At 51.8% G+C, this 49171-nt stretch carries 40 protein-coding genes; 8 read left to right on the plus strand and 32 right to left on the minus strand.

The genetic code is table 11. The features are described 5' to 3' along the window. Window positions 1-82 precede the first annotated feature (82 nt). The 12 genes from RUMCAL_RS04170 to RUMCAL_RS15350 form a co-directional block, all read right to left on the minus strand. On the minus strand, window positions 83-2692 hold the full coding sequence (locus RUMCAL_RS04170; RefSeq protein ID WP_040646930.1) for a cation-translocating P-type ATPase: 2610 nt from the start codon (window positions 2690-2692) through the stop codon (window positions 83-85). Window positions 2693-3023: 331 nt separating this feature from the next. Then, window positions 3024-4625 (minus strand): FAD-dependent oxidoreductase, encoded by a 1602-nt coding sequence (locus tag RUMCAL_RS04175; protein ID WP_021681307.1) that lies wholly within the window; start codon window positions 4623-4625, stop codon window positions 3024-3026. A 14-nt stretch (window positions 4626-4639) separates the two neighbouring features. Continuing rightward, window positions 4640-5314: a 4Fe-4S dicluster domain-containing protein gene (locus RUMCAL_RS04180; RefSeq protein WP_021681308.1), complete on the minus strand. Its 675-nt coding sequence runs from the start codon at window positions 5312-5314 to the stop codon at window positions 4640-4642. 18 nt (window positions 5315-5332) lie between these two features. Beyond that, on the minus strand, window positions 5333-6193 hold the full coding sequence (locus RUMCAL_RS04185; RefSeq protein ID WP_021681309.1) for an FAD/NAD(P)-binding protein: 861 nt from the start codon (window positions 6191-6193) through the stop codon (window positions 5333-5335). After that, complete coding sequence (locus RUMCAL_RS04190; RefSeq protein WP_021681310.1) at window positions 6190-7224, minus strand: 4Fe-4S dicluster domain-containing protein; 1035 nt, start codon at window positions 7222-7224, stop codon at window positions 6190-6192. Before RUMCAL_RS04190 ends, RUMCAL_RS04185 begins: the two co-directional genes overlap by 4 nt. Beyond that, window positions 7224-8198, minus strand: a complete 975-nt coding sequence (locus tag RUMCAL_RS04195; RefSeq protein WP_021681311.1) for a 4Fe-4S dicluster domain-containing protein — start codon at window positions 8196-8198, stop codon at window positions 7224-7226. Before RUMCAL_RS04195 ends, RUMCAL_RS04190 begins: the two co-directional genes overlap by 1 nt. Further along, window positions 8183-8623 carry a hydrogenase iron-sulfur subunit gene (locus RUMCAL_RS04200; protein WP_021681312.1) on the minus strand — a complete coding sequence of 147 codons (441 nt, stop codon included), beginning with the start codon at window positions 8621-8623 and terminating at the stop codon, window positions 8183-8185. Before RUMCAL_RS04200 ends, RUMCAL_RS04195 begins: the two co-directional genes overlap by 16 nt. Next, window positions 8614-10614: a CoB--CoM heterodisulfide reductase iron-sulfur subunit A family protein gene (locus RUMCAL_RS04205; RefSeq protein ID WP_021681313.1), complete on the minus strand. Its 2001-nt coding sequence runs from the start codon at window positions 10612-10614 to the stop codon at window positions 8614-8616. Before RUMCAL_RS04205 ends, RUMCAL_RS04200 begins: the two co-directional genes overlap by 10 nt. A 12-nt stretch (window positions 10615-10626) precedes the next feature. After that, window positions 10627-11007 carry a 4Fe-4S dicluster domain-containing protein gene (locus RUMCAL_RS04210; protein ID WP_021681314.1) on the minus strand — a complete coding sequence of 127 codons (381 nt, stop codon included), beginning with the start codon at window positions 11005-11007 and terminating at the stop codon, window positions 10627-10629. A 12-nt stretch (window positions 11008-11019) separates the two neighbouring features. Then, window positions 11020-11802: a CoB--CoM heterodisulfide reductase iron-sulfur subunit B family protein gene (locus RUMCAL_RS04215; protein ID WP_021681315.1), complete on the minus strand. Its 783-nt coding sequence runs from the start codon at window positions 11800-11802 to the stop codon at window positions 11020-11022. A 49-nt stretch (window positions 11803-11851) separates the two neighbouring features. Continuing rightward, on the minus strand, window positions 11852-13228 hold the full coding sequence (gene fumC / locus RUMCAL_RS04220) for a class II fumarate hydratase (protein ID WP_040646939.1): 1377 nt from the start codon (window positions 13226-13228) through the stop codon (window positions 11852-11854). Then, on the minus strand, window positions 13212-13898 hold the full coding sequence (locus RUMCAL_RS15350; RefSeq protein WP_156902408.1) for a hypothetical protein: 687 nt from the start codon (window positions 13896-13898) through the stop codon (window positions 13212-13214). The genes fumC and RUMCAL_RS15350 overlap by 17 nt, the downstream gene beginning before the upstream one ends. Before the next feature lie 216 nt (window positions 13899-14114). Here RUMCAL_RS15350 and RUMCAL_RS04225 point away from each other — a divergent pair, with 216 nt between their 5' ends. Then, complete coding sequence (locus tag RUMCAL_RS04225) at window positions 14115-14753, plus strand: LexA family protein (protein WP_040646940.1); 639 nt, start codon at window positions 14115-14117, stop codon at window positions 14751-14753. A gap of 63 nt (window positions 14754-14816) precedes the next feature. On the opposite strand, the gene cls is transcribed toward RUMCAL_RS04225, so the two are convergent. The 7 genes from cls to RUMCAL_RS04260 all read right to left on the minus strand — a co-directional run bounded on the left by cls (window position 14817) and on the right by RUMCAL_RS04260 (window position 24396). Further along, a complete protein-coding gene (gene cls, locus RUMCAL_RS04230; RefSeq protein ID WP_051343653.1) occupies window positions 14817-16346 on the minus strand; it encodes a cardiolipin synthase in 1530 nt (509 codons plus the stop codon). 378 nt (window positions 16347-16724) lie between these two features. Further along, window positions 16725-17714: a UDP-glucose 4-epimerase GalE gene (galE, locus tag RUMCAL_RS04235; protein WP_021681324.1), complete on the minus strand. Its 990-nt coding sequence runs from the start codon at window positions 17712-17714 to the stop codon at window positions 16725-16727. Between the two features lie 23 nt (window positions 17715-17737). Next, on the minus strand, window positions 17738-19021 hold the full coding sequence (locus RUMCAL_RS04240) for a galactokinase (protein ID WP_021681325.1): 1284 nt from the start codon (window positions 19019-19021) through the stop codon (window positions 17738-17740). A 49-nt stretch (window positions 19022-19070) separates the two neighbouring features. Further along, the gene (locus RUMCAL_RS04245; protein ID WP_040646942.1) at window positions 19071-21257 is read right to left on the minus strand and encodes an alpha-galactosidase; all 2187 of its coding nucleotides are present in this window, start codon (window positions 21255-21257) and stop codon (window positions 19071-19073) included. Window positions 21258-21377: 120 nt separating this feature from the next. Beyond that, the gene (locus RUMCAL_RS04250; RefSeq protein WP_021681327.1) at window positions 21378-22226 is read right to left on the minus strand and encodes a carbohydrate ABC transporter permease; all 849 of its coding nucleotides are present in this window, start codon (window positions 22224-22226) and stop codon (window positions 21378-21380) included. Beyond that, window positions 22223-23104 (minus strand): carbohydrate ABC transporter permease, encoded by an 882-nt coding sequence (locus RUMCAL_RS04255; protein ID WP_021681328.1) that lies wholly within the window; start codon window positions 23102-23104, stop codon window positions 22223-22225. Before RUMCAL_RS04255 ends, RUMCAL_RS04250 begins: the two co-directional genes overlap by 4 nt. Beyond that, the gene (locus RUMCAL_RS04260; protein ID WP_021681329.1) at window positions 23101-24396 is read right to left on the minus strand and encodes an ABC transporter substrate-binding protein; all 1296 of its coding nucleotides are present in this window, start codon (window positions 24394-24396) and stop codon (window positions 23101-23103) included. The genes RUMCAL_RS04255 and RUMCAL_RS04260 overlap by 4 nt, the downstream gene beginning before the upstream one ends. Window positions 24397-24636: 240 nt before the next feature. Between RUMCAL_RS04260 and RUMCAL_RS04265 the strand changes: the two genes are divergently transcribed. Beyond that, on the plus strand, window positions 24637-25518 hold the full coding sequence (locus tag RUMCAL_RS04265; protein WP_040646944.1) for an AraC family transcriptional regulator: 882 nt from the start codon (window positions 24637-24639) through the stop codon (window positions 25516-25518). A 44-nt stretch (window positions 25519-25562) separates the two neighbouring features. On the opposite strand, the gene RUMCAL_RS04270 is transcribed toward RUMCAL_RS04265, so the two are convergent. The 3 genes from RUMCAL_RS04270 to RUMCAL_RS04280 all read right to left on the minus strand — a co-directional run bounded on the left by RUMCAL_RS04270 (window position 25563) and on the right by RUMCAL_RS04280 (window position 28903). Next, window positions 25563-26954, minus strand: coding sequence for an MATE family efflux transporter (locus RUMCAL_RS04270; RefSeq protein WP_021681332.1), 1392 nt, complete (start codon window positions 26952-26954; stop codon window positions 25563-25565). A gap of 224 nt (window positions 26955-27178) precedes the next feature. Beyond that, window positions 27179-28414: a homoserine dehydrogenase gene (locus RUMCAL_RS04275; protein ID WP_021681333.1), complete on the minus strand. Its 1236-nt coding sequence runs from the start codon at window positions 28412-28414 to the stop codon at window positions 27179-27181. Window positions 28415-28459: 45 nt separating this feature from the next. Then, window positions 28460-28903 carry an ACT domain-containing protein gene (locus tag RUMCAL_RS04280; protein ID WP_021681334.1) on the minus strand — a complete coding sequence of 148 codons (444 nt, stop codon included), beginning with the start codon at window positions 28901-28903 and terminating at the stop codon, window positions 28460-28462. A 478-nt stretch (window positions 28904-29381) separates the two neighbouring features. On the opposite strand from RUMCAL_RS04280, the gene RUMCAL_RS16650 reads away from it, so the two are divergent. The 4 genes from RUMCAL_RS16650 (at window position 29382) to RUMCAL_RS04295 (ending at window position 35234) form a co-directional block, all read left to right on the plus strand. After that, window positions 29382-29510: a hypothetical protein gene (locus tag RUMCAL_RS16650; protein ID WP_278245029.1), complete on the plus strand. Its 129-nt coding sequence runs from the start codon at window positions 29382-29384 to the stop codon at window positions 29508-29510. Between the two features lie 82 nt (window positions 29511-29592). Beyond that, on the plus strand, window positions 29593-31686 hold the full coding sequence (locus RUMCAL_RS04285; RefSeq protein ID WP_021681337.1) for a glutamine synthetase III family protein: 2094 nt from the start codon (window positions 29593-29595) through the stop codon (window positions 31684-31686). Window positions 31687-31891: 205 nt separating this feature from the next. Further along, on the plus strand, window positions 31892-32647 hold the full coding sequence (locus RUMCAL_RS04290; RefSeq protein ID WP_021681339.1) for a PIG-L family deacetylase: 756 nt from the start codon (window positions 31892-31894) through the stop codon (window positions 32645-32647). After that, entirely contained in the window at window positions 32631-35234 is a 2604-nt protein-coding gene (locus RUMCAL_RS04295; protein ID WP_021681340.1) for a YfhO family protein, read from the plus strand. The genes RUMCAL_RS04290 and RUMCAL_RS04295 overlap by 17 nt, the downstream gene beginning before the upstream one ends. Before the next feature lie 60 nt (window positions 35235-35294). Here the strand turns inward: RUMCAL_RS04295 and RUMCAL_RS04300 are convergent, their stop codons facing one another. Beyond that, window positions 35295-35510, minus strand: coding sequence for a helix-turn-helix domain-containing protein (locus RUMCAL_RS04300; protein ID WP_021681341.1), 216 nt, complete (start codon window positions 35508-35510; stop codon window positions 35295-35297). A 143-nt stretch (window positions 35511-35653) separates the two neighbouring features. On the opposite strand from RUMCAL_RS04300, the gene RUMCAL_RS04305 reads away from it, so the two are divergent. Further along, window positions 35654-36547 (plus strand): hypothetical protein, encoded by an 894-nt coding sequence (locus tag RUMCAL_RS04305; RefSeq protein ID WP_040646946.1) that lies wholly within the window; start codon window positions 35654-35656, stop codon window positions 36545-36547. Between the two features lie 23 nt (window positions 36548-36570). Next, window positions 36571-36981 carry a hypothetical protein gene (locus RUMCAL_RS04310; RefSeq protein ID WP_021681343.1) on the plus strand — a complete coding sequence of 137 codons (411 nt, stop codon included), beginning with the start codon at window positions 36571-36573 and terminating at the stop codon, window positions 36979-36981. A gap of 117 nt (window positions 36982-37098) precedes the next feature. Here the strand turns inward: RUMCAL_RS04310 and RUMCAL_RS04315 are convergent, their stop codons facing one another. From RUMCAL_RS04315 to rapZ, 9 genes are all read right to left on the minus strand, one after another. Beyond that, a complete protein-coding gene (locus RUMCAL_RS04315; protein ID WP_040646948.1) occupies window positions 37099-39222 on the minus strand; it encodes a polyribonucleotide nucleotidyltransferase in 2124 nt (707 codons plus the stop codon). 182 nt (window positions 39223-39404) lie between these two features. After that, window positions 39405-39671: a 30S ribosomal protein S15 gene (rpsO, locus tag RUMCAL_RS04320; protein WP_021681345.1), complete on the minus strand. Its 267-nt coding sequence runs from the start codon at window positions 39669-39671 to the stop codon at window positions 39405-39407. Between the two features lie 165 nt (window positions 39672-39836). Further along, entirely contained in the window at window positions 39837-40802 is a 966-nt protein-coding gene (locus RUMCAL_RS04325; protein ID WP_051343655.1) for a YesL family protein, read from the minus strand. Between the two features lie 88 nt (window positions 40803-40890). Beyond that, window positions 40891-41478 (minus strand): hypothetical protein, encoded by a 588-nt coding sequence (locus RUMCAL_RS04330; RefSeq protein WP_021681347.1) that lies wholly within the window; start codon window positions 41476-41478, stop codon window positions 40891-40893. 134 nt (window positions 41479-41612) lie between these two features. Then, the gene (proC, locus tag RUMCAL_RS04335) at window positions 41613-42413 is read right to left on the minus strand and encodes a pyrroline-5-carboxylate reductase (protein WP_021681348.1); all 801 of its coding nucleotides are present in this window, start codon (window positions 42411-42413) and stop codon (window positions 41613-41615) included. 245 nt (window positions 42414-42658) lie between these two features. Beyond that, window positions 42659-43621 carry a 6-phosphofructokinase gene (gene pfkA / locus RUMCAL_RS04340; protein WP_040646950.1) on the minus strand — a complete coding sequence of 321 codons (963 nt, stop codon included), beginning with the start codon at window positions 43619-43621 and terminating at the stop codon, window positions 42659-42661. 216 nt (window positions 43622-43837) lie between these two features. After that, entirely contained in the window at window positions 43838-47284 is a 3447-nt protein-coding gene (locus RUMCAL_RS04345) for a DNA polymerase III subunit alpha (RefSeq protein ID WP_021681351.1), read from the minus strand. Then, window positions 47277-48194, minus strand: a complete 918-nt coding sequence (gene whiA / locus RUMCAL_RS04350; protein ID WP_040646952.1) for a DNA-binding protein WhiA — start codon at window positions 48192-48194, stop codon at window positions 47277-47279. Before whiA ends, RUMCAL_RS04345 begins: the two co-directional genes overlap by 8 nt. Window positions 48195-48209: 15 nt before the next feature. Beyond that, window positions 48210-49103: an RNase adapter RapZ gene (gene rapZ / locus RUMCAL_RS04355; RefSeq protein ID WP_021681354.1), complete on the minus strand. Its 894-nt coding sequence runs from the start codon at window positions 49101-49103 to the stop codon at window positions 48210-48212. Window positions 49104-49171: the final 68 nt, after the last annotated feature.

Genomic DNA, 49171 nt, shown 5'->3' on the forward strand with positions numbered 1-49171 from the left:
GGGCAATACCGCACAAAGATTGTGCGGTATTGCCACAGGATTTTTTAGGGAAACACTGAATAAAGCTTGTGCAATGCTGTCTTTACTTGGATTTCTTTACAGCTGCAACAATCGCCTTTACGATCTGTACCAGAATCATAGAGCCAAAGCTGAAACCATAAATTGCACCGATCAGTACACCGGACATGCCGTTTTCGATCTGGAACAATCCATGCAGTGCCGGAATCCACAGCACAGCGTTAATGAGTACCATGCCTGCTGCAAACGCCAGAATCGCAAACGGATTATTCCACAGACGCTTGGAAAAGATCACCGGCTTCTCTGCTTTGCAGCTGAAACCGTGGAACAGACGTGCCATGCACAGTGTGGCAAATGCCATGGTCATAGCTGCACCGGCATTGTGTGCTCCCTGATAGAAATAGCCCAGCAGGAACGCACCAATGGTGGCGATACTGATAATCACGCCGGAATAGCCCACCTTTGCCAGAAAGCCCTTGGTGAGGATCGACTCATTCGCCGGACGAGGCTTTCTCTTCATCACGTCATCGGAATGGGGTTCCAGTCCCAGTGCAATTGCCGGCAGAGAGTCTGTCAGCAGATTGATAAACAGCAGGTGGATCGGAGCAAAAGGCACCGGCAGCCCTGCCAGCGAACAGAACAGCACTGTAATGATACCCGCCAGATTGCCGGACAGCAGGAACAGAATTGCCTTCTTGATGTTCTCGTAGATATTTCTGCCATTCTTCACTGCCTTGACAATGGTGGCGAAATTGTCGTCCGTCAGAATCATTGCCGCAGCGTCCTTGGAAACCTCTGTACCGGTGATGCCCATTGCCACGCCTACATCAGCCTGTTTCAGTGCCGGTGCATCGTTGACACCGTCACCGGTCATGGCAACGATATTGCCACGCTTCTGCCATGCACGGACAATGCGAATCTTATGCTCCGGTGTCACACGGGCATAAACCGATTTGTCTGCCACAAAGTCCACCAGCTGCTCGTCGGTGTAAGCGTCCAGTGCCGCACCCTCTACAGCTTCTTCCGGCTTTTCCAGAATGCCGATCTCCTTGGCGATCGCCGAGGCGGTGACAATGTGGTCACCGGTGATCATTACCGGCTTGATTCCAGCAGATCTGCACTCTGCAACTGCCTGTTTGGATTCCTCACGGGGCGGGTCCATTTCGGCAATCAGTCCCAGATAGGTCAGGTCGTTTTCGTCCTCAACGCTCAGCGTATCACCGGAAAACGGCTTTGCCGCAAAACAGAGTACACGCAGACCTTGTTTCGACAATTCTTCCACCTGTTCCACAATTTCCTGCTTCTCTGCATCAGAACATGTCATGCGGTTCAGCAGCACGTCTGTTGCACCCTTGGTGTACATTTTCCGCACATCACCGTGCTGGTTCAAAGTAGACATCAGCTTGCGGTCGGAGTCAAAGGGAATCTCGCTGATGCGGGCATGTTCCCCACGCATTTTCTCATCGGACAGCCCGCAGTTCTGGGCAAACCGCACCAGAGCCGTTTCCGTCGGGTCACCGATCTCAGTACCGTCCTGACATGTGGCATCACTGCACAGCACGGAAGCCAGAATCAGCTCCTGTTCCTCTGGATTTTCCGGACTGACATCTTCGGCGGCAATGATATGATCCTGCACCACGATTTTCCGGACGGTCATCTTGTTCTGTGTCAGGGTACCGGTTTTATCCGAACAAATGACGGAAACAGAACCCAGTCCCTCGACTGCCTGTAGCTTTCGCATAATGGCGTGTTCCTGCGACATCTTCTGAGTACCAAACGACAGCACGATTGTGACAATGGAACTCAACGCCTCCGGAATCGCTGCAACTGCCAGAGCAATGGCAAACATCAGGGAATCCATAACTGCACTGAAATTGATTACATCAACGCGAATCATGCTCAGCACGAACACCAGTGCACAGACGATCATGATACCGATAGAAAGCCGCTTTCCGAACTGGTCCAGTGTGATTTGCAGCGGGGTTTTCCGAGCCTCTGCGTTCTGGATCAGGGAAGCGATCTTTCCCACTTCGGTCTGCATGCCCACTTCTGTAACCACGTACACACCGCGTCCGTAGGTGACAAATCCACCGGAATACACCATATTCTTCCGGTCTGCCAGCGGCACTTCATCTGTAATGGTGTCCAGAGATTTTTCCACATTGGTGCTTTCGCCGGTGAGGGCACTTTCGTTTGTCTGAAGTGATGCACAGTCGATCAGTCTGCCGTCCGCGGGGATCTGGTCGCCGGCTTCCAGCAGAACTACGTCACCAACAGTGATCTCCTCTGCCGGCAGGATTGCTGTCTGTCCGTCACGGAGCACCTTTGCCGTAGGCGACGACAGCTTTTTCAGATTGGAGAGCGACTTTTCCGCCTTGACAGTCTGCACCGTTCCCAGAATCGCATTCATGGTGATTACGGCGATAATGACAATGAAGCTTTCCAGATCGCCGGTAAATGCAGAGATCAGGGCGGCGATGATCAGAATAATGACCAGAAAATCCTTGAACTGTTCCAGAAAAATCAGCCACGTCGGCTTTTTTTTCGCCTCTGCAATGGCATTTTTCCCATACTGTTCCAGATGTTTCGCCGCAGTTTCCGACGATAGTCCCTCTGGACATGTGCCTAACTCCTGACAGAGTTCTTCGGGTTTCTGCCGATAATGTTCGTTCATGTACAACATTCCTTTCCTTTGTAGCATACGGGTCGGACAGGCACGGACAGAAAAAAACGGCAAGACCATACGGAACCGACAACTCTCCTGTCAAACGTGCTCCGTAAAAGTCTTGCCGTTTAGATATGAAGCGGGTCATTTTCTCAAACGACCGTACTGACGCCGCATAAACAGGAGAATCTCCTGCCAGCTACTCTCTTTTACTCTTAATATTATACCCAACTTCATGAATCTTGTCAAGTAAAAAGAAAAAAGTTCACAAAAGAGCCGATGACACGCTTCCGCATCATCGGCTCTTTCTATATGATATTGCTGTCTGTGACAGACGTTTTTAGTCGTTTACCTTGCGGGTATAATCCGGCAGCAGCTTCGGAGAAACTTCGTCCGGCTGGATACCAGCGTCAGCCAGTTCCTTTTCGAACTTTGCAACGTGATCCAGAGTCAGCTTGCCGACTTCAACAGTCTTTGCCTTTGCAGCAGCGTACTTACCAGCGTTACGGCCGAATACGATAACGTCCAGCAGGGAGTTACCCATCAGTCTGTTTTCACCGTGTACACCACCAGCAGCTTCGCCGGCAACGAACAGGTTTTCTACGCAGGTCTGGCTGTCTGTGCCAACCTTGACACCACCGTTCTGGTAGTGCAGAGTCGGATAGATCAGCATCGGCTGCTTCCGAATGTCGATGCCATATTTCAGGAACATTCTCAGCATTGCCGGAATCCGCTTTTCGATCGTGCCTTCGCCGTGAATAATGTCGATCATCGGAGCGTCCAGCCATACACCCTGACCACCGGTCGGAGTGTCTACCTGCTTGCCACGGCGGCATTCACGAATAACGGTAGATGCGGTAACGTCACGAGTTTCCAGCGGGTTCATGAAGACTTCGCCGTCTACGTTTACCAGCTTTGCACCCAGAGAACGAACCTTTTCGGTAACCAGTGCACCGAAGATCTGTTCCGGGAATGCAGCACCGGTCGGGTGATACTGCAGGGTGTACTGCTCACGCAGCGGAGCACCCACACGATAAGCCAGCACCAGACCGTCTGCGGTTGCACCGTAGTGGTTGGAAGTCGGGAATCCCTGATAGTGCATTCTGCCTGCACCGCCGGTAGCAATGATAACAACCTTTGCCTTGGCGATCAGGATCTCGCCGGTTTCCATGTTCATCAGAACGGCACCGGCACAGTGACCCTTGTCGTCCATGATCAGTTCGATTGCAGAAGTGAAATCCACTACCGGAATCTTACGGTTCAGCACTTCGTCACGCAGGGTACGCATGATCTCTGCACCGGAGTAGTCCTTCGCAGCGTGCATTCTCTTACGAGAAGTACCGCCGCCGTGGGTGGTGATCATGTTGCCTTCTGCGTCCTTATCGAACTCAACGCCCAGATCCTGCAGCCATTCAATGCCCTCCGGAGCCTCGGTAACCAGCTTATAAACCAGTTCCTTGTCCGCAGCAAAGTGACCACCGCCGTAGCAGTCGAGGAAGTGCTGTGCCGGAGAATCGTTCGGCTTATCCGCAGCCTGAATGCCGCCTTCTGCCATCATGGTGTTTGCATCACCGATACGCAGCTTGGTTACGATCATAACCTTTTCGCCGGCATTGTCTGCTTCGATCGCAGCAGATGCACCAGCACCGCCGCCGCCGATGATGAGCACGTCGGTTTCATAATCCGGACAGGAAAGATCCGGCAGGTTGTCCTTCAGGCGGCTGTCAGACTGGAGCATTTTTACCAGTTCCTTCGGAGCCTTTTCGCCCTTGTTCGGACCAACAGTCAGCACGTCGAACTGATCTTCGCGATAGTCCGGGTGGTTTTCTTTCAGAACCTGATCCTTTTCCTCTGCGGTCATTCTTCTCGGTTCCATTGCAGCATTTTCTGCACGCTTTGCTTCTACCTTCTTAATGGATTCCAGCATTTCTTCCGTATACATGATACCGCACCTCCTTACTTTTCAATCTCACGATTGTTGTACTTTTCACGAATCTCCGCATCGCTCAGTGCCATATTTGCACGGATTGCTTCTTCGCACTTGCCTTCTTCGATTTCCTTGACACGATCTGCCAGATGCTGACATTTCGGTTCAATGTACTTACCGTTCAGGCGGCGAGCCAGCATTGCAACCTGCGGGTGCGAGATACCAGCCGGACAGCGGGAAGAACATACGCCGCACATAACGCAGTCGAAAGATTCTTCTGCACACTTTGCATATTCCGCACGCTGTGCATATGCGATATACTGCATAACGTTCAGACCCTGTGTACAAGCATTGGTACAAGCGTTACAGCCGATGCAGGAATAGATTTCCGGATAGTTCTTCATCATTACGGTTTCGTCCGGACGAACCTCGTTGATGTCATAGATCTCCTTGATCAGCGGGAAGAACGGCAGCTGTGTGATGTACATGCCTTCTACCACCTGTGTGGAGCATGCCAGACAGGTGTGCAGTTCTCTGTCACCCTTGATCCGGTAAATTGTTGCACAGGCACCGCAGAAACCATTTCGGCAGCCGCAGCCGCGAACCAGTTTATAGCCAGCGTATTCCAAAGCCTTCATGATGGTCAGACTGGCAGGAACCTCATACTTCTTGCCCATCACGAACACATTAACCATCTGTTCCATGTGAATTCTCCTTTACCATTAATATTCGTTCGGCAGTTCGGACAGCTCATCAAAGCGGAATACCGGACCGTCCTTGCAGACGTACTTGTCACCGATATTGCAGCGTCCGCACTTGCCGATACCGCATTTCATACGCAGTTCCATTGTGGTATAGACCTGTTCTTCTTGGAAGCCCAGTTCTTTCAGACCGTCCAGTGTGAACTTGATCATGATCGGAGGTCCGCAGATCAGAACAGTACGGTTCAGGTCCGGCTTCAGTTCCTTGACATAGTTCGGAATAAAGCCAACGTGACCGTCCCAGCCCTCCTGTTCACGGTCGATGGTCAGATCCACCTTGCAGTCCTGACTCCATTCGTCCAGAATTTCCTGATAGTCTACCAGATCGTCCTTGGAACGGGAGCCGTAAATGATATGCAGAGAACCATAAGCGCCAGGATTCTCACGCTTTTTGTCACGGCAATAGTTGATGACGGAACGCAGCGGAGCCAGACCGATACCGCCGGCGATAAACAGCAGATCCTTTCCCTTCAGACCATAGTTGCCGTTTTCCGGTGTCGGAACGGTTTCCACCGGAAAGTTCTTTCCCAGCGGACCTCTGACGGTGACTTCCTGTCCAACGTCCATCATGTGCAGCCAGCTTGTCAGACAGCCGCACTTCTTGATCGAAAATTCCATGAATTCCTTGTTTGTCGGAGAAGATGTAATGGAGAACATACCTTCGCCAATGCCCGGAATGGAAACCATCGCACACTGACCGGGCATATGCTCGAACAGTTTGTTTCCGTCCAGACCGACCACGCGGAATGTCTTGACATCGGGAGTATCCTGACGAATGTCAGTTACCACGCCGACCTTCGGAATCAATGCTTCTTGTTTCATGCGTTACCCTCCCCTAAAGTCTTCATGACCTTTACAATGTTCATGGAAATCGGGCAGCTCTTCATGCAGCGACCGCAGCCAACGCAGCCAAATACGCCGTCGTTGTTTGCCGGATAGTAAACCAGCTTATGCATGAACCGCTGACGGAAACGCTCCAGCTGTGTGGGACGCGGCTGACCGCCGGCTGTCTTGGTAAAGTCAGCGTACATACAGCTGTCCCAGCAGCGGAACCGCTGTACGCCGTGACCGGTGTCATAGTCGCGAATGTCATAGCACTGACAGGTCGGGCACACGAAAGTACAGGTGCCGCAGCCCAGACATGCTTCTGACAGGCTTGCCCACTTATCGGAACTGAACAGTTCCATCAGCTTATCTCCGCCAAAGGAGTCGGTAGAGAGGTTCTTCAGCGGCAGCTTTTCCAGAATTGCCTTGGTCTTTGCCTTGGATTCTTCCGCAGCATCGTCTGCGGCATCTTCCAGCATCGGCAAAGAAGCCAGCAGAGCCTCACCCTTTTCGGTGTTTGCCTGCATCAGCACTGCATCATCTGTCAGCCAGCAGCTGACATCGCCAGCCGGTTCTGCGGCATCGATACCGAATACCGAGCAGAAGCAGGTTTCACTGGGCTTGCTGCAGGACATGGTCATTACCACGCCGTGTTCCCGACGGTTCTGATAGTAGGTATCTACCGGTTCCGACAGATACACGCTGTCCAGGATCTTGAAGCTTGCCGCATCACAGGCACGCACGCCGAAGATCACAAAGTCCTCGCACTCAGTACGAATATCATCGACTTCGATCTTCTTGCCGTTGACCTTGAAGTTGACCATGTTTTCTACCTGCGGGAAGAAAAAGTCCTTGGCACTGCGGACAGTGTTGACTGCCTCTGCAGCATACTTTGCTTCCGGTGTCCAGACGCTGTACTTTACACCGCGTTTTTCATCGGTGCCGTCAGCAACCGGCAGATAGAGTTTCTTTGCTTCTGCGATGGCAGCGAACAAAGCGTCCAGATTTTCTCGAGATACTTTTTTCATCACTTGCTGCCTCCTTTATAAACCACATTCGGCTCGCAGTCTTCCTTGGTGAAGTTCACCAGCGGTGCACGGCTGCCTTCCTCTGCACCAGCCTGATATTCACCATAATAAGTGTTAATATCCTTGATGAACTTCCGGTTCAGCAGGTGCAGCGGAATGTGCTGCGGACATACTCTGGAGCACTCACCGCAGTCGGTACAGCGACCTGCTACGTGGAATGCACGAATAATGTGGAACATATTTTCTTCGAAGGAGTCTGCTGCTGCCTTCTGGGAAACACCAGATGCCGGATTGTCAAAGACGCACTGTTCGCAGCTGCATGCCGGACAGATGTTGCGGCAGGCGTTGCAGCGAATGCAGCGGGACAGTTCCCCACGCCAGAATGCGAATCTTTCTTCCGGTGTCATAGCCTCCAGCTTTGCGACCATATCGAAACGACCGGACTCCGGATTTTCCTCACCGTTTTCGCCCAGCATCTCATCGTAGACAACAACCTTGTGGCTCTTGCAGACTTCGCAGCGTTCCAGCAGGCAGTCCTTCTTGCTGACAGAAACTTCACCGTACATGGTTTCCGCCTTTACGGTGTCACCGTCAGTGGTGATGCCCAGAATGCCCTCGGCACCGGCTTCACGTACCTTATCCGGATCCAGCTTGCCGTCACAGGGAACGCCGATGATGTAAACGTTTTCCCGCTTGATGCGGTGTTCTGTCAGCAGCTGGTTGAAGCTATAGGAATCACACGGCTTCAGGAAAACCAGTGTCTTGCCCTCCAGCTTAGACAGTTTGATCAGATACTTCGACAGATTGCTGCCGCAGAAATCGTGATATACAAAATCCTTTTCCAAAGCTTCTGCAGAATCGAACACAGCCGGTGTGGGATCATAGACAAACTCACCGTTTTTCCAGCCCAGCACACGAACAACTGTACCGTCTGCCAACAGCTCGGAGGCTCTTTTCATCATTTCGCTTTGCATCTCAGATCCTCCAGTCTTTTGTTCTCGCCCAGTGCAGTGACAGTTTCTACAAACTCATTCATGGTTGCAGCGAACTTTGCACCTTCTGCGGCGGATACCCATTCTACACGGGTACGCTCTTTCTCGATACCCAGATAATCCAGCATCGAGAACAGCAGTGTCATTCTGCGGCGGGCATAGTAGTTACCAGTGGTATAGTGGCAGTCACCCGGGTGACAGCCGCAGAGGATCACGCCGTCTGCACCACGCTGGAATGCACGCAGAATAAAGAGTGGATTGACACGGCAGGAGCAAGGTACACGAATGATCTTGACATCTGCCGGATAGTTTGAACGGTTTGTACCCGCAAGGTCCGCACCTGCATAAGAACACCAGTTACAGCAGAATGCGACGATTTTCGGTTTAAATTCCTGATTTACTTGCATATTGCATCTACCTCCGCCATAATCTGACCGGTTGCGAAGCCCTTCAGATCCATTGCACCGGACGGGCATGCAACGGTACAAGCACCGCAGCCCTGACATACTGCCTCATTGACAACTGCTACGCGGCGAATCATCGAGCCGTCCTGACGGCGGCTGAAGTCCTTCTCCTCATAAGTAATTGCACCGTACGGGCAGACATTTGCACAAGACGAGCAACCATTGCACTTCATGGGATCCGAATGGGATACGCACGGGTTGCAGGACAGCTTGTCCTTTGCCAGCAGACCGATAACCTTAGAAGCAGCGGCACCAGCCTGTGCAACGGTTTCCGGAATATCCTTCGGTCCCTGACAAACACCGGAAAGGAATACACCGGCTGTCGGGGATTCTACCGGACGCAGCTTTGCGTGAGCTTCTGTGAAGAAGTCGTTGGTATCCATGCTTGCAGTCAGCATGGTTGCCAGCGGACGGGCACTCTTGTCTGCTTCGATCGCAGCAGCCAGAACGACCATATCTGCCTTGATGTGCAGCTGTTCGTTGGAGATCAGATCAGAAGCCTGAACATCCAGTGTGCCGTCAGACTGCGGAGCAACCTTGCCGACCATACCCTTAATATAATGTACGCCATACTGTTCTACGGCACGGCGATAGAACTCATCATAGTTCTTGCCCGGTGTACGAACGTCGATGTAGAATACATAGACATCGGTATCCGGATATTTTTCGCGGCACAGCATTGCGTGCTTTGCGGTATACATACAGCAGATCTTGGAGCAGTATTCCTTACCGCAGCCATGCTGAGAACCGGATTCACGGCTGCCGACGCACTGTACGAATACCAGTGTCTTCGGCTGCTTGCCGTCGGACAGACGCTGCAAATGACCTTCTGTCGGACCGTCTGCCTTCAGGATCCGCTCGAATTCCAGAGAAGTGACAACGTCCTTGCTCTGGGAATATGCGAATTCGTCATAGCCGTCAATGTTGATCGGATTGTAACCGGTAGCGGCAACGATTGCACCGTACTTTTCTTCTACGAAAGTTTCCTTCTGCTCGTAGTCGATCGCACCGGCAGAGCAAACTGTCGAACACAGACCGCACTTGCCCTTGGTGAGCTTGATGCAGCGTGTGGAGTCCAGAACAGCAACGTTCGGGATTGCCTGTGCAAACGGGATATATGCAGCGTGACGGTTGCTCAGTCCCAGATTGTAAGCGTCCGGAATGTTCTTTACCGGACACTTTTCCGTACATGCACCGCAGCCGGTACACTTATCCTCATCGACAAAACGAGCCTTACGGCGAATCTTGACGCTGAAGTTGCCCACGAAACCGGTCACTGCTTCTACTTCACTGTAGGAGTAGATCGTGATCTTGTCGTTCTGTGCACATTCTACCATTTTCGGTGTCAGGATACAGGACGAGCAGTCCAGTGTCGGGAATGTCTTATCGATCTGTGTCATCTTACCGCCGATGGTCGGTTCCTTTTCGACGATGTCTACCGGATAGCCGGCTTCTGCAATATCCAGAGCAGTCTGGATACCTGCGATACCGCCGCCGATGACCAGAGCACGCTTGGTTACCGGACTTTCGCCGGCGATCAGCGGGGTATTCAGCAGAACCTTTGCAATTGCTGCACGTCCGAGGACGATTGCCTTTGCGGTTGCCTCCGGAATATCCTTGTGGATCCACGAGCACTGTTCACGAATATTTGCGACTTCCAGCATGTAGGGGTTCAGGCCTGCTGCTGCAACAGTCTTACGGAAAGTTGCCTCATGCATACGGGGCGAACATGAACATACAACAACGCCCTCCAGCTGATACTCCTTGATCGCATCTTTGATTATGTTTTGGCCTGCCTCTGAGCACATATAGGGATAGTCGGTCGCATAAACGACTGCCGGCTCTTTTCCAAGAGTTTCAGCAACAGTTTTTACGTCGACGGTCGCCGCAATGTTCGTACCGCAGTGGCATACAAAAACACCTATTCTCCGCATTTTTATGCCTCCTTATTTGCTGTATTTCCGGAATGCACTGACGATTGCCTGCTGCGGCAAATCGTCGTCCAGCATTTCGGGAATCTGCTCCGATTTCAGGTGATTCTGTCCCTGCTGACGGATTACCGCCAGTCTGACTGCTTCCACCAGTTTTGCCGGTTCCACGTCACGCGGGCAGCGTTCTACGCAGGCAAAGCAGGACAGGCATGTATAAATGGACTTCGATGCCATCAGCTTTTCGATGTCACCTTTTTCCACCATATATACAAACTGATGCGGATGATATTCCATTGCATCATAAGACGGACAGGTACCGCTGCACTTTCCGCAACGCATACACTTCAGCGGATTCACGCCGCTGGTCGTCAGAACGAGTTCTTTCAAATCTGCCATTTTCGTTCCTCCTTATTTCAGACCGAGTGCTTCCGCCAGCAGCTCGGTAAAGTATACGACCGGCAGATCCGAAACGCCGGAATTCTTCTGGAGGTTGTACAGACAAAGCGGACATGCGGTGATCACCATTTCTGCACCGTGGTCCTTGGCACTGGCCATCACCTTGTTGCTTCTGGACTCTGCCACAGACTTTTCGTCCAGTGTCAGATAGCCGCCGCAGCATTCGTTCCGCATCGGATACAGTACCGGTGTTGCACCAATTGCACGGATAAAGTCTTCCAGAATCTTCGGATTCTCCGGATTATCCATCTGCATGGTCTTTCCCGGACGGAGCAGAAGACATCCGTAATATGCGGCGATCTTCTTGCCCTTCAGCGGATTTACCACTTTCTTTTTCAGTTCATCGAAGCCGACCTTGTCCCGCAGTACTTCCAGATAATGCAGAACTTCGGTTTCGCCCTGATACGGCTCTGCCAGCTTCAGATAATTGTTTGCTTTCAGAACAATGTTGTCATCGGTCTGCATATCATGGTTGACCTGCTTGATGACATTATGACAGGCAGAACAAAGGGTAACCAGAGGCTGTCCCAGTTCCTTTGCTTTTGCCAGTGCACGAATCGATGAGAGCTTGGTTGCGATCTCATTCTTCGCCATTGGATACACACCGCCGCAGCACTGCCAGTCCGGAAGTTCTTCCAGAGTAAAGCCCAGTGCTTCAGCAGAGATCCGAGCATAGTGATCGAGGTCTTTCGCCTTGGTCTTCAGTGTACAGCCCGGAAAATAACTGTATGTCATAGCAAAACTACCTTTCCTTCCTGTTTTTTTGCACCGAAGTGCAGACGGTTCACGCCATCTCCTCGGGATGGAATACTTCGTCGAACCGTTCAGCTGTCAGGAATCCCAGCTCTACGCAGGCTTCCTTCAGCGAGATGTTGTCATGGAACGCCTTCTTTGCAGTTTTTGCAGCATTCTCATAACCGATGTAGGGGTTCAGTGCGGTTACCAGCATCAGAGAATTGTGCAGGTTATGGTGCATCTTTTCGCGGTTTGCACAGATGCCCACTGCACAGTTCTTATTGAAGGAGACAATGGACTCTGCCAGCAGACGTGCAGACTGCAGGAAGTTATACGCACAAACCGGCATAAATACGTTCAGCTCAAAGTTACCCTGAGAAGCTGCCATGCCGACTGCCACGTCGTTGCCCATTACCTGAACAGCAACCATCGTTGCCTGTTCGCACTGTGTCGGATTGACCTTGCCCGGCATGATGGAAGAACCCGGTTCGTTTTCCGGAATGGTGATTTCACCCAGACCATCTCTCGGACCGCTTGCCAGCCAGCGAACGTCGTTGGCGATCTTCATCATATCCGCAGCCAGAGCCTTCAGGGCACCGTGTGCAAATACGATCTCATCCTTGCTGGTCAGTGCGTGGAATTTGTTGGAAGCGGTGACGAAGTCCTTGCCGGTCAGTTCAGAAACTGCCTTGGCAACTTCTACATCAAAGCCCTCCGGTGCATTCAGACCGGTACCAACTGCGGTGCCGCCCAGTGCCAGTGTCTTCAGGTACGGCAACGCAGAAACGAGCATCTCGCGATCACGCTCGAGAGAAGTACGCCAGCCGCTGATCTCCTGCGAGAACTGGATCGGTGTTGCATCCTGCAGGTGGGTTCTGCCGCTTTTTACAATGCCCTTGTGTTCTTCTTCCAGACGGCGGAAGGTAGCCACCAATTCGTCAATTGCCGGCAGTACCTTATCCTCTACAGCCAGAACAGCAGAGATATGCATTGCAGTGGGGAATGTGTCGTTAGAAGACTGACTCATATTGACATCGTCATTCGGGTGCAGGATCTTCTTTCCGGCAACTTCATTACCGCGGTTTGCGATAACTTCGTTGGCGTTCATGTTGGACTGTGTGCCGCTGCCCGTCTGCCATACAACCAGCGGAAAATGCTCGTTCAGGCTGCCGGAGATCACTTCGTCACAGGCAGTGGAGATTGCAGAAAGCTTCTCCTCTGTCATACGCTCCGGACGGAGCTTGTGGTTTGCCATAGCGGCAGCCTTTTTCAGGATACCGAAAGCGTGTGTGATCTCGCGGGGCATGGTTTCAATGCCCACACCGATCAGAAAGTTCTCGTGGCTGCGTTCTGTCTGTGCTGCCCAGTACTTATCGGCGGGCACCTTTACTTCGCCCATCGAATCGTGTTCAATGCGATACTCCATGTTCATCTCTCCTATTTTGAAATTTTGATGATGGTGATTGTGTCTGTTTCTGCTGTGCGGCAGAAACGCTTTTGTGTCCGGTAAAAAGACTGTCCTGCCCTCGGCTGCAGTCCGTCAGTTCGGGCTGCTTGTCCGCAGTCTTTCTGCGGTTCCACAGCCGGATCCCCGTGCCGATGCAATGCACCCTTTCACGGAAACATACTTTTATGACAGAACAGCCTTTCTTCGCTGTCGGAACCGCTGAAAGCGGCTCCTGATCCCGTCCTGTCCGAACGTCATTTTCACGGCGGCACGGCACAAAAAAATCTGCTGTACAACACGGCACAGCACCGCCATAGTGAAACTGTCTGTGACAGTTCCCGACAGAAAAATCAAGAATTCTCCCCGAAAGCCGTCGCTTTTCCAGAGAAAAACTACATGATGTACTATCTATGATATTATAACATATTCCGCCTGATTTTTCAAGGGACAATCGCAAATTTTGTATGAACAAGCGGCATAACAGCCTCCGGTGTCGATTCCCGAATGGTAAAATTTCTGTCACACGACACCATTCGGGAAATTTCATGTCATTTTGCATTATACCATTTCTTTGTGAAAAAATCAACAGCTTTTGAAACACCTCATGTTTTGCAAAGTTTTTCGCGGAAATACGCTGTTTTTTTGTCATGCCCCTTTGAAAAAACTTTGTTTCCCGAAACGAGAATGTGGTTTTTCATAGTTAGTATAAGCTAACTATAATTTTACAGAAATCGCAGCCGATTTTCCGCCGGTTTGAAAAGTTGTCCGGTTTCTTCAAAAAATCTAACGAATCCACTTGTCTTTTCCCGAAAAGCGTGGTATAATGCAGTTGTTCCGAAAAACAGAACAACGGAGGTATACCCCTATGGAAACATTCCACAACCGGCTGCAGCAGGCGATGCAGCAAAAACACATGACGCAGTCTGACTTGTGTGCCAAAACCGGCATTTCCCGTTCCACCATGAGCCAGTATTGTTCCGGCTCTTTCCGCCCGAAGGAGAGCAAGCTGCGGCTGCTGGCGAAGGCTCTCGGCGTAAAGGAAGCGTGGCTGCTGGGCTATGACAGCCCCGAAGAACCGCCTGTTTCATGGGAGGACTATCCCAATCTTCGCCCGATTCAGCTGAAACGCTTTCCGCTGCTGGGTGAGATCGCCTGCGGCGAACCGATTTTTGCACAGGAAGATCGGGAAACCTTTCTGATCGCTGATGCAGAAATTGCTGCGGACTTCTGTCTGCTGGCACGGGGCGACAGCATGATCGGGGCACGGATCTACGACGGCGATGCGGTGTTTATCCGCAGCCAGCCCATGGTGGAAAACGGCGAGATCGCGGCTGTAATCATTGACGACGAAGCCACGCTGAAACGGGTCTACTACGACAGAGAGCACGCACGCTTACAGCTGGTACCGGAAAATCCGGCATACTCTCCGCTGGTCTATGTGGGAGAAGAACTGGACAATATCCGCATACTGGGAAAAGCAGTCGGATTCATGAGTATTTTTTAAGACAAGCAAAAAGCGGCAGACAGTTGGGGAAACTGTCTGCCGCTTTGTTTTGGAATTGCAAAATTACAGAAGCGGGCTGATCGTCCGCAGGATCGCCTGCCAGAGCAGACTGTGCCGGCGACGCTTGCAGTCCTGAAGCGTCACACGGCGGCTTTTCTCAATGGTCACAACGCAGTCCAGCTTCATCTTCTGCAACGCACTGCATTCCACCAGCATCGCCGCACACTCCATGTGCAGGTACAAACTGCGATAGTCCATGTTGATCGTTCCTACAATGCCGATCCTGTCATCTACCAGATAGCTTTTGGCATGGATAAATCCCGGCGTATACTCATAGATCCGCACCCCTGCCCGAATCAGCGGCTCATAATAGGAACGGGTGAGAGAATACACCACACGCTTATCCGGAATCCCCGGTGTCACAAGCCGCACATCGACCCCGCGTTGTGCCGCCATGCAAAGGGCGTGCTGCATTTCGTCATCGATTGCCAGATACGGCGTGAAGATATACACATACTCTTTCGCCTGATACAGCAGATCCAGATAAATATCCTGTGCCAGCGTTTCATTTTCAAAGGGCGAGTTGCAGTAGGGCTGCACATAGCCGTCTGTGGGAAACGGTTCCGGATGATACCGGTGTGGCAGGTACTTCTTGCAGTTGTCATTGGTGTTGTAGAATGCATTCCACAGTTCCAAACACATCAGCGTAAGGCTGTACACGCCCTCGCCATAGAGCCGCAGTCCGGTGTCTTTCCAGTGCCCAAACCGCTGTTTCTGGTTGATATACTCATCTGCCAGATTGAAGCCGCCGGTATAGGCAATATAGCCGTCAATGACAGTGATCTTCCGGTGGTTCCGGTTGTTCATCACCGCGGAAAGTGCCGGTCGGAACGGGTTGAACGTCAGCACATGGATTCCCGCCGCCGCAAGTTCTTTCCGGAAATTCTTCGGCAGACAGCCCACGCTCCCCAGATCGTCATAGGCGAAGCGTACTTCCACGCCGGCGGCTGCCTTTTCTTTCAGAATGGCTTTGATCGAATCCCACATGACTCCCTCTGTCACGATAAAATATTCCATAAAGATATAATGTCTGGCTTTCCGGAGATCCTCCAGCAGTCGGGGAAACGCTTCATCTGCCAAAGAAAAATATTCCACCTTGGTATTCTGGTACATGGGAAAACCGCTGCTTTCCAGATAGAAACTGGTTTCCGCCATGCGTACCGGAAACGCCGCCGCAGAACAACCTACAGAGGGACGAATCCCGATCACCCGTCTGCCGTGGTGCAGCTGCCGGCGAATCCGCCGCGAGGGACGCTTGTCCCCGAACAGCAGATACATCATTCCGCCCAACAGCGGAAACGTACCGATAAACAGCATCCAGAGAATTTTATAAGAGGGATTTCCGGACTTGTTGATGATATACAATTCAATCGCCAGACTCAGTCCGATAAATGTAATATTGATCCACGTTGCATACTGTGTCAGCCGCAGAAACAAGATCACAAACCACACCAGCTGCAAGACAATCAGGAATCCGATAATTACCACTCGGCTGGTCAACATGCTGATCAGTTTTTTCAGCTTTCGCCGCACAACATCACGCTCCTTTCCGGAATTGCTTCGGGCAACACTGCACAAGCTTTATGCGGTGTTGCCTTCATCTCTTTTAGTATAGCAGATTTTTCGAAAAAAGGCAAGCCTCACTTTTGGAGAAAAAGTAGGGCGGTTTGCTGATATAAGAAAACGTATCGGACGAGAAACTCGTTGACTTCCAGTGGGAATAGAAGATTTCGATGCAGAATTCGAAAAATTTAAAAAAGAATTTGCAGAAAAGCACAAAAATGATGAAAGCACCTCATTTTGAATTCCCAAAAGTTAGACCAAAAAAATCTAACAATTAGGTGCAGTTCAAAATGAGGTGCTTTTTTTCACGTTTAATTTTCACGTTTAAATGGTAATTCTATGTTTCCTTTACTCGGCATAGCCGTCGGGGTGATGCTGGTGCCAGTTCCATGCACTGGCAATGATTTCTTCCAGACTGTCATGTACCGGTTCCCAGCCCAACACAGCCTTTGCCTTTTCGCTGGAAGCCACCAGCCGTGCAGGATCGCCGGCACGCCGCGGGGTTTCCACTGCGGGAATCGGGTGCCCTGTCACCTTGCGGGCAGTTTCGATCACTTCCCGCACAGAATAACCTACGCCGTTGCCCAGATTGAAAATGCTGCTTTCCCCGCCGTTTTGCAGATATTGCACTGCCAGAATGTGTGCCTGTGCCAGATCGGTCACATGGATATAGTCCCGAATGCAGGTGCCGTCCGGCGTGTCATAGTCTGTGCCGTAAATGGAGATCGCTTCCCGCTTGCCGTTGGGCACCTGTAAAATCAGCGGGATCAGGTGGCTTTCCGGATTATGTGCCTCGCCAATGGTGCCGCTGGCATCTGCTCCGCAGGCGTTGAAATACCGCAGGGAAACATACCGCAGTCCATGTGCGTTTGCCGTCCAGTGGAACATCTTTTCCATTGCCAGCTTGGTTTCTCCATAAGGGTTTGTCGGCAGCGTCCGGTCGGTTTCCAGAATCGGAATGTGCTCCGGTTCGCCATAGGTTGCTGCGGTGGAGGAAAAGACGATCTTGTCCACGTGATTTTTGACCATTGCCTCCAGCAGCACCCGTGTGCCGCAAAGGTTGTTGTCATAATATTTCAGCGGATTTGTGACGCTCTCTCCCACCAGCGAGTATGCCGCAAAGTGAATGACTGCATCGATCTGCTCCTGCTGAAACAGATTATCCAGAAATGCAAAGTCGTGCAGGTCGCCCTGATAGAACTTTGCCCCTGCCGGAATGGCTTCGCGGTGCCCTGTCACCAGATTGTCCGCCACGATCACATCTTCTCCGGCACGCACCAGTTCCAGTGCCGTATGGGAACCGATATATCCGGCTCCGCCCAATACTAAAATACGCATTGCAATTGCTCCTTTCCAAAAGCTTAAACTCTGACACCGCCCAGCGGACGGACAGAAAGCTTGTGACAGCTGCCCTTTCCGAACAGCTGGTTCATACACTGACAATATGCCTCGGCTTCTTCCACCGGCACAAATGCCTGAATGGTTCCGGCAAAGCCGCCGCCGTGTACCCGCACAGCACCCTTTTCACCAAGGAACTGTTTGCTGTACCAGATGCCCAGCGGAATCGCCTGTTCTGTGGGCTTCTGGCAGGAAAACAGATTTTGCAGCAGTTCCGCAGAAGAAGTGCCGGACTCCCGCACCAGTGCAAAGAATGCGGACAGATCGCCGTCTTCCAGTGCCTTTGTCTCCGCAGTTGCCCGTTCGCTCTCTGCAAAGAAATGTGCCGCACGGAGAATGGCACGGTCGGAACAGGTCTTTCTCAGCCGCGGAATGGCTTTCCGGAACTGCTCTGCGGAAACCTCCCGCAGGACAGACTTTCCGAAATAAGCGGCAACCTGCTTCATCTCTGTCGGAACCGCCACATAATCCGGTGTCAGATCGGCGTGGCTGCCCTTGGTATCTGTGATGCACAGACAGTATCCTGCTTGTGCAAAGTCAAAGGTGTGCTTCTGTATCACCGGCTTTTCGGTGTCCGCAAAATCGATCCAGACGAAACCGCCTACGGAACTGACCATTTGATCCATCAAGCCGCTTTGCTTGCCGAAATATACATTTTCCGCATACTGTCCGATCTTGGCAATTTCCACTGCACCGGCTTTTCCGCCGTTGTCATGCTGGTCGATGATCGTTCCCACCAGCACCTCAAACGCTGCCGAGGAGGAAAGCCCGCTGCCGCTGAGCACCTCCGAAGTGGAGTAAGCATCCCAGCCGCTGAGGGATACACCCATATCTGCAAATTTCGCAGCGATTCCCCGAATCAATGCCGTGGAAGTGCCTTCCTCCTCCGGCTTCTTTGACAAATCGGAAAGCTGCACCTGAATCTGGGAATAGCCCATAGATTTCAGCCGGATCACGCCCTCCCGATGAAAACCGACAACGGCGATCACGTCCAGATTCACCGCCGCCGCCAGCACGCAGCCGTGCTGGTGATCGGTATGGTTGCCGCCGACTTCGGTGCGTCCGGGAGCCGAGAAAATGCCGACTTGTTTCCGCTGGGGATACAGCTTCGCAAATTCGTCCAGTGCCGCCGCGTACCGTTTCTTCTGGTGCACCAGCATGTCTGCATCGTCACCATACAACTGTTTCAGCTTCTTGTCCAGCTTTCCCGCTTTCAGTGTTTGTTTCCACTCTGCAACTGTCATCATCGTTCGCATATCCTCTCATTTCATTTTTCCCGTACTGTGCGGAATTTCCTCAAACTTCTGTAAAGTGCATGGATACCGGCGTATAATCGCCCCATGCCTTCGGCAGCAGCACGCCGCCTACCATGAGTGCCGCACCGGTGTAGACTTGTTCCGTGCCGTCCAGCCGGTACTGCTTTTCTGCACACAGTCCCCGCAGCTTCACCTGATGCCGCAGGGTGTTGGCTTCGGCGTGGAAGATCATGCCCTGCACCAGTATCTCGCTGCCGTCCTGTGCCGCAAATGCCCAGATCGCTTCTGCATCGGTCATGGGGTTGGTCAGACGGTAGTACCTGCCGTTGTGGATCAGCGGGCCATAAGCCTTGAACTGCTGAATTTGCTCTGTCACAGCCTGCTTTTCCGCATCAGACAACAGATTCAAGTCCAGTTCATAGCCGAAGCTGCCTGCCATAGCCGTCACCGCACGGGTTTCAAACGGCGTGATGCGACCGGTCTGGTGGTTCGGCACGGTGGAAACGTGAGAGCCCACTGCGGAAACGGGATAGAAGAACGATGTGCCGTACTGGATCTTTGTCCGTTCGCGGGCATCGGTATCGTCACTGCACCAGATCTGCGGGCAGTAGTACAGCATACCGGCATCAAATCTGCCGCCGCCGCCGCTGCAGCCCTCAAAGAGTACTTCCGGAAACGCCGCCGTCAGCCGTTCCAGCAGGGCGTACAAGCCAAGCACATAACGGTGAGGCATCTCTCCCTGCCGGTCTGCGGGCAGAGTCTGGGTGTACCAGTCGCTGATGCTGCGGTTCATGTCCCACTTGACATAGGAAATGTCTGCACTGTGCAGCACTTCGCTCATGACACGGAACAGGTACTCCTGTACTTCCGGATTGGTCATATCCAGCACCAGCTGATACCGTCCCCGCATCGGCGAACGCTCCGGAATTCGAATTGCCCAGTCCGGATGTGTCCGATAGAGGTCGCTGTCCTCGGAGATCATCTCCGGCTCGAACCAGATGCCGAACCGCATACCCATCGCCTTGATCTTCTCCACCAGATCGTGCAGTCCGCCGGAGAGTTTTTTCTCATTGACGAACCAGTCCCCCAGACCGGAACAGTCGTCGTCCCGCTTGCCGAACCAGCCGTCGTCCAGCACCAGCATATCCACGCCGAGGCGTGCAGCTTCTTCGGCAATGTGCAGGATCTTTTCCGTATCGAAGCCGAAATAGGTGGCTTCCCAGTTGTTGATCAGCACAGGACGTTCTGCCAGCTGATACTTGCCGCGGCAGATGTGTTCCCGAATTGCCCGATGAAACTGGTGGGACAAAGTTTCCAGTCCGGTGCTGCTATAGGACAGCAGCACTTCCGGTGTGGCAAAACACTCCCCTGCTCCCAGCTCCCAGCGGAACAGGTCGGGGTGGATTCCCATGACTACACGCACCTGCCCCAGCTGGTCGCACTCGATCTTGGTCTGGTGGCTGCCGCTGTAGACCAGAGCCGCCCCCACGCAGGCACCGGAGGTTTCCGTGCAGTCCGGTGTGCAGAGCAGCACGGTGGGATTCTGGTGATGACTGGACGTACCGCGGGTGCTGGAACTCTCCTGAATGCCGTGGAGCAGCGGACGGCGTTCTGCCTGCCGTTCCATGGCGTGTCTGCCGTAGAAGTGTATCCACTCCCAGCTGCCCTGTCCCATGTCCAGACAAAGGCTTGCCGCCTTGGTCAGTGTCACCGGTGCTTCGCCCAGATTGCGGATCTCTGCACAGCGTGTCACAATGTCCAGTTCCGGCAGCACGCCGTATTTCAAAGTCACTTCCACCGCAGAAGCCGTATCCCGCAGAACCACTTCCAGTGTTTCCGCTTCGTCCTCTCCGGCATACAACGCCGGCAGACCGGCAATGGCATACTTGCCCTGTTTCACCGTGTGGCTGTAGTACCGCAGATCCAGTGCACAGCTGCCGTCAGCGTGTACCGCCTCCACTGCCGGCACCCGAAAATCGCCTATGCCTGCTCCGGCATATTCCAGCGGCAGGGTGTCCAGCGAATAGGTGCGGTCATTTCCGGCATCATGGGGATTTCCGGAAAAGCCTACGTCCGGATAGTCCTGCAAATAGGACATGTCACAGCCAGTCTTTGCACCGTACCAGAGATGCCGCAGGACCCCGTAGGTGTCCGCCTGCATCTGGTACATGGTATGCTTCGTTTCCAGTGTAAAAATTCGCTTTTCTGTATTGATCTTGATTGCCATATCCAACACTCCTTCAGGATACAGAAAACCGTATGACATTGCAGTTCCATTCTTCGAATCTTGTCACATCATACGGTTTTCTGTCTATTCTCTATTCTACGAAATTTATGAAAAACTTCCTTAACCCTTTACTGCACCATTGGCAATGCCGCCGATGATCTGCTTCTGACAGAAGATGTAGAAGATCAGGATCGGGATCAGTGCCAGCAGGTAAGAAGCAAACGCCAGATTGTAGTTCGTGCCGAACTGTGTCTGGAAGTTCAGCTGTGCCAGCGGCAGGGTGGTGTCTTCGCTGCTGGACATGATCACCAGCGGTGTCATGACATCGTTCCATGTGCCCAGAGCCGTCAGAACTGCCACGGTAGCATGCATCGGCTTCATCATGGGGAAAATGATCGTCCAGTAGGTTTTCCATGTGGAAGCACCGTCAATGTTTGCAGCTTCTTCCATTGCCAGCGGAACGTTTTTCAGATAGCCGCTGTACAGCATGACGTTCATGGGCATATAGAATACCAAGTACAGAATGATAACGCCCAGACGGTTGTCCAGTCCCATAATGGCGGTCTGCTTGACCAGCGGCATCATCAGAATGGCAAAGGGAACGAACATACCGCTGACGATGTAAAAGTAGATCAGCTTATAGCCCTTTTTCCGTGCCATGTTTCTGCCAATGGCATAGCCTGCCATAGAGTGGAGCAGCACTGCCAGCACAATGGTCACTGCGGTAATCAGAAAGCTGTTGCCCAGCGAGTGCCAGAAGTTTGTCACACGCATTGCCTCGGAGAAGTTGCTGAAATTCCATGTGCTGGGGAACGAGAGTGCTCCGGCAATGTCATTTGTCATTTCGGTAGGGCTCTTGAATGCGATTATGACGGTCATGTACAACGGGAACAATACCGTCAGGCAGCCCAGAAACAGCAGTACGGTCAGAAGTACATTGGTACCGCCGATTTTATGTGTCTTTTTCATAGCTGTTCCTCCTTCTTACCGGTAATCTTCATCTGAATGATCGAGAATGCCACAATAACAATAAAGAATACTACGGCGTTTGCACTCTGGAATCCGAACTGTCCGCCGTCCATACCGTTTTTGTAGATCAGGTAGGAAATGGACTCGGTACTCTGTGCAGGACCGCCCTTGGTCAAAGACATGATCTGGTCGAATACCATCATCATGTTCTTGGTGCTGAGAATCAGGTTAATGGAGACGAACGGCAGCAGCATCGGGAAAGTCAGCTTCCAGAACTTCTGCCACGGGTTTGCACCGTCGATCATGCCGGCTTCGTAGATGTCCGCCGGAACGGTCTGCAAACCGGAAATGTAGATGATCGTATTCATTGCGACTGCCTGCCATACGCCGACAACCAGCACGCCGATCCACGCGTATCTCTCACTGGCAAGAATACTGTTTTCCAGAAAGCCGATGTGCATTGCCTTGCCCACAGCCGGAATGATGTAGGTAAAGATAAAGCTGAAAATATAACCGACGATCAGTCCGCCCAGAATATTCGGGACAAAGTACACGCCGCGGAGCAGGCTCTTGCAGCGGATCCTGCTGTTCAGCCCCATTGCCAGCAACAGGCTCAGACAGTTGATGAGAATGGTTCCGGCAATCGCATACTTGAATGTGAACAGGTAGGAGTGCAGGACACGTTCATCAGAAAACAGGTCGATATAATTTCGCAGTCCCACGAAATCAAAGGTACCATAGCCGCGGTAGTTGGTGAAGCTGTAAACTGCACCGGTGATCAGCGGCAGGGTGTTAAACAGGAAGAACAGAATGACAATCGGAATGGTCATTGCCAGATAGGTTCGATTGTTGCTGCTCAATGCTTTTCTTTTGCTCATGATGCATTCTCCTCCTCATATTTTTGTACTTTCGCGATCAGGTCGCGGTTATACCGTTTCCATTCCTTATCGAAACGCTTCAGGAACTTGGCGGTGGAGTCACTGCTGTCGTCCATGAGATAAGTCTGTACCATTGCGTCCACGCTCATCTCACTGGGATAGTGGTGGTCATGGAAGTCGGACATTCTGCCCTCATCGATATAGGAACGCATACCGTCCAGCATCGACGGCAGAGTGAAGTCGCCGTCCTTACAGGGCACTGCGTTCTGGTTGTCCAGATAGATCTGAATGGTTTCATCATCATACAAGAACTTCAGTACTTCATAAACAGCATCTTTGTGCTTGGTTTCTTTCATCACGCAGAACTGCAGGTCAACACCGGAGTTCAGCACGTTATCCGCTTCATCCTCATTTGCAGGGAATACAAACGAGTCAATGTTCATATCCGGATTTACCGACTGAATTTGCGGCACCGCATAGCTGCCGATGGGATACATTGCCGATTCGCCACGTGCAAAAGCAGTGCAGGCATCGTTATAGCTGTACGCATAGGGATTCGGTTCTGCGTAATCCAGCAGGACCTTGTCCTTTTCGGCAACTTCCTGATATGCGTCCGTAAAGGTCGTCTTTCCGGCGTTGACATCGCTGCAGGTGGACGGAGAGGACAAACCTACTGCCAGTGCATTCCACGGTGCCATACAAGTCCATGTGTCCTTATATCCCAGATACAGCGGGTACACATCAGAGGTGTTCTGAATGGTTTCACACAGGTCGGTGAATTCGCTCCATGTGGCAGGGATCTCCCAGCCGTTCTCCTCGAACATATCCTTGTTGTACAGGATTCCGGCACAGTTTGCCACATAAGGCAGTCCGTATACCCCGTCTTTCGGAATGAACTCCAGTTCATCTACAATGTCCAGATATGCCGGTTTGATGCCTGACACGCCCTCAAAATCGGAAACATCCAGAAACATATCTGCGTCCAGAAAGTTGGAGTAGTTGATGTCGCCGCCGATACCGATAATGTCCGGATAATCCCCGCGGATAAACCGTGTTTTCAGCACAGTCATGGCTTCATTGGGCGATTCAATGGTCAGATGAATATCATCATGGGTCGCGTTAAAGCGTTCCTCCATTTCCTCGAAAGCCGCAACAGCTTCCGGTTTATACTGTACCATTGTCACTTCCGTTTTCCCGTCATTTTTCGATGTACCTGCACAGCCGGACAGCGGCAGTGTGGACAATACGGCACCTGCCAAAATCAGGCTGCTGACTACATGCTTTCTTCTCATGTGATCTTCCTCCTTTTCGGGTAAAACCCTGTGTTTTTTGCTGCTTTTATTATAACATACCAATATGCAACTGGTAAATACCACAAATCAACTTATTTCATACCATTTTGCCGCTTTTCCCGCAAATATCAAAAAACAGGTTGCATTTTGGTATATTTCGTGCTATAATGAGTATCATATGAACAACAAAAAACATGAATGGTACAAGTTCAGATGAAATTTATGACAAGAGGTAATATTATGCAGAATTTGATCTTTTCAATTTTTCCCAATCAGAACTTTGTAGACCTCGGCTTGTTCCAGTTCGGGTGGGAACGCTGTACACCGGCACACTCTTTCGGACCGGCTGCGAGAAACCACTATCTGTTTCACTATATTCTATCCGGCACCGGCACCCTGATGGCAGACGACAGCAAGGGTGTCACCCAGACCTACTCGATCAAAAGCATGCAGGGGTTCATGATCTTCCCCAATCAGATCACCACCTATGTTGCCGACAAGCAGCTGCCGTGGGAATACGTCTGGCTGGAATTCGACGGACTCCGTGTGAAGTCCCTGCTGGACACCATCGGACTTTCGCTGGACAAACCGGTCTATCATGCCAGGAACAAAAGCCTGCGGGAGGACATGGCAAACGAAATGCTGTACATCTCCCGCCACAAAGATGAGTCGCCTTTTCATCTGATCGGGCATCTCTATCTGTTTCTGGATTATCTTCTGCGTTCTGCGGCAGATGAACAGCTGGAACACGGCAGCAAACTGCGGGAATTCTACATTCACGAGGCACTGACCTACATTGAACACAACTTTCAAAATGAGATCACGATTGAAGATATTGCCGGTGTCTGCGGACTGAACCGCACTTATTTCGGCAAAATTTTCAAGGAAGCACTGGGGAAAACGCCACAGGAATTCCTGCTGAATTACCGCATGCTCAAAGCGGCAGAGCTGCTGAAGCTGACCAGCCTTTCTATCGGGGATGTTGGTCTGGCAGTGGGGTATGCCAACCAGATGCACTTTTCCAGAGCATTCAAGAATAACTACGGCATTTCCCCCAGAGAATGGCGGTATCAGAACCATATCAACAATACCGTTGACAGCGACGAAGAACATACACAATAAAAAAACGAGCCTGTTTTCAACTGAAAAAACAGGCTCGTTTCTTGTTATGCAGAGGGCATTGTCTTTTTCCGGAAAGTTCGCAGCAGAATCGGAACAGACACCACAGCTGTAATGCATTCCGCCAGCGGGAACGCCCACCAGACCAGTTCTGCACCGCGTTCATACATCAGAAACAGCAGACAAAACGGAATCGGCAGCACAAGCAGACGAAGCAGTGCCAGCAGCAGCGGCGAAAACACACAGCGAAAGCCCTGCAAGATGCCCTGTATCAGCACAGTGATTCCCATAAACACATAGCCCAGCGTACAGATACGCATAGACCGCATGCAAAGCTGCTGCACTTCCCTACTGCCGTCGCTCTGGAACAAACCGGAGATCAGTGCTGCAAACAGCTGAAACAAAACTGTCACTATAAGCATCAGTCCGGCGGCGTACAGCAGCCCGTAGCGAACACACTGCCGCAGACGTGCTTTTTCCCGTCTGCCGTAATGAAACGCCACCACAGTAATCAGCGTGTTGCTCAAGCCGAACGCTGCAAAAAGGGCAAATTGCTGAATCTTATAATAAATGCCATAGGCAGCCTGCAATGGCTCCGCCAGATCTCCCTGTGTGCCGAATACCAGATTCACAAACAGCACCATAACAGAAAGCAACCCCTGCATCACTGCGGCAGGAATCCCGATGGCGTAGATGCCGCGAATCAGTCCCCACCGAGGACGAATGCGTTTCCAGTCCTGCCGAATCTCCCGATCCCACCGGTAGTGAAACAGCATTGCCATGACCAGTGACGCTACCTGTCCCACAACGGTTGCCACAGCAGCACCGACAACGCCCATATCCAATCCAAAAATAAACAGCGGATCCAACAGGATATTCAACGCGGCACCAGTGATTTGTGCAATTGTGGAAAGATTCGTGCGACCGGTTCCCTGCAAAAAACGTTCATAGACAGTATAACCGATACTGCCAAAGGAACCCATACAGCAGATTCGCAGATACTGTTCACCCATTTCCTGCCGGAGAGCATTCCCGTTTGCCTGCATGGCGATAAACGGCTTCGTGCCGAAAATGCCGAACAGCAGAAAAACGGCATAGATGCAGATCGCCAGAAAAATTCCGTTTCCGGCAATACAAGCCGCCTTTTCCGAATTTCGCTCGCCCAGTGTCTTGGAAAGCAGGGCGTTGATGCCAATGCCGGTGCCCACGCCAACAGCCACGATCAGCAGCTGAATGGAATAGGAATCCGTCAGAGCAAGCACGGCAGTGGCTCCATTCTTCATATGGCTGACAAAAACGGTGTCTACAATATTGTACACCGCCTGCAATACCATAGAGAGCACCATGGGCATTCCCATGCTTAGGATCAGGGTGCGGATTGGAAAATCCGCCAGTTTGTTCGGGGTTCCGGTTTGTGTCGCCGAGTGATTTTCTTGCATGATTTCTAAACCTCCAAAAGTCAATGGCGACACTGCACAAAGCTTTATGCAGTGTTGCCCAATATATGCAAAAACGGCGTAAACCCAGTCAGATTCTAACTGGATTTACGCCGTTTCGCTACACGTTATCAATTTATTTTATCACACCGCACCGAAAAATGCAAGTGTTTTTTACAAAAAATGTTACAGCAAAGCCGTCAGGCGGGCTTTATGCAGTGTTTCCTTTACGCTTCGTCGTCCAGAACCGGAATACGGGACAGGATCTCCACGCCTTCCTTTGCCAGCTTCTGCTTGAATGCCTCTGCGGTCTTCTGGTCGCAGCCGCTGATCATGCAGCCGTTTTCTCTGGTGTTCAGCAGCTTTACGCCGACTTCATCTGCGATCTTGGCAAATACACCGCTGCCGCAGGGAGAAGTCCGGTAGCAGCGTGCTGCAAAGAAGTCGTCGATGGGAGCCACGAAGTCTGCTCCTTCTTCTGCCGGTTCCCAGCTCTGGGATTCTACTGTATCGGTCTGCTTTACCTCGTCGATCAGGTCACCCAGTACGGCACTGGCAGTCGGCAGCTTGCCGGCACCACGGCCATAGAACATGGTCTTGTCCACACCGTCGCCCCATACCATGACAGCGTTGAACACGCCGTTGACATGGGAAATCAGGCTCTCGTTCATGACAACCATAGGCATCACTGTAGGCAGGATCTTTCCGCTTTCCAGACGCTTTACCGCACCAATCAGCTTCACTGCACCGCCGAAATCCTGTGCCAGCTGCACGTCTTCCAGTGTGATGTTGCGGATACCCTTGGTGTATACCTGTTCCGGATATACATGCTTGCCGAATACCAGCGAGGACAGAATGCAAATCTTCCGGCAGGCATCGCCGCCGTCAATGTCTGCGGAGGGGTCACGCTCTGCATAGCCCAGCTTCTGTGCCAGTGCCAGTGCATCATCAAAACGCATCTTGTCACAGAACATCTTCTCCAGAATGAAGTTGGTGGTACCGTTCAGAATGCCGGCAACTGCGGAGATGTCATTGGCAGCCAGACAGGTGTGCAGCGGACGAATGATCGGGATCGCACCGCCGACGCTGGCTTCGAAGAAGAAGTTCACGTGATGTGCCTTTGCCACCTGCAACAGAATGTCGCCTTTTTCAGCAACCAGCTGCTTGTTGGAAGTGGCAACGCTCTTGCCGGCTTCCAGACAACGGCGAACGAAGTCAAACGCCGGATTGACACCGCCCATGCACTCTGCCACGTAGCCGACCTCCGGATCGTCGAGAATCACCTGAATGTCGTGTACCACGTGGTCACCGTACGGATCATCCGGAAATTCCCGCAGATCCAGAATATATCCTATTTCCAGCTCTGTGCCGGTATTTTTTTCGATTTTCTTCTGATTGCGGTAGAACAGTTCCACAACACCGGAACCGACTACGCCATAACCCAATACTGCAATTTTCTTCATTACTTTACTTCCTCCAAGTTTCAGCAGACTTTAAAAATCCGCCGTTTATTCGCCGGACAGGAGCCGCACCTCTACAACGCCCTGCAGGGCAGAGATCTTGTGCGTAATGTCAATGGGATTTGCCATACCCTCGCCCATTTTCAGGGACAGAGAAACCTGTGCCACGCCGTCCACCGGAATGTTCTGGTTGACAGTCAGGATATTGGCACGCATGCTATATAATGTAGTCAGCACATTGGAAAGCACGCCTGCCTCGTCCCGCAGCGTTACCGAAAAGTTGACGATCTGCTGTGTCATCTTGTCATCATAGGCAAACACACAATCCCGATATTTATAAAAGGCACTGCGTGAGATCCCCATACGTTTGCACGCCGAGGAAAAGCTGCGTTCGGTCTTGTCGGCGACCAGCTTTTTGACTTCCAGCACCTTTCCGAAAATTTCCGGAAGCACTGCGGTATCTACTACAATATATCGTGTCCGTTTGTCCATGTTCCTGTCTGCACAGTATCGAAAGCATGCTTCTGTGACAAAGCCTGCCCTCCGGCTGCGTTTCTCCTCCTCTTTCCGCAAAATGCAGGACCCTTTGCCGATCCCGCAGCAAACAGTCCGTGTACAAAAAACAATTGTACTTATATCAACTATATAACTATACCATGATTTCACCTGTTTGTCAAGGGCAATCTACTGTTTTTTCTGCGAAAACAGATTTTTTTTCCTTTTTGATGTATCCGCCGCCTGTGCCGGCACCCCACAGAATCCCGAATATGATTCTTTCAAAAAAAGCCGTTTTTTTCTTTTTTTTGATAGGAAAACAGATTTTTTCATTTTGAAATCAAGGCAATTGCAGAATCGACGGAAAAGCACTTGACAAAGTCAGAAAATTCGAGTATGATAATATTGTCAACGGAACACAGAGGGATTTCACCTCATGCGTTTCCGGCAAATGATTGTGACAAGGAGAGCCGACTTGAAGAACAGACAGCAGCAGGACGAACAGCATATGCCCCAGAAACAGGGGGATATTTTCCGACAGATGCCGATGCAGAGTTCTCAAAGCGGTTCGAAGATGATACGTGAAACAAAGGCGTTTCCATGATGAAACCGGTACAAACAGACTGAAGCTTGTACAGAAAACGGTGAACCATGAAAATGCTTTTTATTTTTAGGAGGTAATTATCATGTCCAAAAATGTTGCTGAGTACTTTGCATGCGACGTCTTCAATGACGAAGTCATGAAGGCAAGACTCCCGAAGCCGGTTTATAAGGCAATGACCAAGACCCGCAAAATGGGGACTCCGCTGGATCCCACCTATGCAGATGTGGTTGCAAATGCCATTAAGGACTGGGCGATCGAGCACGGTGCCACACATTACACCCACTGGTTCCAGCCGATGACCGGTTCTACTGCTGAAAAGCACGATTCCTTTATCAGCCCCACTGACAACGGCATGGTAATTATGAACTTCTCCGGCAAGGAACTGGTCAAGGGCGAACCGGACGCTTCTTCTTTCCCGTCCGGCGGTCTGCGTGAAACCTGCTCTGCAAGAGGCTATACCGCATGGGATCCGACTTCCTACTGCTTCGTCAAGGAAGGCTCTCTGTATATCCCGACCGTATTCGTTTCCTACACTGGTGAAGCACTGGACAAGAAAACACCGCTGCTGCGTTCCATGGATGCTCTGAGCCAGCAGGCAGTCCGCATTCTGCGTCTGTTCGGCAACACCACCGCAACCAAGGTCACCTCTACCGTAGGTCCGGAACAGGAATACTTCCTGATCGACAAGAAGATGTACGATCAGCGTGAAGACCTGATTATGACCGGTCGTACCCTGTTCGGTGCAATGCCGCCGAAGGGACAGGAACTGGACGACCAGTATTTCGCAAACCTGAAGCCCCGCGTTGCTGCTTACATGGCTGATCTGGACGAGGCTCTGTGGAAGGTTGGCGTATTCGCTACCACCAAGCACAACGAAGTTGCTCCGGCACAGCACGAAATGGCTCCGGTATTCTCCACCACCAACATTTCCACCGACCAGAACGAACTGGCAATGGAAGTTATGGAAAAGGTTGCCCTGAAACACGGTCTGGTCTGCCTGCTGCACGAAAAACCGTTCGCAGGTGTCAACGGTTCCGGTAAGCACAACAACTGGTCTATGGCAACCAACGACGGACAGAACCTGCTGGATCCGGGCTGCACACCGATGGAGAACATGCAGTTCCTCACCTTCCTGTGTGCAATCATCAAGGGTATTGATGAATATGCAGATCTGCTCCGCATCAGTGCTTCCTCTGCCGGCAACGACCACCGTCTGGGTGCAAATGAGGCTCCGCCGGCAATCATCTCCATTTTCATGGGCGAAGAATTACAGGGCGTTCTGGACGCACTGGAAGCAGGCACTTCCTACAAGAGCGAATCCAAGGTATTCGAGATCGGCGTAGACGCTCTGCCGGACTTCCCGAAGGATTCCACCGACCGGAACCGGACTTCTCCGTTCGCTTTCACCGGCAACCGTTTCGAATTCCGTATGGTTGGTTCTTCCGACAACATCGGCTGCCCGAACTCTCTGCTGAATGCCATTGTTGCCGGCGAACTCTCTGACATCGCCGACAAGATGGAAAGCGTTCCGGCTGACAAGTTCGATGACGAGCTGAAATCGCTGCTGGTTTCCATTATCAAGGAACACAAGCGTATCATCTTCAACGGCAACGGCTATTCCGACGAATGGGTCGCTGAAGCAGAAAAGCGTGGTCTGCCGAACTTCAGATCCACTGTTGACTGTGTTCCGCACTATGCAGATGCCAAGAATGTTGCTCTGCTCCAGAAATTCGGCGTACTGTCCGAAAAGGAAATCAAGGCTCGTATGGAAGTCCTGCTGGAAAACTATGCAAAGACCATCAATATTGAAGCCCTGACCATGATCGACATGACAAAGAAGAAGTATATCCCGACCTGCATTGCCTACACCAAGGAACTGTGCGATGCTGCCGCAGTGAAGCAGTCGCTGGACATCTGCTCCTGCGTCGAAAAGGAACTGGCAGAAAAGGTCAGCAGCCTGACAAAGGCAGCTTATGAAGCTACCGAGAAGCTGGAGGCTGCTGTAGCTGCTGCCGCCGCAAAGGATGACTGCGTACTGTCTATGGCAAAGTCCTATCGGGAAGATGTCATTCCGGTAATGGACGATCTGCGTGCCGCTGTGGACGCTCTGGAAGTTATCACACCTTCTGAAAAGTGGCCGGTACCGGCATACAGCGACATCATCTTCAATGTCTGATCGCTCAAATCTAAAGTAATTACTGCAAAGAGTGGTTTACCTCCCATTCTTTGAGAAACCGTCTGTATTCCTATTTGCGGAATACAGGCGGTTTTTTGCGTTTTGCCCTTGACAATTCCACTGCACTGTGCTATACTAATATTGCAAACTGTTGTACGACATATACAACAGTTGAAACAGTCATAGCAAGGGAGTTGCGTTTTCTATGAAATCACATCGCATCAAGTTTCAAAAAATTCTCGCCGTGCTTCTGGCGATTCTGGCACTGGTGGGCGGACTGTTCGGGCTTTGCCGTGCAGTCGCCTCTGCACGTGCCTATGATATTGCACCGCTGACTGACGAACGGCTGGCAGAACTGGATCTGACCGGCATCACCCACCTGATGATCGTGGCACACCCCGACGACGAAACCCTCTGGGGCGGTGCTCACATCGCAGACGGCGGGTATCTGGTGGTGTGCATTACCAACGGATATAACGCCACCCGTTCCGCAGAGTTTCAGGCAGTCATGCAGGCTTCGAACAATGTGGGGCTGATCTTGTCCTATCCGGACAAAGTCGCCGGCAAACGGGACGACTGGACACATGTTCGTTCCCAGATACAAACAGACCTCGAAAAAGTTATGACCTATCAGCCGTGGGAGGACATCGTCACCCATAACGCCAAGGGCGAATACGGACACATTCACCACAAGATGACACACCAGATCGTCACCGCCCTGTACGATGCCAACCAATTGCAGGAACCGCTGTACGTCTTTGGAAAGTACTACTGTGCAGTAACGCTGCCTGACGTACAGGACAGCCTGACACCGATCTCCGATGACGCACTGCAACAAAAGGAAGCCCTGCTACAGCTGTACACTTCGCAGGCACATACCATTCAGAATCTGTCCCACATGAACCCCTATGAGATGTGGACACAGATTCGCGGAGGAAGCACTGATGACGACAACACGTAAAAAGACACTGCTGCACTGCGGAATTCTGACAGGGATTCTGGGGGCTGTAGTGCTGCTGATCTTTCTGGTGCACCCCGGCTGTGTATACGGGGCACAGACGGACTGGAGCAACCAGCACTTTGCCATTCCGGAATACTTCCGCACCCGTTTCTATGCCACCGGTAATCTCTTTCCCAATTTCGCCATGCAGCTGGGCAGCGGACAGAATATTTTCAATTTCGCCTATTACGGGCTGTACAGTCCGGTGATCCTGCTGTCCTTTGCGTTCCCGTGGCTGTCTATGGCGACGTACCTGCAAATCTCCAACATCCTGCTGACGCTGCTCAGTGCATTTCTCTGCTATTTCTGGCTGCGGAAATGGTTCGTTCCCAATCTGTCCCTTTTTATGGCAGTGCTCTACCTGCTGGCGGCACCGGTCATCTTCCACAGTCATCACCACATCATGTTCGTGAACTACTTTCCCTTTTTGTTCTGGGCATTGTTCGCCGTGCATCATGCTCTGGAGAAACGGTGCAGTCTTTCACTGATCGCAGCATCTGCCTGCATTCTCCTCACCAGCTTCTTTTTCAGCGTAGGAGCCTTTTTCGCGATTCTCATCTACGCCGTTTTTCTCACCCTGCACCAGCATCATGTACACCTGTTCCGGCAGCTGATGCGGACAATTGGCATCACCTGTCTGCATTTGCTGCTGGGAGCCGTTCTCGCCGCGTTTCTGCTGCTGCCGGTGGCATGGACCCTGCTACACGGCAGAGATGTTTCCGGCAGTTCTCAGAGCCTCTGGAGCCTTCTGATGCCCGGCATGCACTTGAATTATCTGACATACAGTCCCTTTTCCATTGGCATGACCTCTTTCAGCATTCTGGCGATCTGTGCCATGCTTTGCTTTCCGCAAAGGGCATACCGGTTTCTCGCCGGTATCTTTGGCGTGATTCTGGCGTGTCCTCTGCTGCTGTACCTCATGAACGGCACGATGTATCTGGATCCCAAGGCATACATTCCCCTGCTGCCACTGCTGCTGTTGCTGTGCGGATTCTTCTGGAAGACCTTACTGTCCCACCAGATTGCCCTGCGTTCCACGCTGCTGCTGTTTTCCGCAGTGCTGGGTATGGGTATCCTGTCCCAGACCGGAACCGATGCAGAGCGAATTGCAGTGATTCTGAACGGGCTTTCGATGCTGGCGGCATTCCTGTTCTATTTCCGCCGGCAGAATGCCAAGCCTTCCGGAAACGCCTCCACAAAAATCCTGCTGATCCCTACGCTGGCATTCAGCACCGCGACCTGTCTGACAGTCAATCTCTGTGACACCTACATGTCCAAGGAAGATGTCAGCATTGTCTATTCCTCGGAGATTCAAACACTGACAGATCAGATTGCAGCAGAAGACGACGGCTTTTACCGCATTTCCAACGAGTACCACGCCGGCGACACAGTAAACCGCATCTGGGGCAGCAATTACTACCGGAGTTCCGTCTATTCCTCTGTCCACAATGCCGCATTTTCCGACTTTTATTTCCGGCAGACCCACAACGAAAACGGCATTCGGAACGCCGCCATGATCGTACAGTCCAAGAATCCGGTTTTTGGCATTCTCATGGGAGAAAAATATCTGATCAGCCAAAAGCCCATTACCCGTTACGGATTCCGGCAGATCGGACAGGATGGAGCGTATCTGCTGTACGAGAACACACTTGCCTATCCCATCGGCTTCGCCACCTCCAACATCATGACTACCGAGGAACTGAAAGGACTTCGTTATCCCAATCAGCTGGAAGCACTGCTGGAAAATGCTGTAGTCAATGCCGCAGACCTGCCGGAGGATTCCACATTCCACGCCAAGCAGCCGGACAGCATTCATCAGATTGCCCCGTCCTATACTGCCACGGCATACAGTGACAAACAGATCACCGCCATTGGTGACAACAAGTATTATGTGCACAGCAAAACGGACTTCTCGGTAACGGTCACACTCGATGAGCCGATCGATGATCTGCTGCTGCTGAAATTCCACGTGGACAATCACCTCGGGAACGGCACCACCACCGGCGACGTGGCAATTACCATTAACGGTATCCGCAACAAGCTGACAGACCCCCAGTGGAAGTACCAGAACAATAACAACAACTTCCAGTACACGCTTTCCTCCGACAAGCCCATTCAGAAGCTGAAACTGAAATTTTCTGCCGGCGATTATGTCATTTCCAAACCGGTGATGTACACCATGGAATATCAGGTGCTGGAGGACACCTCCGCGGAAATCAGCCCGTGGCAGCTGCACCACGACACCCTCGGTGATGACACCATGGCTGGCAGCATTCAGGTGAAGCAGGACGGCTGGTTCGTGCTGGCAGTCCCCTATGACACCGGCTTTCACGTCACCGTGGACGGAAAGGAAGCCGCCTATTCCCGCACAGACACAGACTTTCTGGGATTCCCGATCACACAGGGAGAGCATCAGATCAGCATCACCTATACAGCTCCGCTGGCAAAAGCCGGCAAGTACTGCTCCGCCGCCGGAATTTGCTTGACGCTGCTGTTTTTCACCGGAAACTGTTGGCTGCGGCGGCGAAAACAAAAACAACATTCCTAAGGCAATACCGCACAAATATTTTCACACCGCATTTGCAGCACATGCTGCAAGTGCGGTGTTTTATCGGTTCATCTCCCGCTTGTCCGTCCGGTTCAGAAGATAGTCCACCGACACCTGATAAAAATCGGCAATGCGTACCAGCACTTCCGTGGGAATGTCATGCCCGCCGGACTCGTAATAGCTATAGGTTCGCTGGCTGATGAACAGCACCTTTGCCATGTCCGTCTGTGTCATGTCCATGTCCTCCCGTAAGTTCCGAATGCGAATATACTGCATAAAATATCACCCTTTCAAGAATATGGTTTTATTTTATGCTAGAACAAAACATTCTATTGACTTTTAGAACAAAACATGCTATAATGAGATTGTTCCATTTTGGAAAAAAGGGAAACATCATCAAAAAAGGAGGATATTACAACATGAAACACAAATGGCTTGCGGGACTGCTGCTCATCGCAATGCTCGGGGCAATGGGCGGCTGTTCCGGTGCCGGAAACAGCAGTGCTTCCCAGAAGGCGGAGGAATCTTCTGCCAAGGAAAGCAGTGCCGCAGAGGAGAGCAGCGATGCGGAAGAATCCCAAAACGAGGACAGCAGTGATGCAGAAAAAAGCGACAACGCTGCTGACGAATCAAAGGTATTGTTCGAAGACAGCACTGTCCGAATCACCTACACCGGCACTGACGAAGAAAGCTGGATGGGCAAAGGGCTGAAAGTCACCATTGAGAATCTGTCCGACAAAAACATTTCCGTTCAGACCAGAGAAGCTTCCGTCAATGGCGTCATGGACGATCCGTATTTTTCCTGCGATGTGGCTTCCGGAAAAACGGCAAATGACACGATCTATTTTTCCACCAAGGACGAACTGGGAACCGTTGAACTTTCATTTCACATTTTCGACAGTGACACGTTCGATACCATTGCCGACACCGAAAAGGTCACGCTCGTTATTGATGACTGCATCACCAGCGAAAAAACAGAAGCTGACAAGATCTATGAAGTCAACGGCGTAGTCGTTTCCTATGCCGGCAAGGTGGACGACGACATCTGGGGCACGGAATTCCAATTTCTCATCGAGAACAACGGCACGGAAACATACACCGTTCGTGCGGAAAACATTTCCATTGACAATACGATGTACGACGGTTCGATGTATGCCGAAGTAGCAGCCGGCAAATATGCCAACGAAACCATGTCGTTCATCGGCGAGGAGTTGCCGGCAGAAATGAATGAGTTGGAATTCAAGCTGGTCATCAGCAACAGCAGTTACGAAACCGTAGCGGAATCTGATCCGATCAAGGTTTCCATACAGTAATCAGAAAGCAGAGGTATTTTATCATGGCAAAAGGACAAAAAACGATTTACAAAAACAGTGCAGTCATTCTGCGGCTGGTTCTGGGCATTCTCTCCATTGTAATTTCCGCAGTGGTAGGATTCCAGTCCTGTGCTGCCGGCATCGGCGAAGCCATTTCCGAAGCAGAAAGTTCCAGCGGTGCTGGCGGACTGTTCACAGGATTTTTCCTGCTGGCAGCCGGCATTGTCGCAATTGCTGCCAGAAAGACCAAGGGCGGCACTATTGCATCGATCATCTTATACGCATTGGCTGCTATTTTCGCCTTTGCAAACCTGAGTGAAAACTTCGGCGATCTGGTCGTATGGGCAGTGCTTTCCGTAATTTTCGCAGTGGTACTGGTAATCACCCTGTTCCTGAAAGAAAAGGATTCTTCTGACGAAACCACAAAGGAATAATTCTTCTTTCCGCATATACAAAAAACGCTGTGCAATTCTTCGTTGCACAGCGTTTTTCTTTTTCAAACAACATCGCACAAAACCGTCAGGCGTATTTTATGGGTGCTGCATTTTCACTTATTCTGTTTCCTGCTGCTTCCGGCGGGCTTCCAGTTCTTCCAGAGCGTCTTTGCGGGACAGGCTGATCTTGCCGTCTTTGATGTCCATGACCTTTACGATAATGGCATCACCTACGGAAACCACGTCCTCTACCTGTTCTACCCGTTCCTTGTCCAGCTTGGAGATATGTACCAGACCGTCGCGTCCCGGTGCAATTTCTACAAAGGCACCGAACGGCTTAATGGAAACGACCTTGCCCTTATAGATCGAGCCGACTTCCGGATCAATGGCAATGGTTTCGATCATCTGGTATGCCTTGCGGCAGCCCTCCATGGAAATGCCGCTGATAAATACGTGACCGTCCTCGTTGACATCGATCTTCACGCCGCACTCTGCGGACATTTTCTGGATCACCTTACCGCCCTGACCGATGACATCACGGATCTTGTCAGTCGGGATCTTGATCTGGAGCATCTTCGGTGCGAATTCGCCCACGGTATCTCTCGGAGCCGGAATTGCCTTGAGCATGATCTCGTCCAGAATGTACAGACGGGCTTTCCGTGTCTTTTCAAAGGCTTCGGCAATGATTGCCGGTGTCAGACCGTCTACCTTAATATCCACCTGAATGGCAGTGATACCCTTCTTGGTACCGCCAACCTTGAAGTCCATATCGCCGTAGAAGTCTTCCAGTCCCTGAATATCTACCATAGTCTTGAACTCATCGCTGTTCGGCAGTGTGATCAGACCGCAGGAAATACCGGCAACCGGTGCGTGAATCGGCACGCCTGCGTCCATCAATGCCAGTGTCGAACCGCAAATCGATGCCTGTGAGGTAGAGCCGTTGGAGGACAGCACCTCGGACACCAGACGCATAGCATACGGGAATTCCTCCACTGTGGGCAGCACCGGAATCAAAGCACGTTCTGCCAGTGCACCGTGACCGATCTCACGCCGTCCCGGGCCGCGGCTGGGCTTGGTTTCGCCTACGGAGTAGGACGGGAAATTATACTGATGCATGTAACGCTTGGAGGTTTCCTCGTCCAGACCGTCCAGCTTCTGGCTGTCGCTGACCGGTCCCAGCGTAGCAACTGTCAGCACCTGTGTCTGACCACGGGTGAACAGACCAGTACCATGTACACGGGGCAGCACGCCGACTTCCGCAGCCAGCGGACGAATCTCGTCAATGCCTCTGCCGTCCACACGCTTGCCCTCATAGAGCCATGCACGGACAATTTTCTTCTGAATCAGATACAGGATCTCATCGATCATGCCAGTTTCTTCGCCGCAGACAGCATCAAATGTTTCGTGTACGGCATCAATGATCGGACGCAGACGGGCATCACGTTCATTTTTATCATTGGTATCCAGTGCGTGTTCTACCTGCTCATGTACCATAGCATCGATATTTTCGAACAGTTCCTGATCGACCTCGTGTGCCTCGAATGTGAACTTTTCCTTGCCGATCTTCGCCTGAATCTCGGAAATAAAGGCAACCATTTTCTTGATTTCTTCGTGACCAGTCAGAATTGCCTGCAACATGGTATCTTCCGGCACTTCGTTCGCACCGGCTTCGATCATGACGATCTTGTCCTTGGTACCGGCAACTGTCAGGTGCAGGTCATTGTGCTGCCGCTGTTCCAGTGTGGGGTTCAGCACGATCTCGCCGTCTACCAGACCAACACTGATGCCGGCGATCGGTCCGTTCCACGGAATATCGGAGATCGACAGAGCGATAGAAGTGGCGATCATGCCTACAATATCCGGTGCACAGTCCGGATCCACTGCCATAACTGTCATGACTACAGAAACGTCATTCCGCATAGACTTCGGGAACAGCGGACGAATCGGACGGTCTACCATACGGGAAGTCAGGATCGCCTTTTCAGAGGGCTTTCCCTCCCGCTTGGTGAAAGAGCCGGGAATCTTGCCTACGGAATACATACGTTCTTCGTAGTCTACTGACAGCGGGAAAAAGTCGATTCCCTCTCTGGGCTTGGCACTGGCTGTGACATTCGCCATAACAACGGTATCACCGTAGCGTACCCAGCAGGAACCGTTGGACAGTGCACAGGTTTTTCCGGTTTCTACCGAAAGGGGTCTTCCGGCAAATGTAGTTTCAAATCGCTGTACATTTTCAAACATAATTCGAAATTCCTTTCCTGATTCCAATCCTTCGAATTCGCAAAAAGCCCTATGCTCTCTCCTCGCCTTTTGCAAAGCACACGGCTTCCTGCGAATACCTGAATTTGGAATCGATTTCATACACAGAAAGGCAGACAAAGCCACTGGCTCTGTGCTGCCTTTCCTTTTTCAATCGTTGTTTCTTACTTACGGATACCCAGCTTCTCGATAACCGCACGATAACGGTTAACATCCTTCTTCTTCAGGTAGTTCAGCAGGTTTCTTCTGTGACCAACCATCTTCAGCAGACCACGTCTGGAGTGGTGGTCGTTCTTGTGGGACTTCAGATGAGCAGTCAGATCGTTGATTCTCTTCGTCAGGATCGCGATCTGTACTTCCGGAGAACCAGTATCGTTCTCGTGGGTCCGGTTTTTCTCGATGATTTCTGTTTTTTCTTCTTTCAACAGCATGTTCTTTCACCTCATTCAATATTTCATCAATGCACATAGAAAGAGGCAGGTGACTTCCCGACGGGACAAAGCATGCACCCCTGCGGGCTTACTCCAAATTCCAAGTACATGACAAAATATATTATATCACATCTTTTTCGATTTGTAAAGTGCTTATTTTGTGAATTAAGAAATAATTTTTCCTTTTCCCTTGTGCGAACGTCCGCCGGAGCTTTTGCCGCCGGATTTCTTTGCCGGCTCGATCGGTTTTTCCTCGCCGCCGCGGTCCTCGAACACGGTTTCCTCCTCGTCTGTCACGGTCTGTGCCAGTTCCGGATTGACCTCGCCCCGCTGTTCATAGTAGGGATTGATGATGTACTTCTGAATGACCGGATAGGACTGGAACGTAATCACCAGACCCAGCCAGGAAGCCGGCATTACCGGCAGCAGGAACAGCAGGATCATGGAATACCGGATATTCACGAACATCAGCACCAGCACGTAGACCGCAATGACTGCTGCCAATACCAATATGGTGATGATGTTGGTTTTCAGGGCAACTACCGACAGTGCCAGCGAATTTTTCAGCACGTTTTTCAGGGAAAGATTCGTGGAAACCAGCATCGGGAAAATGTAAAAGTTCATAAGCAGTGCAATAACACCGATACTCAGGGTAATGGCAAACAGCACATAAAACATCTTGCTGCCGGTCTGTTCGATCAGGCGGGGATACACGTAAAATGCCGCCGAGATGCAGCACGCCAGCACACAGTCCAGCACGCCGACAATACAGGCATGCTTGAATTCTGTGCGGAACGTGTGGAAAAATTCATGTGCCAGAAACGTAGGCTTTTCCATGATAAAATTTTTCAGGATTTTCGTATGTGCCGCCGTTGCCGGACCGATGATCACTGCAAACAGCACCAGACATGCCGCCGCCAGAATGGTTCCCAGCTGGGAATCCACCGCAAAAAACAGGGCGACTGCACCGATCACCGGCAAAAAGCTGAGAAAGTACAGCAGGTTCAGTTCAAACAGTTTCCAGAACTTTCTGCCGAATATCTCAAAAAAGCGGAATATTCCTTTTTTCTTGGGGGCATTCTTCGCGATACCGGAACCGGCACGCTCGTAATGATTTCCGAATAATCCCATAGACAAACTTCCTTTCTTCAAGCTGCTTTCCGTGAAAAAAGCAGCATACATCTTTTATTCCGGCAGCACCGCACAGATCTATGCAGTGCTACATTTCAATTGCATAAAACAACGCACTATATAACAGCGTATGCAGTACCAGCAGCACCAGCAGTACGACAAAACGGGCACAGTACATTCGCAGCTGGTGGCACATCTGATCTGTTGGTTCGTCCCGAAATCCATAATCAGTGAATTTTCCAGAGAACCGCAGGGACTCCCGCGATGCCACCGCCAGCAGTGCCGAAACCGGCACAAAATAAATCAGCAGGAGCACACTCCGCACCAGCACATTTCCGGAGCCGCACTGCATTTGCAAGGCACCGCCCATACAAACGCCGTAAGTCAGCAGCAGCAGCCATACAAAAGGCTGTCCCACCGCGGAAAACCCCAGCAGGAAAAAGGTCATCAGAAACAGCAAAATGTTCCCGATGCTCCCCAGCCAGAGGGCTGCCAGACTAGACCGTTTTTCCAGAAACATGCCCAGAAAACACGCCCACGAGGTGGGAACGCCGTCATACTGCCACCGCAGCATGACAATCCCCAGTGCTGCCCCCAGCAAAACGCTGCCGAACAGCAGGCAGAACAACCGTTGTTTTCGCTCCGTTGTTGTCAATGTCGTTCGCTTTCGGATCATTGCAGATCTCTCCTTTGCTTTGCAAATTGGCTTGTACCTGCTTTATCCTATGCGAAAGGCACACCGGTTATGAATGCCGGGGCTTTAGGCAACACCGCACAAAGCCGTCAGGCGGGCTTTGTGCAGTGTTGCCTTTACTTAGACAGTTCGTATGCACGCTTAGTGCAGCTGTCGCAGGCGTTCTGCACTGCGTCCAGCATTTTGCCCTCATACAGCTGATCCAGACCGGCAAGCGTAGTGCCGCCCGGAGAGGACACCTGACGGATCAGCTCGTCGATGGAGTAACCGGAATCGGTGATCATCTTTGCCGAACCGATCAGCGACTGCACAAACAGTTCCTTGGCAGACTGTTCCGGCAGTCCCACTTTGGCAGCATAATCCAGAAAGCCCTTGGCGAACAGATAGATAAATGCCGGACTGCTGCCGTTAATGGCAATGACTTCTTTCATCTGCTCCGGTGCAATGACCGCAGTCATGCCGCAGCTGCCGAAGATATTCCGCACCACTGCAAATTCTGCATCACTGACGGAATCATCTTTTGCCAGTGCCGTGGCACCCTCTCCCAACAGCAGCGGGGTGTTGGGCATTGCCAGAACCACCTTTGCAAAAGGCTTTGTCAGCTTCCGGATAAACTCCGCACCGATTCCGGCAGCAATGGACACCAGAACTGTCTGTTCCGTTACAGCATCCGCGATCTGCGGCAGCACTTCCTCGAATTTCTGAGGCTTGATCGCCAGAAAAACATACCGGCTCTTTTCCACCACTTCTGCGGCACTTTTACACTTCTGCACACCGCAGTCTGCCAGAGCGTCCACTTTTGCTTCCGTGGGGTTATAGGCGAACAGTTCTGCTTCCGGCTTCATATCGCTTCCGGCAATGCCCCGCAAAATGGCACTGCCCATATTGCCGGCACCAATAAAACCAATGGTATTCATGAATCTTTCCCTCTTTCAATTTTGCCGTTTTTTCGAAAATACGACATTTTTCATGGATATATTATACTGCAAAACAATAAAAAATGCAAGTCCTCAGCGTATATTTCTAGGGAAACACTGCATAAAGCTTGCAAGCAGATTGCGTGCAAAGCCGTCAGGCGAACTATGCAGTGTTTTCCTATAAAAGAAAAAGTGGACGCACTCTCGCACGCCCACCCCTCTTTTATCAAGCGTCTACACGCCGATCAAAATGCAATATCTTCTGCGATCTGGTGCAGTTTTCCATCATACGGCTTTTCCATAGACAGAGCTTCCTGAATGTCAAAGTCTACGATCTTGCCGCCCTGCATACCGACAACACGGTTACCGATGCCCTGTTCCAGCAGTTCTACAGCATAGTAGCCCATTTCTGTTGCTGCTACACGGTCGCGGACTGTCGGAGAACCACCACGCTGTACGTGGCCCAAAATGGTCGCACGGGATTCGATACCAGTCTTTTCCTGGATCAGCTTGCAGATCTCTTCGGAATGACCGATGTTTTCTGCAACAACGATAATGAAATTCTGCTTGCCTCTTGCCTTGAATTCCATCATCTTCTTCGCGATCTTGTCCAGATCATAGGGCTTTTCCTTAGTGATGATCTCCAGTGCACCGGAAGCCACGCCGGTATTCAGTGCAATGTAACCAGCACCACGACCCATAACCTCAACAACGCTGCAGCGATAGTGAGACTGGCTGGTATCCGACAGCTTGTCCATCAGTTCCATTGCAGTGTTCATTGCGGTATCATAACCAATGGTGTAATCTGTGCAGGCAATATCGTTGTCAATGGTACCCGGCAGACCTACACACAGAATGCCGTGTGCAGACAGATCTGCGGCACCGCGGAACGAACCGTCACCGCCGATAACGACCAGACCTTCCAGACCGTACTTTTCACAGGTAGCCTTTGCTTTCAGAACACCCTGTTCGGTGCGGAACTCTGCACTTCTTGCGGTGTACAGCATAGTACCGCCGCGGCTGATGATTCCTGCTACACTCATTTCGTCCATCGGCTCAATATCGTCTTCCAGCAGACCACAGTAGCCACGCTTTACGCCATATACTGTCATGCCCTTTTTCAGAGCTGCACGGACAACGGCACGTACCGCTGCATTCATGCCCGGGGCATCGCCGCCGCTTGTCAATACACCAATCGTTTTAATCATAAACGTATTCTCCATTCCGCCGCATGGCAAAATTTTGAAACGGCTGCACAGCACATTCGCTGCTTATGCTTTCACCATTCCATTCCTATTCTATTATACTGATATTTCAGAGGTTGTCAAGTGGTATTCGAAAAAGTTAACAAGTCCCATACATATTTTATCAAAAAATCACAACAGCTGTATTCAGTGTTTCCTTTACTGCCGAACCTGTTGCAGTTACGCCGGCGGCAGAAATCCCACCTGCTCCGGCGAAACCACGGCACAGAGTGCGGCATAGGATTCCGAATTCACCGCCACCGCCTGTCCACCGCGGGGAGAGAGCATCTTCTTCCGGTCTGTCAGGTAAAAGCAGACCGGCACATTTCCCGCATGCTGTCCGATCACTGCCAGCAGCTGCTGTAATTCCGCCGTCTGGCGGGAATCGATCTTCACGCAGAGCCGCCCCTGCGGCAACGTCCGGAAAAAGGCTTCTTCCTGCAATACGCTGTTGCACAGCACACTGACGGCGTTTTCTTTCTGGGAAATTTTCCCACGGAGATACAGCACCGCGTCCTGCTGCAAGTACGGCTTTACAGAATTGTACAGGGCAGGAAATACCACGCAGTCCGCCGAACCGCTTTGGTCTTCACAGGTGAGAAAACACATGGTTTCCCCTTTTTTGGTGGTGTGCTGCTTGACATGCTGTAGCGTAACGATCAGCAGTACTTTCCCACCGTCCGGCTGTTCCGACAGTGCAGCCGCCGGCGTGGCACGGCAAAGCTGCCGCAGCCACTGGGACTGTTCCAGCGGGTGACCGGAGAGATACAGCCCCAGACTTTCATGTTCCAGCTGCAATAGTGCAGAGCGTTCCAGTTCCGGCAGCGACGGAATCGGCGTTTCCCGCACGGCTTCGCTCTCGCCGCCGAACAGGTTCATCTGTCCGGTCACAATGCTGCTGCGTTCCTCGCGGCAGTCCATCAGCACCTGTTCCTGATACTCCAGCATCTGCCGGCGGTTCAGTCCCAGACCGTCCAGAGCACCGCAGCGAATCAGGCTGTCCAGTGCCTGTTTGTTCAGTCCCAGCGGCAGCATACGCCGGCAGAAATCTGCCAGGCCGGTGAATTTTCCGGCTTTCTGCCGCTGCTCCGTCATCTTCTGGATCAACCCCTGCCCCAGCCCTTTTACTGCCAGCAGTCCGAACCGGATATGCTCACCGCAGCGAAGAAAATCTGCTGTGCTCTCGTTCACATGAGGCGGCAGCACCTTTACGCCGGCGTTCTGACAGGCGGTGAGGTATTCCATGGTTTTCCCCGTATCACCCATGACACTGGTGAGCAGTGCCGCCATATCGTCTGCGAAATAGTGCACTTTCAGATAGGCAGTCTGGTACGCCAGATAGGCATAGGAAACCGCATGTGCTTTATTAAAGGCGTAATCCGCAAACACAGCGATCTCATCGAAAATCGCGTTGGCAGTTTCCACCGGTACACCATTTGCCACTGCCCCGCAGCAGGGAGAACTGCCGTCGGAGCCGTCGCTGCCGTAAATGAATGCCTGCCGTTCCCGTGCCATGACATCCTGCTTTTTCTTCGCCATAGCACGGCGGACAATGTCGGCTCTGCCATAGGAATAGCCGGACAGCACCCGACAGATCTCCATGACCTGTTCCTGATAGACCATGCAGCCGTATGTGGGACGCAGGATCGGTTCCAGCAGCGGGTGGGCATAGACGATCTTCTCCGGATTCCGCCGGTTTTCCAGATAGAGGTCAATGGACGAACGCGGTCCGGGACGATACAGGGACAGGGCAATGGTCAGGTCCTCCAGACAGGTGGGCTTCAGCCGCATCAGCACGTGCCGCATACCGGCACTTTCGAACTGGAACACGCCGGTGGTATCTCCGCGGGAAAGCATGGCATAAACTGCCGCATCGTCCAGCGGGATCGCATCTATGGAGAATGCCGGTTCATACTTCTGAACGGCACGGACACAGTCCCAGATAACTGTCAGGTTCCGCAGCCCCAGAAAATCAAATTTCAGCAAGCCCATAGTTTCCAGAACGCCCATGGGATACTGGGTGATGACGGTTTCCTCATTTCGCTGCAGCGGCACCAAATCAGTGATCGGCACCGCAGAGATCAACACGCCGGCAGCATGGGTAGAAGCGTGCCGCGGCATGCCCTCCACCTGCATTGCCATATCGATCAGCTTTTTTGCTGTAGAATCGGTTTCATACAGTTTCCGCAGGTCTTCCCCGTCCTTGCCCTCCATGGATTCCGCAATGCTCTTTCGGGAATCGATAGACTTTGCAATTTTGTCGCACAGCCCGTAGGAAATCCCCATTGCCCGTCCGGTATCCCGAATGGCTCCCCGTGCCTTCATCAGGTCGAAAGTGATGATTTCCGACACCCGATCGGCACCATAGCGGGAGATCACATACTCCTTGACACGCTGTCTGCCCTCTACGCAGAAATCAATGTCAAAATCCGGCATGCTGACACGCTCCGGATTCAGGAAGCGTTCAAACAGGAGCTGGTATCGTAGCGGGTCGATCTGGGTAATGCCCATACAGTAGGCACACAGACTTCCCGCACCGGAACCACGCCCCGGTCCAACGGGAATGTCGTGACTTCTGGCGAAATTGATATAGTCCCACACGATCAGGAAGTAATCCACGTATCCCATTTGGGTAATCACAGAGATCTCCATACGCAGCCGTTCCAGCACCTCCGGTGACGGGTGCTCTCCGTAGTGCTTCTTCAAGCCGTTCATGCAAAGCTGTAGGAACAGCTTCCGGCAGTCCGCCACGCCCTCCATGGAAAATTTCGGGAGATAGATCTGTCCCTCCTGAAATTCCACGTGACATCTTGCCGCAATTTTTGCTGTGTTGGTCACTGCCTCCGGCACATCGGCAAACAGTGCCGCCATTTCTGCCGTAGATTTCAGATAAAACTCCGGCGTTTCAAAGTGCATATGCTCCGGATCGTCCAGCGTTTTGCCGGTCTGGATACACAGCAGCACTTCCTGCATGGCAGCGTTTTCCCGTCGGAGATAGTGGGCATCGTTGGTGGCAGCCAGCGGGATTCCCGTTTCTCTGGAAAGCCGCAGCAGCAGGGGCAGGTTTTGCAGTTCCTCCCGAATCTGGTGGTTCTGGATCTCCAGATAGTAGTTGCCCTTGCCGAACAACTGCTGATACCGCAGGGCAGTCGCCTTTGCCGCGGCATAGTCCCCTGCCGACAGCAGACGGGGCACTTCTCCAGCCAGACAGCCGGACAGACAAATTAAACCCTCATGATAGCGGGAGAGCAATTCCCAATCCACACGGGGCTTTTGATAGAAGCCTTCCAGACTGGCAAGCGAAACCAGCTTGACCAGATTCTGATAGCCCTTTTGGTTTTCACAGAGCAGGATCAGGTGGTGACTTCTGCTGTCCAGCCGGTGCTCCCGATCGTGACGGGTACGCCTTGCCACATAGACCTCACAGCCCAGAATCGGCTGGATTCCGGCTTTTTTGGCAGCCTGATAAAACGGCATCACGCCATACATCACGCCGTGGTCAGTCAAAGCGACCGCAGTTTGTCCCATTGCCCTGACCTGTTCGATCAGTTCCGGAATCCGACAGGCACCATCCAGCAGGCTGTATTCGCTGTGGACGTGGAGATGTACAAAAGCATTTTCAGGCATCTGCGGCACGTTTTCTCAACTCCTCTGCAAAAGCGGCGATTTTCTGAAAGCGGTGGTTGACACCGGAACGCCCGATAGGTTCGGACAGCAGTTCTCCCAGTTCTTTCAGACTAAGTTCCGGATTTTCCAGCCGCAGTTCTGCCAGTTCCTGTAGTTCCGGAGAAAGTGCCTCCAGCTGCCCGCACTGGGTGATCCACTGAATGTCCTGTATCTGCCGTATGGCGGCACCGACGACCTTGTTGATATTGGCCTCGTCGCAGTTCCGCACACGGTTCGCCTTGTTCCGCATATCCTTGCGGATCTTGATATTCATCAGGGCAATGGTGCACTGCTGGGCACCCATATAGGTGAGGGTGTCCTCGATGTGCTCGCTGTCTTTCAGGTACAGCACGTACATGTTTTTCCGCAGCAGCTGACCGCCGCTGATGCCGATGCTCCCCAGCAGCTTTTGCAGGTCGGAGCAGAGCAGTTCCGACGGCGTGTTGAATTCCAGATGATATTCCTTGTTGGGGTCGATCATGCTGCCGCAGCCGAAAAATACGCCTGCCAGAAAAGCACTCAGGCTGTTGTTCACCAGATTGGAAAGACGGATCTCCCGCTTTTCCGGACGAATGTGATAGACCTCACAAATGCGGCTGATCTGTGCCGCATCGGTAATGGTATAGCTGACCATGGACTGGTCGCCGCCGCGGGAGATCGTCCGCACATCGGGCTGCAATTCTGTCCGGAACACCGCACGGAACAGCATGGGCATCAGCCGTGCGAACACCGGACTTTCGCTTTGCAGCACCACTTGTTCTTGGGTAAAAATGCGGGAATACAGCAAAATGCCGTACAGACAGGCAAACTGCCGGTCGCGGTCGGTGATGCTTCTGGCGATCTCTTCCCGCACATCATTGGAAAATGACACGGTTTCCTTTTCTCCTTATGGTCGGTCCTTTCCAATATCGCGATGCTGTTTCACAACATGCATGCCCTTGGAAATGAGGTAGTCCCCTATCAGTTCAGTAAATGTGATCGAACGGTGCTTGCCGCCGGTGCAGCCAAATGCGATCACCAGACGGCTCTTGCCCTCCTGAATGTACAGCGGGATCAAAAAATCCAGCAGATCTTTGAGTTTTTCCAGCAGCGTGCGGGACTGCTCAAAGGACATGACATATTCCTGCACGCACTTTTCACAGCCGGTATGATGCCGCAGTTCCGGAATGTAGTACGGATTCGGCAGGCAACGCACATCAAACACCAGATCGGATTCCGTAGAAACGCCGTACTTGAATCCGAAAGAAGTCACCTTAATGGACATGGAGTCAGAGGAATTGTCCAGAAAGATCTCCCGAATCTGTTCTTTCAGCTGCGAAGCCGAGAAATAGGACGTTTCAATATAATAATCCGCAATGCCCTTCACGCGGAGCAGCTGCTCCCGTTCGTAGGCAATGGCATTGTGCAGACAGCCCCCGAACCGTTCGTCCAGCGGGTGCTTCCGGCGGGTTTCCTTATACCGCTTGATGATGACTTCGTCCTCGGCTTCGATATAGAGGATCTTCACATCCAGATCTGCCTGCTGCTTCATCTCCAGCAGTGTCCGATAGGCATCTGTGAACATATCGCCGGAACGCAGGTCTGCGGCAATTGCCAGCTTTTGCAGGTGGTTTTCTGACTCCCTGCAAATCTCCACAAATTTCCCGATCAGCTGCGGCGGCAGATTATCGATACAATAATACCCGATGTCCTCCAGAACGTCCATTACCACAGACTTTCCCGAACCGGACATTCCGGTCACTACCACCACATGCATTCTCACATTTTCCTGTTCCTGCATATGCTCCACGTCCTTCCTACACACTTTTCAACAATTTCCTTAGGCAATACCGCACAAAGAGCGTCTGG

This window comes from Ruminococcus callidus ATCC 27760, from assembly GCF_000468015.1.
Taxonomy (GTDB): domain Bacteria; phylum Bacillota; class Clostridia; order Oscillospirales; family Ruminococcaceae; genus Ruminococcus_C; species Ruminococcus_C callidus.

Bases quoted from the DNA above. Each gene is read 5' to 3' on its own strand.
- RUMCAL_RS04215 (WP_021681315.1), bottom strand. From the start codon at position 11,802: ATGACATACAGTTATTTTCCGGGCTGTACACTGAAGACCAAGGCGAAA.
- RUMCAL_RS04280 (WP_021681334.1), bottom strand. From the start codon at position 28,903: ATGGACAAACGGACACGATATATTGTAGTAGATACCGCAGTGCTTCCG.
- RUMCAL_RS04210 (WP_021681314.1), bottom strand. From the start codon at position 11,007: ATGGCAGATTTGAAAGAACTCGTTCTGACGACCAGCGGCGTGAATCCG.
- RUMCAL_RS04195 (WP_021681311.1), bottom strand. From the start codon at position 8,198: ATGCAAAGCGAAATGATGAAAAGAGCCTCCGAGCTGTTGGCAGACGGT.
- RUMCAL_RS04325 (WP_051343655.1), bottom strand. From the start codon at position 40,802: ATGGGATTATTCGGAAATCATTACGAGCGTGCCGGTTCCGGTATCGCG.
- RUMCAL_RS04170 (WP_040646930.1), bottom strand. From the start codon at position 2,692: ATGAACGAACATTATCGGCAGAAACCCGAAGAACTCTGTCAGGAGTTA.
- RUMCAL_RS04205 (WP_021681313.1), bottom strand. From the start codon at position 10,614: ATGCGGAGAATAGGTGTTTTTGTATGCCACTGCGGTACGAACATTGCG.
- proC (WP_021681348.1), bottom strand. From the start codon at position 42,413: ATGAATACCATTGGTTTTATTGGTGCCGGCAATATGGGCAGTGCCATT.
- RUMCAL_RS04290 (WP_021681339.1), top strand. From the start codon at position 31,892: ATGAAATCACATCGCATCAAGTTTCAAAAAATTCTCGCCGTGCTTCTG.
- RUMCAL_RS04285 (WP_021681337.1), top strand. From the start codon at position 29,593: ATGTCCAAAAATGTTGCTGAGTACTTTGCATGCGACGTCTTCAATGAC.
- RUMCAL_RS04270 (WP_021681332.1), bottom strand. From the start codon at position 26,954: ATGCAAGAAAATCACTCGGCGACACAAACCGGAACCCCGAACAAACTG.
- RUMCAL_RS04305 (WP_040646946.1), top strand. From the start codon at position 35,654: ATGAAACACAAATGGCTTGCGGGACTGCTGCTCATCGCAATGCTCGGG.
- RUMCAL_RS04345 (WP_021681351.1), bottom strand. From the start codon at position 47,284: ATGCCTGAAAATGCTTTTGTACATCTCCACGTCCACAGCGAATACAGC.
- RUMCAL_RS04255 (WP_021681328.1), bottom strand. From the start codon at position 23,104: ATGAGCAAAAGAAAAGCATTGAGCAGCAACAATCGAACCTATCTGGCA.
- rapZ (WP_021681354.1), bottom strand. From the start codon at position 49,103: ATGCAGGAACAGGAAAATGTGAGAATGCATGTGGTGGTAGTGACCGGA.
- RUMCAL_RS04260 (WP_021681329.1), bottom strand. From the start codon at position 24,396: ATGAGAAGAAAGCATGTAGTCAGCAGCCTGATTTTGGCAGGTGCCGTA.
- RUMCAL_RS04310 (WP_021681343.1), top strand. From the start codon at position 36,571: ATGGCAAAAGGACAAAAAACGATTTACAAAAACAGTGCAGTCATTCTG.
- RUMCAL_RS04240 (WP_021681325.1), bottom strand. From the start codon at position 19,021: ATGATGACAGTTGCAGAGTGGAAACAAACACTGAAAGCGGGAAAGCTG.
- RUMCAL_RS04330 (WP_021681347.1), bottom strand. From the start codon at position 41,478: ATGATCCGAAAGCGAACGACATTGACAACAACGGAGCGAAAACAACGG.
- RUMCAL_RS04275 (WP_021681333.1), bottom strand. From the start codon at position 28,414: ATGAAGAAAATTGCAGTATTGGGTTATGGCGTAGTCGGTTCCGGTGTT.
- pfkA (WP_040646950.1), bottom strand. From the start codon at position 43,621: ATGATTAAAACGATTGGTGTATTGACAAGCGGCGGCGATGCCCCGGGC.
- RUMCAL_RS04175 (WP_021681307.1), bottom strand. From the start codon at position 4,625: ATGTATACGGAAGAAATGCTGGAATCCATTAAGAAGGTAGAAGCAAAG.
- RUMCAL_RS04245 (WP_040646942.1), bottom strand. From the start codon at position 21,257: ATGGCAATCAAGATCAATACAGAAAAGCGAATTTTTACACTGGAAACG.
- RUMCAL_RS04295 (WP_021681340.1), top strand. From the start codon at position 32,631: ATGACGACAACACGTAAAAAGACACTGCTGCACTGCGGAATTCTGACA.
- RUMCAL_RS04300 (WP_021681341.1), bottom strand. From the start codon at position 35,510: ATGCAGTATATTCGCATTCGGAACTTACGGGAGGACATGGACATGACA.
- RUMCAL_RS04315 (WP_040646948.1), bottom strand. From the start codon at position 39,222: ATGTTTGAAAATGTACAGCGATTTGAAACTACATTTGCCGGAAGACCC.
- RUMCAL_RS04225 (WP_040646940.1), top strand. From the start codon at position 14,115: ATGGAAACATTCCACAACCGGCTGCAGCAGGCGATGCAGCAAAAACAC.
- galE (WP_021681324.1), bottom strand. From the start codon at position 17,714: ATGCGTATTTTAGTATTGGGCGGAGCCGGATATATCGGTTCCCATACG.
- RUMCAL_RS04265 (WP_040646944.1), top strand. From the start codon at position 24,637: ATGCAGAATTTGATCTTTTCAATTTTTCCCAATCAGAACTTTGTAGAC.
- RUMCAL_RS04190 (WP_021681310.1), bottom strand. From the start codon at position 7,224: ATGAAAAAAGTATCTCGAGAAAATCTGGACGCTTTGTTCGCTGCCATC.
- RUMCAL_RS04250 (WP_021681327.1), bottom strand. From the start codon at position 22,226: ATGAAAAAGACACATAAAATCGGCGGTACCAATGTACTTCTGACCGTA.
- RUMCAL_RS04185 (WP_021681309.1), bottom strand. From the start codon at position 6,193: ATGAAACAAGAAGCATTGATTCCGAAGGTCGGCGTGGTAACTGACATT.
- RUMCAL_RS15350 (WP_156902408.1), bottom strand. From the start codon at position 13,898: ATGACAAAAAAACAGCGTATTTCCGCGAAAAACTTTGCAAAACATGAG.
- rpsO (WP_021681345.1), bottom strand. From the start codon at position 39,671: ATGCTGTTGAAAGAAGAAAAAACAGAAATCATCGAGAAAAACCGGACC.
- RUMCAL_RS04200 (WP_021681312.1), bottom strand. From the start codon at position 8,623: ATGCAAGTAAATCAGGAATTTAAACCGAAAATCGTCGCATTCTGCTGT.
- RUMCAL_RS04180 (WP_021681308.1), bottom strand. From the start codon at position 5,314: ATGGAACAGATGGTTAATGTGTTCGTGATGGGCAAGAAGTATGAGGTT.
- fumC (WP_040646939.1), bottom strand. From the start codon at position 13,228: ATGGAGTATCGCATTGAACACGATTCGATGGGCGAAGTAAAGGTGCCC.